This is a genomic window from Wujia sp., from assembly GCF_056872695.1.
In genome coordinates, this window is sequence record NZ_DBMFCD010000009.1 from 58,200 (window position 1) to 115,870 (window position 57,671).

General features: G+C 42.4%; 48 protein-coding genes (2 of these 48 cut by a window edge). 46 read left to right on the forward strand and 2 right to left on the reverse strand.

Annotated elements, in window-relative coordinates:
• The 7 genes from ACZQK9_RS09465 to ACZQK9_RS09495 form a co-directional block, all read left to right on the forward strand.
• On the forward strand, window positions 1–134 hold the end of the coding sequence (locus ACZQK9_RS09465; RefSeq protein WP_178017562.1) for a Stp1/IreP family PP2C-type Ser/Thr phosphatase. The gene continues 589 nt to the left of window position 1, outside the view; only the last 134 of its 723 coding nucleotides appear in the window; its start codon lies off the left edge, out of view; it ends in the stop codon at window positions 132–134.
• A 41-nt stretch (window positions 135–175) separates the two neighbouring features.
• Window positions 176–2,395: a Stk1 family PASTA domain-containing Ser/Thr kinase gene (pknB, locus tag ACZQK9_RS09470; RefSeq protein WP_483270418.1), complete on the forward strand. Its 2,220-nt coding sequence runs from the start codon at window positions 176–178 to the stop codon at window positions 2,393–2,395.
• Window positions 2,396–2,413: 18 nt separating this feature from the next.
• A complete protein-coding gene (rsgA, locus tag ACZQK9_RS09475; RefSeq protein WP_216506406.1) occupies window positions 2,414–3,298 on the forward strand; it encodes a ribosome small subunit-dependent GTPase A in 885 nt (294 codons plus the stop codon).
• Window positions 3,299–3,300: 2 nt separating this feature from the next.
• The gene (gene rpe / locus ACZQK9_RS09480; protein WP_483270419.1) at window positions 3,301–3,954 is read left to right on the forward strand and encodes a ribulose-phosphate 3-epimerase; all 654 of its coding nucleotides are present in this window, start codon (window positions 3,301–3,303) and stop codon (window positions 3,952–3,954) included.
• 13 nt (window positions 3,955–3,967) lie between these two features.
• On the forward strand, window positions 3,968–4,654 hold the full coding sequence (locus tag ACZQK9_RS09485; protein ID WP_216506410.1) for a thiamine diphosphokinase: 687 nt from the start codon (window positions 3,968–3,970) through the stop codon (window positions 4,652–4,654).
• Window positions 4,655–6,205, forward strand: coding sequence for a sodium/proline symporter PutP (gene putP / locus ACZQK9_RS09490; RefSeq protein WP_483270420.1), 1,551 nt, complete (start codon window positions 4,655–4,657; stop codon window positions 6,203–6,205). It abuts the gene before it with no gap.
• Window positions 6,206–6,397: 192 nt separating this feature from the next.
• Window positions 6,398–6,856, forward strand: a complete 459-nt coding sequence (locus tag ACZQK9_RS09495; RefSeq protein ID WP_178017556.1) for a 23S rRNA (pseudouridine(1915)-N(3))-methyltransferase RlmH — start codon at window positions 6,398–6,400, stop codon at window positions 6,854–6,856.
• On the opposite strand, the gene ACZQK9_RS09500 is transcribed toward ACZQK9_RS09495, so the two are convergent.
• Window positions 6,840–7,271 (reverse strand): 23S rRNA (pseudouridine(1915)-N(3))-methyltransferase RlmH, encoded by a 432-nt coding sequence (locus ACZQK9_RS09500; protein ID WP_483270421.1) that lies wholly within the window; start codon window positions 7,269–7,271, stop codon window positions 6,840–6,842. The two genes, ACZQK9_RS09495 and ACZQK9_RS09500, sit on opposite strands and share 17 nt — an antisense overlap.
• A 118-nt stretch (window positions 7,272–7,389) precedes the next feature.
• Here ACZQK9_RS09500 and ACZQK9_RS09505 point away from each other — a divergent pair, with 118 nt between their 5' ends.
• The 19 genes from ACZQK9_RS09505 (at window position 7,390) to ACZQK9_RS09595 (ending at window position 28,090) form a co-directional block, all read left to right on the forward strand.
• Window positions 7,390–8,199: a Cof-type HAD-IIB family hydrolase gene (locus ACZQK9_RS09505; RefSeq protein WP_483270422.1), complete on the forward strand. Its 810-nt coding sequence runs from the start codon at window positions 7,390–7,392 to the stop codon at window positions 8,197–8,199.
• Window positions 8,200–8,214: 15 nt separating this feature from the next.
• Window positions 8,215–10,572, forward strand: coding sequence for a PEP/pyruvate-binding domain-containing protein (locus tag ACZQK9_RS09510; RefSeq protein ID WP_483270423.1), 2,358 nt, complete (start codon window positions 8,215–8,217; stop codon window positions 10,570–10,572).
• A 58-nt stretch (window positions 10,573–10,630) separates the two neighbouring features.
• The gene (locus tag ACZQK9_RS09515; protein WP_483270424.1) at window positions 10,631–11,785 is read left to right on the forward strand and encodes a polymer-forming cytoskeletal protein; all 1,155 of its coding nucleotides are present in this window, start codon (window positions 10,631–10,633) and stop codon (window positions 11,783–11,785) included.
• A 28-nt stretch (window positions 11,786–11,813) separates the two neighbouring features.
• Entirely contained in the window at window positions 11,814–12,512 is a 699-nt protein-coding gene (pyrH, locus tag ACZQK9_RS09520) for a UMP kinase (protein ID WP_178017590.1), read from the forward strand.
• A 39-nt stretch (window positions 12,513–12,551) separates the two neighbouring features.
• Entirely contained in the window at window positions 12,552–13,097 is a 546-nt protein-coding gene (frr, locus tag ACZQK9_RS09525; protein WP_178017552.1) for a ribosome recycling factor, read from the forward strand.
• A 4-nt stretch (window positions 13,098–13,101) separates the two neighbouring features.
• Entirely contained in the window at window positions 13,102–13,830 is a 729-nt protein-coding gene (gene uppS / locus ACZQK9_RS09530; RefSeq protein ID WP_178017551.1) for an undecaprenyl pyrophosphate synthase, read from the forward strand.
• 3 nt (window positions 13,831–13,833) lie between these two features.
• A complete protein-coding gene (locus ACZQK9_RS09535; protein WP_178017550.1) occupies window positions 13,834–14,655 on the forward strand; it encodes a phosphatidate cytidylyltransferase in 822 nt (273 codons plus the stop codon).
• A complete protein-coding gene (locus ACZQK9_RS09540; RefSeq protein WP_483270425.1) occupies window positions 14,652–15,797 on the forward strand; it encodes a 1-deoxy-D-xylulose-5-phosphate reductoisomerase in 1,146 nt (381 codons plus the stop codon). Before ACZQK9_RS09535 ends, ACZQK9_RS09540 begins: the two co-directional genes overlap by 4 nt.
• A gap of 27 nt (window positions 15,798–15,824) precedes the next feature.
• A complete protein-coding gene (locus ACZQK9_RS09545) occupies window positions 15,825–16,877 on the forward strand; it encodes a M50 family metallopeptidase (protein WP_216506420.1) in 1,053 nt (350 codons plus the stop codon).
• 27 nt (window positions 16,878–16,904) lie between these two features.
• A complete protein-coding gene (gene ispG / locus ACZQK9_RS09550; protein WP_483270426.1) occupies window positions 16,905–17,993 on the forward strand; it encodes a flavodoxin-dependent (E)-4-hydroxy-3-methylbut-2-enyl-diphosphate synthase in 1,089 nt (362 codons plus the stop codon).
• A 3-nt stretch (window positions 17,994–17,996) separates the two neighbouring features.
• A complete protein-coding gene (locus tag ACZQK9_RS09555) occupies window positions 17,997–22,562 on the forward strand; it encodes a PolC-type DNA polymerase III (RefSeq protein ID WP_483270427.1) in 4,566 nt (1,521 codons plus the stop codon).
• 77 nt (window positions 22,563–22,639) lie between these two features.
• Window positions 22,640–22,897, forward strand: coding sequence for an IreB family regulatory phosphoprotein (locus ACZQK9_RS09560; protein WP_021985219.1), 258 nt, complete (start codon window positions 22,640–22,642; stop codon window positions 22,895–22,897).
• Between the two features lie 46 nt (window positions 22,898–22,943).
• Window positions 22,944–23,378 carry a Holliday junction resolvase RuvX gene (gene ruvX, locus ACZQK9_RS09565; protein ID WP_216506425.1) on the forward strand — a complete coding sequence of 145 codons (435 nt, stop codon included), beginning with the start codon at window positions 22,944–22,946 and terminating at the stop codon, window positions 23,376–23,378.
• The gene (locus ACZQK9_RS09570) at window positions 23,371–23,631 is read left to right on the forward strand and encodes a DUF1292 domain-containing protein (RefSeq protein WP_178017544.1); all 261 of its coding nucleotides are present in this window, start codon (window positions 23,371–23,373) and stop codon (window positions 23,629–23,631) included. Before ruvX ends, ACZQK9_RS09570 begins: the two co-directional genes overlap by 8 nt.
• Window positions 23,632–23,637: 6 nt before the next feature.
• Window positions 23,638–25,299: a ribonuclease J gene (locus ACZQK9_RS09575; RefSeq protein WP_178017543.1), complete on the forward strand. Its 1,662-nt coding sequence runs from the start codon at window positions 23,638–23,640 to the stop codon at window positions 25,297–25,299.
• Between the two features lies 1 nt (window position 25,300).
• The gene (locus tag ACZQK9_RS09580; RefSeq protein ID WP_178017542.1) at window positions 25,301–25,636 is read left to right on the forward strand and encodes a YlbF/YmcA family competence regulator; all 336 of its coding nucleotides are present in this window, start codon (window positions 25,301–25,303) and stop codon (window positions 25,634–25,636) included.
• Window positions 25,617–26,096 (forward strand): endolytic transglycosylase MltG, encoded by a 480-nt coding sequence (locus ACZQK9_RS09585; RefSeq protein ID WP_483270428.1) that lies wholly within the window; start codon window positions 25,617–25,619, stop codon window positions 26,094–26,096. The genes ACZQK9_RS09580 and ACZQK9_RS09585 overlap by 20 nt, the downstream gene beginning before the upstream one ends.
• Window positions 26,097–26,098: 2 nt before the next feature.
• Window positions 26,099–26,749, forward strand: a complete 651-nt coding sequence (locus tag ACZQK9_RS09590; RefSeq protein WP_216506431.1) for an O-methyltransferase — start codon at window positions 26,099–26,101, stop codon at window positions 26,747–26,749.
• An 81-nt stretch (window positions 26,750–26,830) separates the two neighbouring features.
• Window positions 26,831–28,090, forward strand: a complete 1,260-nt coding sequence (locus ACZQK9_RS09595) for a peptidase U32 family protein (RefSeq protein WP_483270429.1) — start codon at window positions 26,831–26,833, stop codon at window positions 28,088–28,090.
• On the opposite strand, the gene sigK is transcribed toward ACZQK9_RS09595, so the two are convergent.
• Window positions 28,062–28,685: an RNA polymerase sporulation sigma factor SigK gene (gene sigK / locus ACZQK9_RS09600; RefSeq protein WP_178017538.1), complete on the reverse strand. Its 624-nt coding sequence runs from the start codon at window positions 28,683–28,685 to the stop codon at window positions 28,062–28,064. The genes ACZQK9_RS09595 and sigK overlap by 29 nt on opposite strands.
• A 117-nt stretch (window positions 28,686–28,802) precedes the next feature.
• Between sigK and ACZQK9_RS09605 the strand changes: the two genes are divergently transcribed.
• From ACZQK9_RS09605 to ACZQK9_RS09700, 20 genes are all read left to right on the forward strand, one after another.
• Window positions 28,803–30,245 (forward strand): lipopolysaccharide biosynthesis protein, encoded by a 1,443-nt coding sequence (locus ACZQK9_RS09605; RefSeq protein WP_483270430.1) that lies wholly within the window; start codon window positions 28,803–28,805, stop codon window positions 30,243–30,245.
• Window positions 30,246–30,248: 3 nt separating this feature from the next.
• A complete protein-coding gene (locus ACZQK9_RS09610) occupies window positions 30,249–31,214 on the forward strand; it encodes a glycosyltransferase family 2 protein (protein WP_483270431.1) in 966 nt (321 codons plus the stop codon).
• Window positions 31,195–32,193, forward strand: a complete 999-nt coding sequence (locus tag ACZQK9_RS09615) for an ATP-grasp domain-containing protein (RefSeq protein WP_483270432.1) — start codon at window positions 31,195–31,197, stop codon at window positions 32,191–32,193. The genes ACZQK9_RS09610 and ACZQK9_RS09615 overlap by 20 nt, the downstream gene beginning before the upstream one ends.
• Window positions 32,186–33,229: an FkbM family methyltransferase gene (locus ACZQK9_RS09620; protein WP_483270433.1), complete on the forward strand. Its 1,044-nt coding sequence runs from the start codon at window positions 32,186–32,188 to the stop codon at window positions 33,227–33,229. The genes ACZQK9_RS09615 and ACZQK9_RS09620 overlap by 8 nt, the downstream gene beginning before the upstream one ends.
• A 12-nt stretch (window positions 33,230–33,241) precedes the next feature.
• Entirely contained in the window at window positions 33,242–34,360 is a 1,119-nt protein-coding gene (locus ACZQK9_RS09625) for a DegT/DnrJ/EryC1/StrS family aminotransferase (RefSeq protein ID WP_483270434.1), read from the forward strand.
• A gap of 17 nt (window positions 34,361–34,377) precedes the next feature.
• Complete coding sequence (locus ACZQK9_RS09630) at window positions 34,378–35,325, forward strand: glycosyltransferase family 2 protein (RefSeq protein WP_483270435.1); 948 nt, start codon at window positions 34,378–34,380, stop codon at window positions 35,323–35,325.
• 18 nt (window positions 35,326–35,343) lie between these two features.
• Window positions 35,344–36,663 (forward strand): hypothetical protein, encoded by a 1,320-nt coding sequence (locus ACZQK9_RS09635; protein ID WP_483270436.1) that lies wholly within the window; start codon window positions 35,344–35,346, stop codon window positions 36,661–36,663.
• A 23-nt stretch (window positions 36,664–36,686) separates the two neighbouring features.
• Entirely contained in the window at window positions 36,687–37,493 is an 807-nt protein-coding gene (locus tag ACZQK9_RS09640) for a glycosyltransferase family 2 protein (protein ID WP_483270437.1), read from the forward strand.
• Window positions 37,494–37,586: 93 nt separating this feature from the next.
• The gene (locus ACZQK9_RS09645; protein ID WP_483270438.1) at window positions 37,587–39,314 is read left to right on the forward strand and encodes a GspE/PulE family protein; all 1,728 of its coding nucleotides are present in this window, start codon (window positions 37,587–37,589) and stop codon (window positions 39,312–39,314) included.
• Window positions 39,315–39,346: 32 nt separating this feature from the next.
• Window positions 39,347–40,399: a type IV pilus twitching motility protein PilT gene (locus ACZQK9_RS09650; RefSeq protein ID WP_178017528.1), complete on the forward strand. Its 1,053-nt coding sequence runs from the start codon at window positions 39,347–39,349 to the stop codon at window positions 40,397–40,399.
• Window positions 40,400–40,537: 138 nt separating this feature from the next.
• A complete protein-coding gene (locus ACZQK9_RS09655) occupies window positions 40,538–41,740 on the forward strand; it encodes a type II secretion system F family protein (protein ID WP_483270439.1) in 1,203 nt (400 codons plus the stop codon).
• Window positions 41,741–41,815: 75 nt separating this feature from the next.
• Window positions 41,816–42,397 carry a type II secretion system protein gene (locus ACZQK9_RS09660; protein ID WP_483270440.1) on the forward strand — a complete coding sequence of 194 codons (582 nt, stop codon included), beginning with the start codon at window positions 41,816–41,818 and terminating at the stop codon, window positions 42,395–42,397.
• Between the two features lie 70 nt (window positions 42,398–42,467).
• Window positions 42,468–43,211 carry a prepilin peptidase gene (locus tag ACZQK9_RS09665; protein WP_483270441.1) on the forward strand — a complete coding sequence of 248 codons (744 nt, stop codon included), beginning with the start codon at window positions 42,468–42,470 and terminating at the stop codon, window positions 43,209–43,211.
• Between the two features lie 56 nt (window positions 43,212–43,267).
• On the forward strand, window positions 43,268–44,893 hold the full coding sequence (gene pilM, locus ACZQK9_RS09670) for a type IV pilus assembly protein PilM (RefSeq protein ID WP_483270442.1): 1,626 nt from the start codon (window positions 43,268–43,270) through the stop codon (window positions 44,891–44,893).
• Between the two features lie 16 nt (window positions 44,894–44,909).
• Window positions 44,910–46,064, forward strand: a complete 1,155-nt coding sequence (locus ACZQK9_RS09675; RefSeq protein WP_483270443.1) for a hypothetical protein — start codon at window positions 44,910–44,912, stop codon at window positions 46,062–46,064.
• A 14-nt stretch (window positions 46,065–46,078) separates the two neighbouring features.
• Window positions 46,079–47,785 (forward strand): type IV pilus modification PilV family protein, encoded by a 1,707-nt coding sequence (locus ACZQK9_RS09680; protein WP_483270444.1) that lies wholly within the window; start codon window positions 46,079–46,081, stop codon window positions 47,783–47,785.
• Window positions 47,786–50,941, forward strand: a complete 3,156-nt coding sequence (locus tag ACZQK9_RS09685; RefSeq protein ID WP_483270445.1) for a hypothetical protein — start codon at window positions 47,786–47,788, stop codon at window positions 50,939–50,941.
• Between the two features lie 27 nt (window positions 50,942–50,968).
• Window positions 50,969–51,541 (forward strand): prepilin-type N-terminal cleavage/methylation domain-containing protein, encoded by a 573-nt coding sequence (locus tag ACZQK9_RS09690; protein WP_483270446.1) that lies wholly within the window; start codon window positions 50,969–50,971, stop codon window positions 51,539–51,541.
• Window positions 51,542–51,555: 14 nt separating this feature from the next.
• On the forward strand, window positions 51,556–52,479 hold the full coding sequence (locus ACZQK9_RS09695; protein WP_483270447.1) for a PulJ/GspJ family protein: 924 nt from the start codon (window positions 51,556–51,558) through the stop codon (window positions 52,477–52,479).
• A gap of 16 nt (window positions 52,480–52,495) precedes the next feature.
• On the forward strand, window positions 52,496–57,671 hold the 5' portion of the coding sequence (locus tag ACZQK9_RS09700; protein WP_483270448.1) for a hypothetical protein. 305 nt of this gene lie beyond the right edge of the window; the window shows 5,176 of its 5,481 coding nt (coding positions 1–5,176); it begins with the start codon at window positions 52,496–52,498; its stop codon lies beyond the right edge, outside the window.

The window sequence follows — 57,671 nt, forward strand, 5'->3', positions numbered from 1 at the left end:
TCGAAGATGACGAAATAAGGGATATTGTTTCCGAGGAAGACGATTTAGACCGGATCACACAGGAGCTTGTGGATCGGGCAAATTACTATGGTGGATCGGATAATATATCCGTGATCATCATATCGGCAGAGTGATGACCGAGTAGAGAACGAATATAGCAGAAAGGGTTGAAATCATGTTAAAACCAGGAATGATATTATGTGATAGATATGAGATTTTGGACGTGGTCGGAGCAGGTGGAATGTCCATCGTATATAAGGCGAGAGACCACAGATTGAACCGGAATGTGGCAATCAAGGTATTGAAGCCGGAGTTTAGCAACGATAAGAATTTTGTGACGAAGTTCCGGATCGAGGCACAGGCTTCAGCAGGACTGACACATCCGAACATTGTAAATGTATATGATGTAGTAGACGATGAAGGAATCTACTGTATCGTGATGGAACTGGTAGAGGGCATCACATTAAAGCAGTATATCGAGCAGAATGGTCGTCTCAACATGGAGACAGCCATCAACTTCTCTATTCAGATTGCATCTGGATTGGAAGCAGCACATGAAAATCATATTATTCACCGTGATATCAAACCACAGAATATTATTGTTTCTAAAAACGGAAATATCAAAGTTACAGATTTCGGTATTGCAAAGGCGGCAAGCAGCAATACACTGACTTCCGGTGCGATGGGAAGTGTACATTACATATCACCGGAGCAGGCAAGAGGCGGTTACAGTGATGAGCGTAGCGATATTTATTCACTTGGTATCACAATGTATGAGATGGTAACCGGAAGAGTGCCGTTTGAGGGGGATAACAATGTTTCAGTTGCACTGATGCATATCCAGAATGAAATGATTCCACCGAGGCAGTATTATCCGGATATTTATTCCAGCTTTGAGAAGATTATCCTGAAAGCTACCCAGAAGAAACCGGAACGCAGATATCTGACAGCAAGTGCTTTAATTGCAGATTTGAAGCGCGTACAGAACAATCCGAATATTGATATCGTGGTTGCGCCGACTTCAATTACAAACAGTCCAACACAGGAGTGGACGAAGGAAGACGTACAGGCAATCCGGAACGGAAGTGCAAACCGCGATTTGTATAGCCAGTCGTATGATAATCCACCTGTATCACAGGAGATGGGCGAGATTCGTCCAATTGGCTACAATTCTACACCACAGGCAAACAGTGGCAGAATCAACGAGCTTCTTCAGGAAGACGAGGATGAGTGGGAAGAGGAGTATGAGCCGGAACCACAGCCAAAACGAGGTAATCTGAAGAAGGTTCAGGATTATGATGAAGACGATGAAATCGAAGAGGAAGAGGATCCGGATGATATCGATCCAGGTATCCGGAAAGCAGTGACGATTGCAGGTGTGGCAACGGCAGTGATTATTGCAATTATCATTATCGTCGTACTTGGTAATGTGCTTGGATGGTTTAAATTTGGATCTAAAAAAGACGATAAGAGTAAGATCACAACGGAGCAGGTACAGTCAATCGCGATGATCAGTGTAACCGGAGTTTCCGAAGATGCTGCATTGAAGATGCTTTCTGATGCAGGTTTTACAAATGTTAAGACAGAGCATGTGGAAGATGAAAAGACACAGGAAGGTTATGTTTTTGATCAGAGCGTTCAGGAGGGACAAACAATCCCTGTAGACCAGGAGATTGTTCTGAAAGTTAGTGCCGGTGCAGAAGAAGTAGATGTACCGGAAGTAACAAATTATGAAGATGCACAGGCTGTAACACTTTTGCAGGAGGCCGGGTTTGAAGTCAGCCATGCATACGATTACAGCGATGATGTAGAGAAAGATAAAGTTATTAAGACAGAACCGGCTGGTGGAACCAAAGCAGCGAAGGGTTCTAAGGTTATTGTGACAGTCAGCAACGGTTCTGAGAAGAAAGAAGTGGAAGTTCCAAATTTAGGCGGACTTACAGAGGCTCAGGCAAGAGATTCCCTGACCAGTAAGAAGCTTAATGCTGGAAATGTGACGCATGAAAATAGTGACAGCGTAGCAGCAGGTATGGTTATCAGTCAGAATCCAGCCAGAGGAACGACCGTCACAGAAGGCGACAGTGTTGATTTTGTAATCAGTGACGGACCAGAGCAGAAGGAAAAGAAATATACAGCAAGTATTTCTGGAACAATTACATGTAACGATGCTGCTTTAGATGGAGCGGCTGTTACAGTGCAGGTAGTGTTCAATGGTGGAGCTGTGTATGAGCAGACAGTTACAGTTACTTCCGGTGGTTCATATAACATAACAGCTACGGTACCAAACCTGTCATCGCAAGGAGGCAGTGCAAGCTTTGTCGTTCTGGCGGGTGGAACCGATGTGACAAGTTCATTCTCCGTGCCGGCACCGAATGTTTCTTATTCGGAAGAATAGAAGAGTATAGGAAAGTCTATGCAGGGAAAGATTATGAAAGGTGTGGGTGGATTTTATTATATCCACCCACATAATACTGTAAATACTATATATGAGTGTAAAGCAAAGGGTGCTTTTCGAAACCAGAAGATCAAGCCGGCAGTGGGCGATGATGTGGAGATTGAGATTATCAGTGAGCAGGATAAGACGGGAAATATCGTAGAGATTCTGCCACGGGAGAATCTACTGATCCGACCGGCGGTGGCAAACGTCGATCAGGCAGTGATTGTATTCGCTCTCGCAGATCCAAAACCGAATTATAATCTGTTGGACCGGTTTCTGATCATGATGGAACAGCAGGGTGTTGACACACTGATCTGCTTTAACAAATCCGATCTGGTCAGTGAACAGGAGGCTCAGGAAATCTGTGATATTTATGCAGGTGCAGGATATCGGGTATTTCTTACAGTTGCGAAGGAGCAGATTGGAATCGAAGCGTTCCGGGAAGCAATCCGGGGTAAGACAAGTGTCTTCGCGGGACCTTCTGGTGTTGGAAAATCATCGATGTTAAATGCATTGCATCCGCAGGCACAGGTGCAGACCGGAGCCGTGAGCGAGAAGATCCGGAGAGGAAAGCATACAACCAGACATTCAGAGCTGATCTATATTGAAGAAGACACGTATATCATGGATACACCGGGATTCAGTTCTCTTGTGATCGAAGATATAGAACCGGAAGATCTGAAAGAATATTTTCGGGAATTTGAAAGTTATAACGGTCTTTGTAAGTTTAATGGCTGTGTGCATATACATGAGCCGGAGTGCTTAGTGAAGGAAGCATTACAAGCGGGAACAATTTCGAAGCTTCGCTATGACAATTATGTACAGTTATATGAGGAATTAAAAAATAAAAGGAGATGGTAGGTATGAATATTCTTTCACCGTCATTGTTATCAATTGATTTTAACCACATTGAACGAAATGCAAAGGTATTAGATGAAGCAGGTGTGAAATGGTTTCATCTGGATGTTATGGATGGTACATTTGTGCGGAATATCTCCTTTGGACCACCGGTCATCAAATGTATACGGAAGATTACAAAAAGCTATTTCGATGTGCATCTGATGATCAATGAACCGATTCGTTATATTGATGCATTTGCAGATGCAGGAGCGGATATGCTTACGGTGCATTATGAAGCATGTAAGGATTTGCAGGAGACGATCGATGCAGTAAAAGCAGCAGGAATGAAGGTTGGAATCGCAGTGAATCCGGAGACACCGGTACATTGGTTAGAGTATTATATCAATCAGGTGGATATGGTGCTGATCATGAGTGTGAATCCGGGCTTTGGCGGGCAGAAGTTTATGCCGATCGCCCTTACGAAGCTGCAGGAGGTAAAGGCACTGGCAGAGGAGCGGAATCCAGAACTTCTGATTGAGGTTGATGGTGGAATTACCGTTGATAATGTACAGGATGTACTGGATGCTGGCGCGAATGTTGTAGTTGCTGGTTCAGCTGTATTTAAGGGTGACAAGAAAGCAAATATTGCAGCCTTTATGGAGAAACTGAACGCATAGACAGAATGTAAAAATGAAATCTGAAAGCAAATATTGTCTCATTGTCACAGGCGGTTCTGCAGACAAAGATTTGGTTGCTGCCGTTTATGAGGGCGCATATGGATATCCGGTTCATCCATATGTGATCGGTGTGGATAAGGGACTGGAAGTATTAGAACAATTGGATATCGAACCGGATCTGGTAATTGGAGATTTTGATTCCGCAAACGACGGCATCAGAGCGAAATATGTGACAAGCCCTGATGCCGTTGTGCATGAAAAGTGTGTTGTATTGAATCCGGAAAAAGATTTCACGGATACACATGTTGCAGTATTAGAGGCGGCAAAACGTGGATTTGTACGTGCATTGTTGCTTGGCGCAACTGGCACAAGAATCGATCACACATTGGGAAACCTCGGATTGCTTTTTACGTGTGAGCAGGAGGGAATCCATGCAGAGATCTTAGATCTGCATAACCGGATATCTCTGATAGAAAAAGAAAAGATAGTTCGTGCAGAAAGTCTGTATGGACCTTATATATCTTTACTGCCCTTTTCCGAATGCGTGAAGGGCATTACCCTCAAAGGTTTTAAATATAATGCACATGACCTGTCAATCCGAAAGGGAGAGACGATAGGACTTAGCAATGAATTAAGAGAGGAGGAAGGTCACATAACGATTGGAGATGGGTACCTGTTTCTTATGGAGACCAAAGATTAAATGTCAACATGGGTAATACTTGCATTTGTAATTTACATGATTTTCATGCTGGGAATTGGTGTTATTACAGCGAGAAAAAACAAAAGCTCGGATGATTACTTCTTAGGAGGTAGAAACTTAGGAGGATGGGTGACAGCCCTTTCCGCACAGGCATCTGACATGAGTGGATGGATGCTGATGGGACTTCCTGGCTGTGTCTATGCATTTGGCGCAAATCAGGCATGGATTGCAATCGGCCTTTTGATTGGTACAATTCTAAACTGGGTGATTGTCGCAGGCCGTCTGCGCCGGTATACAATCAAGGCGGGTAACGCAATGACGATTCCGGAGTATCTGAGCAATCGTTTCCGCGATAAGCATAATATCCTGATTACGATTTCTGCAATCGTTATTGTAGTTTTCTTTGTGGTATATTCTGCATCTGCGTTTGCATCCGGAGGAAAATTGTTTGCTTCTATCACGAAGATGAATTATCATCAGGCATTGATTGTGGGCGCGGTCGTTATTTTGATCTATACGTTCCTTGGTGGATTCCTTGCTGTGTGTACAACGGACTTTGTACAGGGTATGATGATGCTCGTTGGTGTACTGGCAGTTCCGATTCTGGTTGTGATCGTACTTGGAACCGGAAATATCGTACCGAATCTTGTGAATTCCGGTCTGGATGTTGACGCGAAGGACTATCTGAATATCTTTATGCAGGATGGTAAGCCAATCTCCGGTATCAGCATTGCATCCCAGCTTGCATGGGGACTTGGCTATTGCGGAATGCCGCATATTCTTGTGCGATTCATGGCAGTCCGCGATGAGAAGGAGCTTGCGAAGTCCAAGAAGGTCGCCATCGTCTGGGTACTGATCTCACTTGTACTTGCCTGTGTGATTGGTGTACTTGGACGTGCATACCTGTATCCGATGGTACTTTCAAACAAGGGCGCCCAATATGAGAACGTCTATATCGAGATGATCAAGAAGCTTTTTATGTCGGATTATTCACTGCCGTTTATTGGTGGTCTGTTGCTGTGCGGTATTTTGGCTGCAATCATGTCAACTGCGGATTCCCAGCTGCTTGTTTCTTCATCCGCTGTGGCAAACGATCTGTTCAAGGGTGTGTTCTTCAAGAAATTGAAAGATAAGCAGGTATTGTTCATTGCAAGAGCAACGGTATTTGTTGTTGCAATCATTGCAATCGTGATAGCATGGAATCCAAACTCTTCCATCATGAATCTGGTCAGCGATGCGTGGGCAGGACTTGGAAGTGCATTTGGCCCGGCAATTCTGATGTCGCTTTACTGGAAACGTATGAATCTGGCAGGCGCAGCAGCCGGTATGGCAAGTGGCGGACTCACTGTTATTATCTGGGATTATATTAAGTGCTGTACGCTGGATGGCGTTCATGTGACACCGGCAGCCTATACGGGCGTATATTCCCTGCTGGTTGGATTTATCGTAAGCCTTGTATTCATCGTTGTTGTATCACTTGCAACACCAAAGGTCAGCGATGAGATCATGCAGGAATTTGAAGATGTAAAGAATGGAAATATTGAAGCATAAATAAACAAAAAGAAAATGCCGGATGCGAGCCGGCATTTTCTTTTTGTATCTTAAAAAAGAGAGGATTTATGAAAAAACTATGGTTATAATATAAAATATAATTATGAACAAATTATGACATAAGTTGAAAGTTTGTGTAAATATTCATTCAAAATGTAAGATTTGACCATAAAAATCAGGAGAAAACAGAGAATGCAGATCAAAATAATTGTAGTAGGAACAGTCAAAGAAGCATTTTATCAGAAAAAAATAGAAGAATTTCAGTCAAAAATCCGGAAAAATCTACCATTGGAATTAATCTGTCTGAAGGATGAGAGTATTCCAAAGCAGATATCGGATGTGGTTATCCGAAAAATCAAGGAGACAGAAGGAGAAAAAATCCTGAGCCGGATCCAGAATACAGATTATGTGGCGGCGCTTTGCATCGATGGTAAAAAGATGGATAATTCCAAGATAAAGAAAAGTATAGAGACAGCAGAACAAAGGGGAAAAACAAGCATTGCATTTGTGATTGGAGGCTCGCTTGGATTATCTGATGCGGTTGTGAAACGTGCAGATGAAAAAATCAGCTTTTCCAATATGACATTTCCGCATCAGCTTATGCGGGTTATGCTTATGGAGGTGCTGGCAGATACTATTTGTGGTAAGTGATATGGTTTAATATCGTATAGGCGCGGTAAAGCTGTTCAGTCAAAACAACGGTGGTAAGGTCGGTGGACATTGTAAAACCGGAGAGAGAAAACGAAGGAAGTCCGCCGATATCAGAGCTGGTCGTTTCATTTGTATCTGAAATCCGGTTTTGCTGGGCAACAACAAACTCGATACGGGAATAACCAGACAGACCAAGCTGCTCAATTTTTGATGCAAAGGCTTCCGAGGAGATGGTATCGATACCGGGGATGACGCGGAAGCAGGCGGAGGAAGCCGACATTGTAAGCTTTGAGAGGTCTTTATAATAGAGACATCTGACACGGCAAAAAGCGGAGAGACGTTTCACGTACTCCGCAACAGCTTTGGCGTATTCGGTATCTAATTTCTTTTTTTCAATATGTATCAAAATTTCCATAGAAATATTATAACATAATTCTTTTCATATGTCCTTTTAAATGGTAAAATATATACAATCGTGCCTGTAGATATAACGTACTGGCATCAAAGTAAAAATATATGGACAGAGGACAATTATGACAGATAAAAAGATTTTGGTATTAGATATTGATGGTACACTTGTGAATTCGGAGAAACAGATCACGCCGGAGACATTAAAATATCTGAAACTGATACAGGAGCAGGGACATATTGTAGCACTGGCATCCGGCAGACCATTTCCTGGGATGAAGCAGTATACGGATGCATTGGGACTGGCAGAGTATGGCGGTTATGCATTGAGTTTTAATGGCGGAAAAGTGGTTTCCTGTGCAACGGAGGAAGTCATTTATACAAAAGCAATACCAAACCGTTATGCGAAGATTCTCTATGAATTTGCAAAGGAACGTCACATTGGTATGGTTACATACAAGGGAAACCAGGTGATTACCGGTACCGATACGGATGGGTATATGGAATTCGAGGCGCGACTCAATCATATGGAATTGTGTCAGGTGGATGATTTCCTTGGATATGTCGATTTTGATATGACCAAATGCTTGATGACAGCGGAGCCGGAGGCTGCAGAACAGTATGAGAAGCAGCTTGCAGCGCTTGTGGCACCGGATCTGAATGTATTTCGTTCAGAACCATATTTCATTGAAATTACCGTCAAAGGTGTAGACAAGGCAGAGTCTATCGCACGGCTTTTGGAGCATATTGGCATGACACGGGAACAGTGTATCTGCTGTGGAGATGGCTTCAACGACAAAACAATGGTGGAATACGCGGGTGTTGGCGTTGCAATGGGAAATGCCCAGCAGGTTGTCAAGGATGTAGCTGATTATGTGACAGCATCCTGTGACGAGGATGGACTGGTCGAAGTGATTAAGAAGTTTGTATTGTAGAATGAAGGGCAGAAGATGAAAGAATATTTGATATCAACCAAAGCAGATACTTTGGCTGATCTGCGTGAAATTGTAAAGCATTCTTATATTGAAGAATTGAGCATTGTATATGCCTCTGATTTTTTTGAAAATCCAGCGGGAGTGATTGCAACGATCAAAGAACAGTTTGCCGGAAAGATGATTGTTGTACGAAGCTCCTCGAAAAGCGAGGATAATCTGGAGACAAGCAATGCCGGACATTTTGAAAGTGTGCTGGGGGTTGATGCATCGAAGGATGCAGCGATTGCGGAAGCAATTGAGACAGTGTATCGTTCTTATGTGGAGGGAGACTTCACAGAAACGGCGAAGCAGCAGCTGATTGAGACAAACGAAGAGGTATTGATTCAGAGACAGACTGATCATGTACGGATTTCGGGTGTTGTATTTACGAGAGATATTATATACAACCGTCCGTATTATATGGTTACTTATGACGATAATGGAAGCACGGATTCTGTGACAAGCGGTGTTCGTGGCAAGACAAAATGGATTGCGAAAAATGCATCCAGAGAATTTCTGGAATATGAATTTGTAGATCTTCTGACAGCGGTTAAGGAGATTGAACGGATCTATGATTATGTCTCCGCACTTGATATAGAGTTTGCAATTCTGGAGGATGGAACGGTCGTTATTTTCCAGGTGCGCCCGCTGGCGGCTGCACTGAAGATCATTGCGCCGATGACAGACCGGGAATTCAAGGACACAAAAGCACTTGCCAAGTGCAAATATCTCGATACATTCCATATTCTTTCCGATATGGCATTCTGGAATCCTGCGGAGATTATCGGCAGCAATCCAAGACCACTTGATTATTCGTTGTACCGGGAACTGATCACGGCGCATATCTGGTCTGCGGGTCTGCAGCCGCTTGGCTACCAGCCGGTACGTGGCGAACTGATGCAGAAGGTGGGGAATAAACCATATATATCTGTGAATTACACGTTTGATGGACTGACACCTGCAGGACTTTCCGAGGATCTGTGTTATAAGCTGAATCAGTATTATGAACAGAAGCTGCGTCAGGATAAAACAGCACATGACAAGATTGAGTTTGAAATTATATTCAACACATATGATTTCATGACAGATACGCGTCTGAAGGAGCTTTCGGATTACGGATTCAGTGATGCGGAGATTTCGCAGCTGCGCAATGCACTGTTTGACATTGCAAAGCAGACATTAGAGCATTACGATGAGATCTGCGAGGAGGATCTGCGTTCTCTGGGACAGCTTACGGAGCTCCGGCATGAGCTTCGGACACATGCGCCGCTGGCTGAGACGAATGTTATGAAGTTATACAGCTATATTGACGAACTGCTAGATTCCATTAAAGATCATGGAACGCCGCAGTTTACAAGACAGGCACGCTGTGCGTTTATGGCGCGGAGCTTCTGTCGTACGCTGGTGGAAAAAGGATATTTTACAAAGCAGGAGATGGATGATTTCATGTTGTCTATTCCAACAGTTGCTTCGGAGTTTGAGCGTGATTTTGATTTGTATAGCCATGGAAAGATGAGCCGGGATGATTTCAATCATCTGTATGGACATTTGAGACTTGGTACGTATGATATCCGTTCTGACAGCTATCGGAATATTTATTTTGATGTGGCGTCTGCAAATCTTACCGGAAACAATAAGGTAAAGCAGAAAGCGAAAAGTCTGGATAAAAAGAAATTGCAGATTGCGCTGGATGAGGCTGGGATCCCGGAAACACCAGAGCGTTTTATGGAGTTTATAAAAAAGGCAACACAGAACCGTGAATATTTTAAGTTTGAGTTTACAAAATCGTTATCGCTGATGTTGGATGTGATCGTGAAGCTCGGAGAGGTGATGGCAATTGCAAGGGAAGATATGTCATATCTTGAGATTCAGGATCTGCTGAGCTATCACAGCCGGGATTCCTATATTCAGACGATCGAAACACGGAGACGTTTTTACCATGTGAATTCTTATCTGGTGTTGCCGGAGGTGATTTTTGATGTCGGTGATATCGATGTGATTGATATTGATGAAGCTAGACCAAATTTCATCACCAACAAAGTTGTGGAGGCTCCGATTGTGAATCTTGACGAAGATCATGATTCGGACATTACAGGTAAAATCGTGGTGCTTACAAAAGCTGATCCGGGCTATGACTGGATTTTTGCCAAAGATATTGCCGGATTTGTTACGAAGTATGGCGGTGCGGCATCGCATATGGCAATCCGTTGTGCGGAGTTTGGAATTCCTGCAGCCATCGGCTGTGGAGAAAAAATCTATCAGAGAATTCACCGGATGCAGATTATGTGCCTGGATTGTGAAAATGGAAGAATTACGGAAAAGCAGAGTCAATAAATTGATTTCAAGTTAGGCATGGTGTATAATGAAACGATGAGACAAGGAGGAAGTCTACATGGGATTTTTTAAAGATTTCAAGCGTGATTTTGCGCAGGCAGTCAATGAGCTGATGCCGGATAAAGATGAACTTGGTGCAGAATACGATGATGAAGATATGGTCAATACGTTTGACGAAAATGATCAGATGGATGTAGCACCCGAAGATCTGTTGGAAAATTTGGACGAAATCCGGATTGATAAACCGGAGATGGAGATAACAGAAGGGACTGAAAATCTGGATCATTTTTCAAGCGCGGAGCCTGCTGAAAATGAGGAACAGGATGAAACATCGGTGTTTGATACAGTTCCGGAGGCAGAAGTCATTCAGGATGATCTGGAATTAGAACCAGAACCATTCTCAGAAGATGAATTAACGCCAAAACCGGATACAGAATATTTGCAGGCGGAGCAGATAACGGAGTTGACACAGACAGGGGATGAGCAGGCAGTTCCCGAGACGGATGAGCTTAAGGCCCTGGATGCACTGGATGAAGAAAATATGCTGGAGCATACGGAAGATGCATTGCAGATAGAACCGGATACCGAACAAAAACAGGAAGAACTGCAGAACTTTTTATCAGCTGATCTGGAGAAAGCTGTGGAGGATACATTGGCAAAACAGGCGGAAGAAGAGACACAGATGGAACGCGTTCAACAGGAGGATGCAGCTATGGAGACAAATGTAGAAACTGGAGCTGAGGGAAAAGCAGATGTAAGTACGCTGATGGAAGCGGATACAACGTATATTACTAAGTCAACTGTGGTTAACGGGGATTTGCAGACAGATGGCTGTATAGATCTGATCGGAACAGTCAAAGGATCTGTGAGCTGTGATGGAAAACTGATCGTCGGTGGTTCTATTACTGGAGATGTACAGGTTGGAGAATTATATGCCAACGCAGCACGGATCGAGGGTGATGTACATGTCGTGGATGCGGCTAAGATTGGTGTTGGAACTGTGGTTGTCGGCAATGTATTTGCGGGATCCGCAGTGATTGCAGGTGCAGTCAAGGGAGATATCGATGTACAGGGACCTGTGATCGTGGACTCGACAGCAGTTATTATGGGAAATATAAAATCAAGATCCGTACAGATTAACAACGGTGCAGTGATCGAAGGCATGTGTTCACAGTGCTATTCGGAGATTGATGTAAAGAGCTTTTTTGAATAAAAAGAAAGAGGAGTATCAAACGATGAAGATGGACAGAATTTTATTGAAACTTTCCGGAGAGGCACTTGCCGGAGACAAACACACTGGATTTGACGAGGCGGTTGTGCGGGATGTGGCGAAGCAGGTAAAGGCAATCTGTGATAAACATATTCAGGTAAGTATCGTAATTGGTGGTGGAAATTTCTGGAGAGGCAGAACCTCAGACAATATGGATCGTGTGAAAGCAGACCAGATTGGTATGCTGGCAACGGTGATGAACTGTATTTATGCAGCAGATGCAATGCGGGCAGAGGGACTTAAGACACATATCATGACTCCGTTTGCGTGTGGCAGCATGACAGAGCTGTTCAACAAGGATAAGGCAATCGAGTATCTGGAGAATGGCGAGGTTGTTTTTTTTGCAGGAGGAACCGGACATCCGTATTTCTCAACGGATACGGCAACGGTGCTTATGGCAATTGAGGTAGAGGCAGATGTGATTCTTTCCGCAAAGGCAATTGATGGCGTATATGACAGCGATCCAAAGACAAATCCAAATGCAAAGAAGTATGATACGATGCCAATTTCTGAGATTGTGGATAAGAAGCTCGGTGTGATTGATCTTGCGGCTGCTGTACTTGCTATGGAGAACAAGATGCCGATGATGCTGTTTGGATTAAATGATACAAATAGTATTGAGAAGGCAGTTACGGGTGGTTTTACCGGAACCACTGTGACTGTGGAATAAGAAATAATATAGACAAAATATATATTTGGAGGAAAAAATATGTTAGCACAGTATGAAGAGAAGATGAAGAAAACAATTGAGAGTTTGCAGAAGGAGTACACAACAATCCGGGCAGGACGCGCAAACCCACATATTCTGGATCGTATTACGGTTCTTTATTATGGAGCCCCTACACCGTTGCAGCAGGTGGCAAATATTACAGTTCCAGAGGCAAGAACAATAATGATCTCTCCTTGGGAGTCCAGCCTGATCAAGGAAATCGAGAAAGCAATTGTATGTTCTGATCTTGGTATCAATCCGAACAATGATGGTAAGAACATTATTATTAACTTCCCGGAGCTGACAGAGGATCGAAGAAAAGAGCTTGCGAAGGATGTTAAGAAGAAGGGTGAGAATGCGAAGGTTGCTATTCGTAATATCCGCCGCGATGCAAACGATGCATTGAAGAAAGCAAACAAGGCAGCAGAGATGTCTGACGATGAACTCAAGGGCAACGAAGACAAGGTGCAGAAGATGACAGACAAGTATATTGCACAGGTAGATCAGGAAATCGATACAAAGACAAAGGAAATTATGACAGTATAAGCCTATGAAGAAGATAATTGACGGGGAAGAATTAGAAATACCTGCCCATGTAGCGATCATCATGGATGGCAATGGAAGATGGGCGAAGAAACGTCTGCTTCCGCGTAACATGGGACATAGACAGGGCGCAAAGGTGTTAGAACAGATCTGCCGGGATGCGGCGGATTTGGGGATCCAGTATCTGACGGTGTACGCATTTTCAACAGAGAACTGGAAACGTTCAACCGAGGAAGTAACAGGAATTATGAATCTGCTTCGCAGCTACCTGTCAAACTGCGTGGAACGTGCTTCCAAGGATGGACTGCGCATCCGTGTGATTGGTGACAAAAGTGCATTGGATGCAGATATTGTTGCAATGATTGAAAAAGCAGAACGTGAGACAGCAAAATTTGATAAACTGGACTTCACAATTGCACTCAATTATGGTGGCCGGGATGAGCTTCGCCGCACGATGGCAAAGCTTGCAAAAGAGGTGCAGGCAGGTGTGCTTGCTCCGGAGGATATTACAGAAGATAAAATATCGGAGAATCTGGACACGGCAGGTGTTCCGGATCCGGATTTGTTGATTCGGACAAGCGGAGAACTGCGGCTTTCCAATTATCTGATCTGGCAGCTTGCATATGCAGAATTCTATTTTACGGATACCCTGTGGCCGGATTTTGACAAGGAATCATTGAAAGAAGCAATCCGGTATTATAACGGTAGAGAGCGAAGGTTTGGTGGAGTAAAATAAACTATGTTTAAAACACGTTTTTTGAGTGGTGCAGTGTTAACCCTGCTCACAATTGGAATTTTATATCTGGGTGGTTACGTAACCGGAGTGGCAGTCATGCTTTTGAGTCTGGGCGGAGTGTTCGAACTAATGCGCGTGTATAAGCAGGAAAAATCAGTGATGGCGGTGCTTGCTTACCTGATGACAATTGCGTATTATTGTTTTTTGTTCTTTCATTTGGAAAGATATCTTCTGCCCCTGATTATTATGTATGTACTTCTGGTACTGACGGTCTATGTGATTGCATATCCGAAATATACCGACAAAGATGTAATGGCAACAATATTAGCATTCTTTTATATTTCCCTGCTTTTGTCATTTTTGTATCAGGTTCGGATATTAAAATACGGTGGCGCGCTGGTTGTGATGGTATACATCTGTTCATGGATCAATGATACTTTTGCATATTGTGTCGGTGTGAAGTTCGGGAAACACAAGATGTCACCGAAGCTGAGTCCGAAGAAGAGCGTGGAAGGATTGTTTGGAGGAATTTTGGGTTCGGCACTCATTGGAGGGTTGTATGGAATATTCTTCAATGCAAAGGTATATGAATTAACAAATGCTCCTCTTATTTTTGCAATTGCCGGTGCAGCTGGTGCCGGGTTTGCGGTAATCGGGGATCTGACAGCATCTGCAATTAAAAGAAATAACGATATCAAGGATTATGGAAAACTGATTCCGGGACATGGCGGCATTATGGACCGGTTTGACAGTATTATCTTTACAGCACCAATCGTATATTATTGTTTTTCGATTATGATTGGAAACTTAGGAGGCGCAATGTGAGAACAATCGCGATTATAGGCTCGACAGGTTCCATTGGTACACAGACACTGGATGTGGTGCGTGCAAATGCGGATATTCAGGTTGGAGCTCTGGCAGCCGGGAATAATATAGAATTACTGGAAAAACAGGTGCGGGAATTTAAACCGGTACTTGTGAGTGTGCAAAGCGAAGACAAGGCAAACGAATTACGGCTTGCCTTGTCTGATTTTAACTGTAAGATTGTCTATGGTATGGATGGATTGATTGAAGTTGCAACATATGAACCGGCAGAACTGGTTGTGACAGCCATTGTTGGAATGATTGGAATTCGTCCGACAATCGAAGCAATTAAAGCAGGAAAGGATATTGCGTTAGCAAATAAGGAAACTTTGGTAACTGCAGGGCATCTGATCATGGCTTTGGCAGAGGAATATCATGTGCGGATTCTTCCGGTGGATAGTGAACACTCTGCGATTTTTCAGTGTCTGCATGGAGAAAAGGGAAATAAGATTGCAAAGCTTCTGATTACAGCATCCGGGGGCCCGTTTCTAGGGAAAACAAGAGATGAACTGAAGGATGTCACAGTCGAGGATGCATTGAAGCATCCAAACTGGTCGATGGGACAAAAGATTACGATTGATTCGGCAACATTGGTTAACAAGGGACTGGAAGTGATTGAAGCGCGCTGGCTGTTTGATGTGATGCCGGAGGATATCGAGGTAGTTGTACAGCCGCAGAGCATCATCCATTCTATGGTGGAGTTTGAGGATGGAGCGATCAAGGCACAGCTTGGTACAGCAGATATGCGTCTGCCGATACAGTATGCACTTTATTATCCGGAACGGAGATTTTTATCAGGGGACAGACTTGATTTTTCAAAAATATGTGGAATACTTACAAGTAAACCGGATCGGGAGACCTTTAAGGGATTGGATTTTGCCTATAATGCAATTAAGACCGGCGGTTCCATGCCGACGGTGCTCAATGCGGCGAATGAATGTGCGGTTGCAAAGTTCTTGCACAAGGACATAAAATTTTTACAGATCTATGATATAATTGAAGCATGCATGGAGGAGCACAAGACGATTGTGAATCCAACCCTCGAAGAGATTTTAGAGACGGAACGCTGGGTATATGCATATATAGAACGGCATTTCGGCTGATAGAGTTTCAATGTAAAAGGAGATTGTATGAATATTATTCTGATTATATTAGTGTTTGGCGTGATTGTGTTTTTTCATGAATTCGGGCACTTTATTGTTGCAAAGATGAATAAGATTGCGGTAATGGAGTTTTCTATCGGCATGGGACCGGCTATTTTTTCGATACAGAAAAAAGAAACGAAATATTCCCTTCGTCTATTGCCAATTGGCGGATACTGCATGATGATGGGGGAAGATGGCGAGAGTGAGGATGAGAATTCTTTTGGAAAGAAACCGTTGTTGGCGCGGATTCTGGTAATCGCAGCCGGACCTGTGTTCAACTTTATTCTTGCATTTATTTTTTCGATTATATTGATTCATTTCACAGGATGTGATCCGGCAAAGCTTTCTACGGTAGTGGAACATTCAGCTGCAGAGGATGCCGGCCTTGTAGTTGGGGATACGGTAACAGCCATTAACGGAAAGAAGATTTATAATTACCGGGAGATTTTGTTGTACATGGCATCGGAGGATGCATCAAAACCGGTGACACTATCCATCGAACATGCCGATGGTACAGATGCTTCCGTTGTGGTAACGCCGAAGGTCAATGAACAGGGAGATTATAAACTTGGTATTTCCTGCAGTTACGTTGCATCTACAGGTTTTGGAAATGATATCAAATATGCCGGTCTTGAACTTCGGTATTGGGTGAAGGCAACTGTGACCGGACTTCGGATGATCGTGACTGGTGGCGTGAAAAATGGAGACATCATGGGACCGGTTGGTGTTGGAAGTGCCATGAATGATGTACTTGATGAGGCAAAGGAGATCAGTACGACGCGGAAAGAAGCCGTCATTAATGTGATACTGAATCTGCTGAACTGGAGTATTTTGCTGAGCGTGAATCTGGGCATCATGAACCTGCTACCGATTCCGGCACTTGATGGAGGAAGATTGTTGTTCCTGTTTATTGAAGGAATCCGCAGAAAGAAGATTCCGCAGGAGAAAGAAGCGATTGTGAATTTTATTGGATTTGCATTGCTTATGGTATTGATGGTTGTTGTGTTCTTTAACGACATTAAGAATGCATTTTTCTAGGTTTTTATATGTAAAGGGGTTGTGATTATGAGATACGAAACGAAGAAAACACTTCCACATAGAGATACAACAAGAATGGTAAATATTGGCGGCGTTGTAATCGGAGGGGGAAATCCGATCGCAATTCAGTCCATGACGAATACGGAGACATCTGACGTAGCTGCAACTGTAGCACAGATTCTGGAACTGGAGAAAGCGGGATGCCAGATTATCCGTTCTACAGCAAATACGGAGGCGGCTGCAAAAGCATTTGACCGGATTAAGGAACAGATTCATATTCCGATCGTAGCGGATATTCATTTTGATTATCGTCTGGCGATTCTTGCGATGGAATATGGCGCAGATAAGATTCGTATTAACCCTGGAAATATTGGCGGAGAAGAAAATCTGAAGAAGGTTGTGAAAGTGGCAAAGGAACGGAATATTCCAATTCGTGTCGGTGTGAATTCCGGTTCGCTTGAACGCAATCTGGTTGAAAAATATGGTGGTGTGACAGCCGAAGGCATCGTGGAGTCTGCATTGGATAAGGTACGGATGATTGAAGAGTGTGATTATGATAACCTCGTAATCAGCATCAAGAGTTCGGATGTGATGATGTGTGTACATGCACATGAACTGATTGCGGAACAGACAAGCTATCCATTGCATGTTGGAATCACCGAGGCTGGAACGGTCTATCGTGGCAATATCAAGTCCGCGGTTGGACTAGGCATGATCTTGGGACAGGGAATCGGTGATACGATGCGGGTTTCTCTGACTGGAGATCCGGTAGAGGAGATTACGTCTGCCAAACTGATTCTGCGTACATTGGGATTGCGCAAGGATGGAATCGAACTGGTATCCTGTCCGACCTGTGGCAGAACGAAGATTGACCTGATCGGACTTGCAAATGAAGTAGAAAAGCTGATTGCCGGTTATGACCAGTTATCGATTAAGGTAGCAGTTATGGGATGTGCAGTCAATGGACCGGGGGAAGCACGGGAAGCAGATCTTGGAATTGCAGGCGGCGATGGAGAAGGACTTCTGATGAAACATGGTGAGATTATCAGGAAAGTTCCACAGGATGAACTGCTTGCGGCGTTGAAGTACGAGTTGGATCATTGGGAAAAGGAGTAAAATTTGGATAACAAAACATTTTGTAATGTGTTTCCGGCTTTTAGGGGTGGAGCGGAGCTTGACGCCCTTTTTTCGGATACGCAGGTAGAGAGTATCAAAACCTACGAGACAAAAAAACAGATGATTGTTACACTGCAAAGTGATCACCTGATTCCATATCATATGATTACCCGTATGGAAGCGTTATTGACACAGCATGCATATCATATGGGGGGCGCAGGAAAGACAATACAGCTGTTTATGCGGTATCATCTTTCAGCGCAGTATGATATCAGACAGATTGCGGAAAATTATAAAGAAAGTCTGTTAGAAGAGTTGCGTGGAAGAAGCCGGATTGCATTTCGTTTGATGAGCCGGGCGGAGTGGTACTATAACGACGATGTGATCAGTATTGCAGTGGAACATTCATCTGTTGCGAAGGAACATGAAAAGCTGATACGGGATTTCCTCGTATCTTATTTTCGTGACCATTTTGGAAAAGAAATCGAAGTTGGGTTCAGTTATTCCTTAGAGCAAAAGACAAAACTGCGCCAGGCGAATGCTTTGCGTTTACAGCAGGAGCTTCGGACCATTGAAGAAAAAAATGCAGAATTACAGGCTGCTTCGGATGATTCGGAAAAAGAGAAAAATGCAGAAGATAAAAAGACTTCTAAGGGTGAAACAAAGCAGATAGAAGCAAAAATGGATGCACAAATGGTGGCACCGAAGTCTGCACAGCCGGTTACGTCCGGTGCGAAACCGGTGGCTGCAGCAGCTAAGTCCTATGGTGCAGGTGCCAGACCGGACCGTAAATTTTCCGGAAAAGGAGATTATGGAAATTATCGTAAGCAACAGGTACAGGATCCGGATGTGTTTTATGGAAGAAACTGCGATGCGGATATTGTAAAGATTGAAACATTGGAAGAGGGAACCGGAGAATGCTGTATTCATGGACAGGTAATTAAGATTGAGGAAAAGGAACTCCGAAGCGGAAAGTTTATTATCACAGGTGCAATTACGGATTTTACGGATACCATTATGTTTAAGCTGTTTGTATCGCCGGACGACAAGGAACCATTGCTTGACGAACTGCAACAGGGCAAATTCTATATTATAAAAGGTGTACCGATCTATGACAGTTACAGCAAAGAGATTACATTTTCTTCGGTGGCAGGAATCAAGCCGGCAAATGATTTCCGGGAAAAACGGATGGACAATGCACTCGAAAAGCGTGTAGAGCTGCATTTGCATACAGTCATGAGTGAGATGGACAGCGTGGTTGGCATAGAGAAAGTAATTGCCCGCGCGAAAGAATGGGGGATGAAGGCACTTGCAATCACCGATCACGGAGTTGTACAGGCCTTCCCGATTGCAAACCATCAGCTCAAAAAAGGTGAGGATTTTAAAATCATCTATGGAGTGGAAGGTTATTTTGTGGATGATGTCAAAGGTCTGATTCAAAACGACAAAGGACAGAATATTGATTCGGAATATGTGGTGTTTGATATAGAAACAACAGGCTTGAGCCCCACAAACAACCGGATCATTGAGATAGGCGCAGTCCGGATCAAGGATGGGAAGATTCAGGATACGTTTTCTGAGTTTGTCAATCCGGAGGTGCCGATACCATATACAATCACGAAACTGACTTCAATCACGGATGCGATGGTCAAGGATGCGCCTACGATTGCGGTGATTCTTCCAAAGTTTTTGGAATATATCGGTGATGCAAGTGTAGTTGCGCATAATGCTGCTTTTGATACCGGGTTTATACATGAAAATGCGAAGCGCCTGGGACTGGTGTTTGACAGTACGATTGTGGATACGATGACACTGGCTCATATCCTGCTCCCGGAGCTTGGTAAATATACGTTGGATCGTCTGTGCAAGCAGTTTGGTGTTGTCAATGAACATCACCATAGAGCCTGTGATGATGCGGCAGCTACAGCCGAGATCTTTGTTAAGATGATCAAGATGATCAAAGAGAAAGGCATTACTACGATCCATGAGTTAAATGAGGCGGGCGCTGCATCCCCGGATGCCATCCGGAAAGCGAAAACCTATCATGGAATCATTCTGGCAGCAAATGAGGTTGGACGTGTGAATCTGTACCGCCTGATTTCTGAGTCACATCTGAACTATTTTAACCGGCGTCCGCGCATGCCGAAAAGCCTGATCAACAAATACCGGGAGGGATTAATCATTGGATCTGCCTGTGAGGCGGGAGAACTCTACCGTGCAGTTTTGTATGGCGAGGGCGAGGATGAGATTACAAGACTTTGTAATTTCTATGATTATTATGAGATTCAGCCGGTCGGAAATAATATGTTCCTGCTTGACGATGAGAAAGCACCCGTTAAGACAGTGGAAGATCTGCAGGATGTGAACCGGAAGATCTGTAATCTTGGCAAGCAGTTTGGCAAGCCGGTTGTTGCGACCTGTGACGTACATTTCCTTGATCCGGAGGATGAGATATATCGACGGATCATGATGGCAGGAAAAGGTTTCCATGATGCAGACAGACAGCCGCCGCTTTATTTCCGGACGACGGATGAGATGCTCGCGGAGTTCCAGTATCTGGGCAGTGATCTTGCAAAGGAAGTAGTTATAACGAATACAAATAAGATTAATGACATGATTGAGCGTATCTCTCCGGTACGACCGGATAAATGTCCGCCGATCATTGATAATTCCGATGAGACATTGACGACAATCTGTTACGACAAAGCACATGAGATCTATGGACCGGATCTGCCGGAGATTGTGGAAGCAAGACTGAAACGGGAACTTCATTCTATTATCTCAAACGGATTTGCAGTTATGTATATTATCGCACAGAAGCTGGTGTGGAAATCGAATGGAGATGGGTATCTGGTAGGAAGCCGTGGCTCGGTCGGTTCGTCGTTTGTTGCGACGATGGCAGGTATCACCGAAGTAAATCCACTTCCGGCACACTATATCTGTCCGAATTGTTATTTTACTGATTTTGATTCGGATTTTGTGAAACAGTTCGAAGGACAGTCAGGTTGTGACATGCCGGATCGGAAGTGCCCGAAGTGTGGCACGCTGATGAAGAAGGAAGGACATGACATCCCATTTGAGACATTCCTTGGCTTCTACGGGGATAAGGAGCCGGATATTGACCTGAACTTTTCCGGTGAGTATCAGCCGAAGGCACATGCCTATACGGAGGAGCTTTTTGGAAAAGGAAAGGCGTTCCGGGCGGGAACTATTGGTTCACTGGCAGATAAAACGGCTGTCGGCTATGTGTACAAATATTATGAAGAACATGGAGAAACAAAACGCCGGTGTGAGATGGAACGTGTGGCGGTTGGTCTGACGGGAGTGAAACGGACAACCGGACAGCATCCGGGAGGCATGATCGTGCTGCCAAAGCATGAAGAGATTTATTCTTTCACGCCGATCCAGCATCCGGCGAACGATACAACGACGGATATAATCACGACGCATTTTGAGTACCATTCCATTGACCATAACCTTCTGAAACTGGATATTCTCGGTCATGATGATCCGACGATGATTCGCCGCCTGGAGGATCTGACCGGATTGGATGCGAAGACAATTCCACTGGACGACAAGGATGTTATGTCTTTGTTTCATAACACGGAAGCACTCGGTATCAAGCCGGAGGATATTGGAGGCACAAAGCTTGGCACACTTGGCATCCCGGAGTTTGGTACAGACTTTGCGATGCAGATGTTAATTGATGCCGGACCAAAAGCATTTTCTGATCTGGTGCGTATCGCCGGACTTTCCCATGGTACGGATGTATGGCTTGGAAATGCACAGACGCTGATTGCGGATGGAGTTTGTGAGCTTTCTTCTGCAATCTGTACGCGAGATGATATCATGACATATCTGATCTATCGGGGACTGGAACCGGGACTCGCATTCAATATCATGGAGAAGGTCCGTAAAGGTATCGTTGCAAAGGGAAAATGTGACAAGTGGGATGAGTGGAAAGCGGAGATGCGGAAACACGATGTACCGGAATGGTATATGGAGTCCTGCGAGAAGATCAAGTACATGTTCCCGAAAGCACATGCGGTTGCTTATGTTATGATGGGCTGGCGTGTGGCATATTACAAGATCAATTATCCGCTTGCTTATTATACGGCGTTTTTCAGTATACGTGCGTCAGCGTTTGATTATCAGCAGATGTGCCTTGGAAAAGAAGCGCTCGAAGAGAACCTGGCGGAGCTGCGGAAGAAAGACAAGAATGCAATGAGCCAGACGGAGAAAGATATGGTGCGGGATATGCGGCTGGTGCAGGAGATGTATGCGAGAGGAATCGAGTTTATGCCGATTGACCTGTACCGGGCAAAGGCAGACCGTTTCCAGATCATAGATGGGAAGATCATGCCAAGCTTTGCATCCATCGCGGGCATGGGATTAAAAGCGGCACAGCAGCTGGAGGAAGCGGCAAAAGGCGGTCCGTTTACTTCAAAGGAGGATATCCGTATCCGGGGAAAAGTATCGAAAACGATTCTCGATGTGATGGGAGATCTTGGGTTACTGGGAGATCTGCCGGAGACGAATCAGTATGATTTCTTCGGCATGCTGAAATAAAAGAGTTGCTATTTCAGGCTACATATATTAAAATAAAGCCAAATGTTTTTAAATGCGATAAAGAAGGACGTGAGAAAGTGAACAATCAAAATACTCAGGACATCGGAATCATCCATGAATCAAATATAGAGGTATCTGACATTTTGGAACAGGTGTACGAAGCGTTATCCGAGAAAGGATACAACCCGGTTAGTCAGATCGTTGGATATGTGATGAGTGGAGATCCGACCTACATTACCAGTTACAAAAATGCGAGAAGTCTGATCATGAAAGCAGAGCGGGATGAGATCATAGAGGTACTTCTTGAAAATTATATTGAGACACGGCTCAAGTAGAAACACCCGGAGGCGGGCTTAGGCTTGACAAAAGGAGCAAAACAGTATGAGAATCCTTGGATTGGATTATGGTTCAAAAACGGTTGGCGTTGCATTGTCTGATGCAACCTGTTTGATTGCACAGCCGTTGGAGACGATTGAAAGAAAACAGGAAAACAAATTAAGACAGACCTATGCAAGGATTGAAGCACTTGTGGTGGAGCACGACGTGGATAAGATTGTACTTGGACTTCCGAAGATGATGAATAACACGGAAGGACCAAGAGTACAGGCAACGAGAGAATTTGCGGAGAATCTGGAACGGAGAACCGGGTTGCCAATTATTTTTGAAGATGAACGGCTCACGACGGTGGAAGCAAACCGTATTCTGGAAGCAACCGGCGTGTGCGTGAGCGGAAGAAAAGAACACATTGACAAGATGGCGGCAGCTATCATATTACAGAGTTATCTGGATCGAGAGGCACATAAAAAAGATGAGTGAGAAGATTACGTTTGAAACCGAAGATGGAGATATCGAGTTGTATGTATTAGAACAGACAACGCTTTTTGGAGTGAACTACATTCTGGTGACAGATGACGAAGAAAGTGAGGATGGCAGCTTCTTCGTACTGAAAGAAGAACCGGACAGTGAAGGAGATGTCGTTTCTTACGCAGAAGTAGAAGATGAGAACGAATTGAAAGCAGTAATCAGGATTTTTGATGAGCTGTTGGAAGACATTGATTTGGAGGTTTAGTTTAGAATGAAACAGAATAATAAGTCGGTGAAGATCATTCCACTTGGGGGATTGGAACAGATCGGAATGAACATTACCGCGTTCGAGTATGAGGACAGTATTATTGTCGTAGACTGTGGACTTGCATTTCCGGAAGATGAGATGCTTGGTATCGATCTTGTCATCCCGGATGTCACATACTTAAAGGAAAATGCGGACAAGGTAAAAGGACTTGTGATCACGCACGGACATGAGGATCATATCGGTGCGATTCCGTATATAGAAAATGAAGTAAATATGCCGATATATGCAACCAAACTGACGATGGGACTGATCGAGCATAAGCTTCGCGAACATGGGAATATTAACAACGTCAGAAGAAAAATCGTAACACATGGACAGATGATCACACTTGGTGCGTTCCGTATCGAGTTCATCCGCACGACACATTCCATTGCGGATGCGGCTGCACTTGCAATCTATACACCAGCCGGAATCATTGTGCATACCGGAGATTTCAAGGTGGATTATACACCTGTTTTTGGTGAGGCAATCGATCTTCCGAGGTTTGGTGAGCTTGGAAAGAAGGGTGTACTTGCATTGATGGCGGATTCTACAAATGTGGAGCGTCCCGGATATACACCATCTGAGAAGACAATCGGCAAAGTGTTTGATCATTTGTTTGATGATAACGAAGACCATCGGATCATCATTGCGACATTTGCATCGAATGTTGATCGTGTACAGCAGATTATTAATTCTGCCTATAAGTATGGCAGAAAGGTTGTTGTTGAGGGACGAAGCATGGTAAATGTCATTCAGACGGCTTCGGAGCTTGGCTATATTGATATACCGGACAATACGTTGATTGAGATCGATCAGATCAAGAACTATCCGGACGAACAGGTCGTTTTGATCACAACCGGAAGTCAGGGTGAGAATATGGCAGCGCTTTCACGGATTGCAGCCAGTATTCATAAACAGATTACGATTAAACCGGGCGATGTGGTTATCTTCTCATCCAGCCCGATTCCGGGAAATGAGAAGGCAATCTTCAAGGTTATTAACGAGCTTGAGATGAAGGGAGCCCATGTAATCTTCCAGGATACGCATGTTTCCGGACATGCCTGTCAGGAAGAATTAAAACTGATGTATGCACTTACAAAACCGAAATATGCAATTCCGGTGCATGGTGAGTATCGTCATCTGAAACGGCATGCAGAGCTTGCGGTAGAGATGGGAATACCAAAGGAAAATGTCAGGATTTTGTCTGCCGGAGATGTGTTGACAATCGGGGAAGATACTTTTGATGTAACCGGAAAGGTACAGGCACAGGGAATCCTTGTGGATGGACTTGGCGTTGGTGATGTAGGAAATATCGTATTACGGGATCGTCAGCAGCTTTCAGAGAATGGTCTTTTGATCGTTGTTGTGACATTAGAGGCTGGAAGCAATCAGCAGGTTGCCGGACCGGATATTGTATCTCGCGGATTTGTCTATGTACGTGAGGCAGAGAACCTGATGGATGAGTGCCGGGAGGTTGTACAGGAGGCGTTGGACAACTGCTTAGACCGGGGAATTACTGACTGGGGCAAGTTGAAGAATACAATTCGGGATGCTCTGAGTGATTTCCTCTGGAAGAAGATGAAGCGAAGTCCGATGATTCTGCCGATTATTACAGAGGTTTAATATGAGACAGGTTATTAACGAGAGCAAACAATTGAATGAACATATTCGGGCGTCACAGGAATACTGCACATATCTTAAAACGAAGCAGGCACTGCTCGAGAATGAAGAATTAAGCAGACATCTGCAGGAATTTCGTGCAAGGAATTACGAGCTTCAGAATCGGCAGGGGGTAAACCCTTACGATGAAATGATAGAACTGACAAAGGAATATGACGAACTGTTGCATAACTCGATTGTGAGTGATTTTTTGCAGGCGGAACAGCAGATCTGCAAATTGCTGCAGCAGGTGTTTGATTCCATAGCAGAAGGATTGGAGTTTGATTACATCAATGAGTGAAAATGTGAAAAAAACAACAAATGGAACAGCAAAGAAAAAAGCGGGTAAGAAAAGCGTGCGAAAGAAAGAGGAGAATCTTCGCAAGGGACTGAAGAATTCTTCCGGGTTTATGTTCAGCTTATTTGTCAATGTGCTGATTGTATTTTTGATTGTTAAGCTTTTTACATATTCTTTTAATTTTGCATATGGCGTATTTGGCAGTGTTGCATTCCATCCGGGAAGCCAGCAGTATATCGTGGTTGATATTCCGGCGGATTCTTCGATTATGGAGATTGGCAGTGCTTTACAGGATGCAGAGATTATCGAGGATAAATATGTCTTTTACGCAAAGGTGAAGGTAAAAGGCTATGGCAACAAGATTACAAGCGGCAAATATCATTTGTCGGCAAGCATGACCTACGATGAGATCTTGCAGATCATCTGTAATATTGATACAGGCAGCGACGAGGATAATGAATAAATATGAATGAGTTTGCGAGAATTACTTCTTTTGTCCGCTCGATGGCGAAGGAAGATGCCGGAGCATTAGGAGAATTGTATCGGGATGCCGTAAGACGCGGTGTTCCGGTTATCCGACCGGAGGCAAGAGAATTATTAAAGACACAGTTACTATTGAGAAAGCCGAAGCATGTTCTGGAGGTCGGAACAGCCGTCGGCTATTCTTCTATCTATATGACGGGATTTCTGCCAGAGGGAGCGAAGATTACAACACTGGAATTGAGTGAGGAGCGCACCGCGGAAGCAAGGGAAAACATCAGACGGCTCGGAAAAGAAACACAGATTCAAGTAATCTGCGGAGATGCGGCAGAGACATTGAAGACACTTCCGGATGACGCATATGAGTTTGCGTTTGTGGATGCGGCAAAGGCACAGTATATATATTATCTGCCGGATGTGCTGCGTGTGCTCTCGCCGGGCGGCGTGATCGTGTCTGATAATATCCTGCAGGAAGGAGAAGTATTGGAATCCCATTTTCTTGTAGAGAAACGGAACCGTACGATTCATGACCGGATGCGGGAATATCTGTATGTGATCACACATGATGAACGGCTGGAAACAGCTATTCTGCCAGTTGGTGATGGCATGGCAATCTCGGTTGTGCAGGGAAAATAAAATATAAAATATCAGGATAGTTGGTATGTGCATGATTTCACTGAGAAATCAGGATACATACGAAATGAAAGAGGATTGAATATGGATAAGTTAGAAAAACCGGAATTATTGATACCTGCTGGAAGTCTGGAAGTATTGAAGGTGGCAGTTGACTACGGCGCAGACGCGGTCTATATTGGCGGCAAGAACTATGGACTTCGTGCGAAAGCCGGGAATTTTACAATCGAAGAAATGCATGAGGCGGCAGACTATGTGCATGCACATGGAGCCAAACTGTATGTGACGGTAAATATATTTGCACACAATGAAGATATTGAGGGAATTAAGGCATATTTCCATGAACTGAAAGAGACGGGACTTGAAGAAAAGATTGATGCATTTATCATTTCTGATCCGGGTATTTTTACACTTGCGAAAGAAATCCTGCCTGGTATCGAAATCCATGTCAGTACGCAGGCAAATAATACTAATTATCTGATCTATGATTTCTGGAGAAAACAGGGAGCTACCCGCGTGGTAGCGGCACGAGAGCTTTCTTTGAAGGAAATTAAAACCATCCGGGAACATATTCCGGCAGATATGGAGATTGAAGCATTTATGCATGGAGCGATGTGTATCTCTTATTCTGGAAGATGTCTGCTCAGCAGTTATTTTACAGGCAGAGACGCAAATCAGGGCGCTTGTACGCATCCGTGCCGTTGGAAATATGCGGTTGTGGAAGAAAAACGTCCAGGCGAGTATCTTCCGGTGGAGGAAGATGACCGGGGAACTTATATCTTCAATTCCAAGGACCTGTGTATGATTGAGCATATCCCGGATATGATTGACGCAGGAATCAATTCCTTCAAGGTAGAGGGACGTATGAAGACTGCTTTGTATGTGGCAGTTGTTACCCGGACGTATCGGGAAGCGATTGACGATTATTATACATCCAGGGAATTATATGAGAGTAAGATGGAACATTACCGACAGGAGATTGCAGCATGTACGTTCCGTCAGTTTACAACCGGATTTTATTATGGAAAGCCAAATGAGGAGACACAGATTTATGATTGCAATACCTATGTGAAGAATCGTGTGTATCTCGGCATGGTTGAGGACGTGACAGAAGCGGGCGAGCTGGTGCTCCACCAGAAGAACAAATTCTGCGTGGGAGATATCGTCGAGGTTATGGCGTTTGACGGCGAGAACGAGGATGTGGAGGTGCTCTCTATTCACGACGAACACGGCACAGAGATGGAATCTGCACCGCATCCAAAACAATTACTTTATGTGAAGGTTTCCGATTCTGAGAAGATCAGAAAAGGCATGATCATACGCACAAGGCACTGCGCAGCTTAAGCAGTGCCTTTTTTTCTATGCGTGATACATAAGACCGTGAGATGTGCAACAGATTGGAAATCTCTTTCTGTGTGAGTTCCCGGTTGTCAAACAGCCCATACCGGAGCGCGATTACCTGCTGCTCGCGGGCATCTAATATTTCTGTAAAAATTTCATTGATATTCCTCAGACTTTCCGAAGTGATGATATTGGACAATACGTTTTCTTCGTCCATGCGTATGACATCCATCAGACTGATTTCGTTCCCTTCCCGGTCGGTACCGATCGGTTCATACAAAGATATTTCACGTGCCTCTTTGCGTTCCTGACGAAGCCGCATAAGAAGTTCATTTTCGATACAACGGCTGGCGTATGTGACAAGCTTTGAGCCTTTGTCGGTATCATATGTATTGATGGCTTTAATTAGTCCGATTGTACCGATGGAAATCAGATCTTCCATGGAACGGTTTCCGGTCTGATATTTCTTGACGATATGCGCGACGAGACGCAGATTGTATTCTACAAGGATATTGCGCGCGGAAAGATCGCCCGCTTTCGCCTTTTGCAGGTAATGCGATTCCTCTTCGGGAGAGAGCGGGTGATGAAATGTCTGCATGGCTGCCTCGCTATCCCTCTTTGTATATACTATGACGAATGATGGGAAATAGTGCTTTTCCAAGATGGAAAAAGATGGTATGATTATAAAAGAAATGAACGAAAAAGGAAAATGATAATGAAACATGAAGATGAGCATAAATCAGATAGAATGAAAGTTATTACCGGTTTCTTTTGGAAGTTTGGAGAAAGAATCATTGTTTTGGGCGTTTCGTTTCTGATCATGGTGATATTGTCAAGACTGCTATCTCCATCAGAATACGGAATGGTTGCAATGGCGTTAGTGGTAATCAATATTGCAGATGTGTTTGTTACGGCAGGACTTGGAAACTCTCTGATACAGAAAAAAGATGCGGACTCAAAAGATTTTTCTACTGCATTTTATTTAAATGTTATCATTTCTGTAATTATATATATCTGTGTTTTTTTTATTGCACCATTGATAGAAAAATTCTTTCATTATCGTGATTTGTCGGCGGTGATAAGAGTTCTCTGTCTTAGGATACCGATTGCTGCAGTCAATTCTGTTCAGTGTGCATATATTTCAAGAAATATGCAGTTTAAACTGTTTTTTGGAGCAACGCTATGGGGAACACTGATATCTGGAGGAGCGGGAGTTGCTCTTGCTTTATCGGGATTTGGTGTATGGGCATTGGTGGTGCAGTATTTGCTGAATGCGGTGATTGACACATGCATATTATGGGTTCGGGCAGGTTGGAGACCTACAAAGGAATTTGATATAGCAACAGGAAAAGGTCTTTTTCGCTATGGGTGGAAATTGATGGTTTCCGGGTTACTGGATATGATCTATAGTCAGATTCGGAATTTGATTATCGGAAAAAAATATTCAGCTGCAGATCTTGCATATTATACGAATGGATCCCAGTATCCGCAGGCTGCAACATCGGCAATCAGCACATCCATAAGCAGCGTGCTGTTTCCTGTATTGTCTAAAAAACAGGAGACAGTGGATTCGGTAAAACAAATTACGCGACGTGCAGTCGGCATCAGTTCGTATCTGCTCTGGCCGGTGATGCTTGGAATTATAGTTGTTGCACCGTCTTTTATTACGGTGTTTTTGACTGATAAATGGCTGCCGTGTGTTCCGTTTATTCGGATTGCATGTATCGCATATGGATTTTGGCCTGTTCACACTGCAAATCTGGAAGCGTTAAAAGCAACCGGACACAGTGATATCTTTTTGAAACTGGAAATTATTAAATGCAGTATAGCGATTGCGATTTTATGTCTGGCTATGAGATATGGAATTATAGCGATTGCATTCAGTGCGGTGGTCACATCCATCATATCGTGCTTTATAAATGCATATCCGAATGTTAAAATATTGAAATATACATATCTGGAGCAGATATCGGATATTATGCCATCCATGATCAAATCCGCTGCAATGGCAGTTATTATATGGGGGATTGGAACACAATTAGAAAATAATCTGGTGCGGTTATGCGTGCAGATTGTGGCGGGGATTGTTGTATATTTTGCAATTTCGTTGATGACGAAAGATGCAAATTTTAATTATTTGAAGAAGCTGGTAAGGTGAGAGATGGATAATATAAAAGTCAGCATTTGCTGTGTTACATATAATCATGAGAAGTACCTTCGTGAAGCGTTAGATGGGATTTTAATGCAGAAGGTAAATTTTGAATATGAAGTCATTATTGGCGATGATCATTCTACAGATGCAAGTCAGGATATCATTCGTAGTTATCAGGATAAATTTGGAAAAAGAATGATTGCTTTTTTGGGAGATAAAAATATTGGAGCAAATGATAATTATGCAAGGGTGCAGTCGTGCTCACGGGGAGAATATGTAGTTGTATTGGAAACAGATGATAAATGGACAGATCAGTATAAATTACAAAAACAGGTCGATTATCTGGATGCACATCCCGAAGCTGTTGCAGTTGCACATAGATGTCAGGTGATTGACCAGAATTCAAACCGGATTGATATTGTGTACCCGGATTGCAAGAATAAGAAGTATACATTGAGACATTTTAGAAAATGGATTATGCCGGGACAGACAACATCAATCATGTATCGGAATTATCATACAAGAGATATAGGGGTAGACAAGGATTTTATATACAGGTGTTCGGAGCTTGGACCGGGGGATCGGTCGAAGATATTTTCTCTGCTCAGTGTTGGAGCGATTCATTGTCTGCCAGATGTTTTAAGCGAATATAGATTGGTCAGATATAGTGGAAACAGTTTTTCTGCAACCAATAAATTAAAATATAAAGATTATGCAGATTATTGGAAATGCTTTGTCACTTTTTCAGAAGAAAAAAGATTGCCTAAGAGTTTTGTAGATACTGCATACGCCATGTATATGGAGGCTATGCTGGCAAGCTGTTTTATACAACATGATATATCCATGAAAGAAATAAAAAAAGTATTGAAGATTCATAAGAACTGGGTAAAAATTTTTGGATATATTCTTGGACATATAAACCGTGTTATGTTTAATTGTGTGAAGGGATTTTTTAATGGAAAAGAATATTTGTAACAGAATATTGCTTACTGCGATTGGGTCAGTTTCATCAAAGGTCGTTTGCGAAAATATCAGGAAGACAGGGAATGTCAGGATATATGGATGTGATATATATCCGGAGATATATCTTTCGCAGGCACCATGGTTTGATGTATTTTATCAGGTGCCGAAGGTATCAGAACATGAGGCATATTGGGCGTGCATAAAGAAAATATGTCTGGAAAATAAAATAGATGTGGTTGTTCCTTTGATCGATGTAGAAGTAGATTTCTTGAATCAACATCGAAACTGGTTTAAAGAGAAAGAAATCATTCTGGCGATGACAGGCAGTGAATCCGTTTTGCTGGCAAGAGATAAAAAAGAAATGATGGATTTTGTTGATGAACAGTGCCTGAAGGGCATTAAAACAATTCCGACATATTATATCAACTCAAAAACAGAAGCAAATACAATACAGTTTCCGGTTGTGTGTAAACCGGTAGATGGTCGAAGCAGTCAGGGGTTACGGATAATCGAAACAAAAGAAGAACTACTTGCGATGCGGACAGTACTAAGCAGGCAGAAATATGTAGTTGAGCCGTATATCTGTGGAAACAGGATTGTAGTGGATGTTTTACGAAATGCGAATTATAATGAGTGTGTGGCTGTAGCAAGAAAAGAACTAATCAGTACACCGCATGGGTGTGGGCTTTCTGTATATGTATACAGGGATGTGGTTCTTGAACATGCATGCATGGAATTGGCAGAAAAAATGCATGTGAATGGTTGCGTAAATTATGAGTTTTTGCAAGATGAAAAAGGTGATTATTATTTTTTGGAGTGCAATCCGAGGTTTTCGGCAGGAGTAGTATTTTCTACTATGGCAGGATATGATTTTGTGTGTAACCATCTGCGGTGTTTCAGACAGGAACATATAGATGATTTTGGCGGAATTAAAGAACAATATATTGCCAGAAACTACGTGGAGTATGTTACGGGGGTAAAAGATGAATAATAATAATGTTTACGAACAGATATCCGGAAGTTCATTAAATATATACATATGGGGCGCCGGATCTATGGCGCGGGAAGTGTACTATAGATTACAGGAGCATGGTATATATGTGAAAGGGTTTGTGGTAAATGTAAAAGTGAAACCTGCAGATGAGGTGACATTTTTACCAATTGAGGATATAGAAGAAATAGAAAAGTCGGGAGTAGATATAGACATTGTTTGCGGACATGGACATTTTGAAAAAATATCAGATATGTATGCGTATGAATGTGTTCGAAAAGTCTATGTGATTCCGAATCCATATGTTCAATATCAGGGACCGGGAGAAAGCTGGGTGAATGAACATAAAGATGAAATTTTATCTACGCTGGATGGATTGGACGAGATATCCCGTGAATGTGTGGATTCGTATTACGAAGTACAAAATACAGGTGATGTATCTTGCCTTTTAAATAGAAATTTATATGTGGAAGATATATTCAACTATGATAAATTGGAAATCGGATATGACGAGGTCTATGTTGATATTGGGGCATATACAGGGGATACAGTACAAATGTTCAAAAAACATTGTAATTCCCGGTATGCGAAAATTATAGCAATTGAACCAAATAAAAGGGCATATCGGAGCCTTTGTGAAGATACAGCATGTGATGATCGAATTGTAACATACAATTGTGCGTTTGGTAAAATAAATGGCAAAACACTGATTGATACAACGGCTATGCAGTCATCACATGTGAGTGAGTCCGGGGATACGGAAGTAGAAGTATGTAGATATGATGATTTGCTATTGGATGAAAGCGTGACAATTATGAAAATATTTGTTCCGTTTATGGCTTTGGATATTTTGGAAGGTGCAAGGAAAAGTATTGAACGCTATAAGCCACGCTTGATTGTAAATGTAGGTGCTGATGATGGGACTCATATTTTAGATGTAATTAAATGGATGGAACAACTCCATGCGGGATATACAATCTCTGTAAGATATGATTTCCCGATGCCAACCAGATTATGTGTGTTTGCAACAAAGTAAGGGGGCTTATTTATGCCATACGATATATATGTAACAAAAGCGTCTCTTCCACCTATGGAGGAATACATAGAAGAGGTCAGATCTGTCTGGGATACGCACTGGTTGACGAATATGGGAGAAAAGCATGAACAGCTTCAAAATATGTTAAAAGACTACCTGGATGTTGATAACATTGAACTGCTTGTAAATGGACATATGGCACTGGAAATGACATTGCAGGCAATGAATCTGCAGGGAGAGGTTATAACAACGCCATTTACGTTTGCGTCCACAACACATGCAATTGTCCGTAATAATCTTGAACCGGTTTTTTGCGATATAGACGAGCAGACTTATACGATGGATGTCAGCAAAATTGAAAGTCTGATTACGGAACGTACCTGTGCGATTTTGCCGGTTCATGTATATGGAAATATATGTAACACAGAAGAAATCGATCGAATTGCACATAAATATGGACTCAAGGTTGTGTATGATGCAGCACATGCATTTGGAGAAACTTATAAAGGGAAAAGTGTAGGTTTGTATGGCGATGCATCCTGCTTTAGTTTTCATGCAACGAAGGTTTATAATACGATTGAGGGTGGCGCAGTTTGCTATCGAAGAGAGGAATTGGGACAGAAACTGTACGAATTAAAGAATTTTGGTATACATGGTCCGGAGGATGTGAATGCAGTTGGCGCAAATGCAAAAATGAACGAATTCTGCGCGGCAATGGGAATCTGTAATTTACGCCATGTGGATGAAGAAATAACAAAACGAAAGACATTGTATGAACATTACATGGAAAGACTGAAGGATACAGCAGGCTTACAATTGAATGAGATTCAATCGCATGTAAGATCGAATTATGCTTATTTCCCGGTTGTATTTGATGAGACTATATTCGGAGTAAGCAGAAATGAAGTATATGATTATCTGGCAGAAGCAGGTATATATACAAGAAAATATTTTTATCCTTTAACGAATACTTTTGCATGTTTCGAAAATAAATACAATGTAGATGATACGCCGGTTGCACGTAAGGTGGCGAATCGTGTTCTGACATTGCCGTTATATCCGGATTTGGATGTCCGGGATGTAGACCGGATCTGCAATCTGTTGTTACAATGCCGTTTTGACAAAAAATGATACGAGGGGTGAATGATATGGAACCGATATTGTTCTTGGTAATTCCATGTTATAACGAGGAAGAAGTCCTTCCTGAGACAAACCGGTGCGTAGGAGATAAACTCAGACGGATGATAACCGATGGAGTCGTTTCAGGAAAAAGCAGAATATTGTATGTGAACGATGGATCCCGGGATCGTACTTGGGATATCATACAGGAGTTATATCGACAGGATGAATATGTGACGGGTATTACCCTGTCAAGAAATAAAGGACATCAGAATGCGCTTCTGGCAGGACTTATGACAGCGAAGGAACATGCCGACATTGTAATCTCTATGGATGCAGATCTGCAGGATGATGTGGAAGTGCTGGATAAATTCGTAGAAGAATACAAGAAGGGAAACGACATTGTATATGGCGTTCGGAAATCAAGAAAGAAAGACACGGCATTTAAACGATGCACGGCACTTTCGTTTTACAAACTGATGCGGTTGTTCGGTGTGGATATGGTATACAATCACGCCGATTACAGACTGATGTCAAAACGGGCGTTAGATGGACTGGAGCGATTCCGGGAGGTCAATTTATTTCTTCGCGGAATCGTGCCTATGATCGGATATGCATCATCTACGGTGGAGTATGACCGAGGAGAACGTGTGGCAGGAGAGTCCAAATATCCGCTTCGGAAGATGTTCCGGTTTGCAATTGAAGGGATTACGTCCTGCAGTGTGAAGCCGATCCGCATGATTACGGCGATGGGACTGCTTGTAAGCTTTCTGAGTGTTGTGTATCTGATATACATATTGATTGGAAACGCCATGGGCTATACGATCAAGGGCTGGACGACAGTTATGGTAGTTATGCTCATTCTTGGAGGGTTTCAGATTTTCAGTATTGGAATTGTTGGTGAATATATCAGTAAGATATATCTGGAGGTAAAAGACCGGCCGCGATATATCATTGAGGACACAAAGATAAAATAACTGTGTTAGGGGTGTACAATGGAAAGAGAAGAGCAGCTTGCAAAAGCAAAATCGATATGTATAAGGATAATACCCTATCTGATCTATTTTCTGGTGCTCTTGTTCTATCATATTTATGGTTATCAGATGGATGGCGATGATCAGTATGTCGTCTCTGTTCTGAAACCATCTTTAAAACAGGAACTGCCAGGATTGATGAAACGAAGCTGCGAGGGCTGGAGCTCCCGTGTGTTGATCAACCCGCTTATCTGGATTTTATTGCATCTGGATATTCGTGTGTGGGGCACATTGGATATTCTGGTATTGATGGTGGGGCTCTGGTGCGTGATCCGCTTGTGTAATCCGGATAGATTAAATGACAATAATATGATAATTCTGGGTGTGGTCCTACTGTTTCCGTTTGATAATTTCCAGGAGGTGGGCTGGGTAGTCACATCGGTAAGCTATGCGTGGCCGTTGGTGGCAGCTCTGCTTGCGTGCATGACAGTGAAGCACTTTTTTGAGCATCAGAAGAATAGCTGGTGGTCTGTAGTTCCCATGTGCCTGCTGACAGTATTTGCAGTGAACAAAGAAGAATTGTCGGTCACGCTGGCGATTATATTTATATACACAGTATTTCTTTCTATCCGGGAAAAAAGACCGGATGGAGTGGTATATATACAGACAGTTATATCAGTTTTTGGCATCCTTTTCCATTTGTTTAACGCAGGAAACCGGGGACGTAGTAGTACATTTACGGAAGACGCACACATGACAGGGGTGGATAAGCTATGTATGGGATTTATCTCAACATTGCACCATTTGTTCTTTGATAAAGAAGGAAACTATTTTTTCTTATGCATGTGTATATTGATCTGTATTGTAACTTGCATGATGCAGACAAAACAGTGGGTAAAAATAATCTCGGTAATTCCTTTGCTGTTATGTGCGGTATCGATGATTACAGGTGTATTTTCAGACGCGGTGGAGTGTGACACATGGAGAGATACACGATTGATTCTACCGGTTGTACTTGCACTGCTTGGCGTTACATGTATTCTGATCTGCATGTATCAGATTCTGCAGGACAGACAGAAATTCCTGACTGTGTTTATACTTTTGTTTGCCGCGTTTGCAGGGAGGATGACGGTTGGATTTTCGGGGACAGGATTATCAGCATTTATAAGGACTTATACATTTTTATATTATATTATATTAGGAGTTGTGGCATGGTTCGTTATCAAATGTGAAGATGATACAACTGTGTTAGCGAAGAAAAAGATACTTTTAAATCGTGTGATCCTGTGGCTTGTGGTCATAAGTATTGTCAGAGCAACCTTTGTACTGGCAATTGTGTAATAAGAAGAGAGAAGGCTTGAAATATGGAGAAGGACAGAGAAAAAAAGACAGGCAGACATACGTTTGTTGTCTGTGCATATAAACAGTCAGAATATCTGGAGACGTGCGTGCGTTCTGTGTTAAGGCAGACTATACAATCGAAGGTGGTTGTGTGTACGTCGACTCCAAATCATCATATAGAAACGATAGCAAAAAAATATAGACTGAAATTGTATATCCGGGAGGGAAAAAGTAATATCCGGGATGATTGGAATTTCGCGATATCCTGTGCGGATACTCCGCTGGTTACGATTGCACATCAGGACGACATCTATCATAGCCGGTATGTGGAATCAATGTTAGATGCATTTAATGCCCGTCCGGATGCGACGACATTTTTCTCCGGATATCGGCCGGTCAAGAAAGATACGGTATCGCTGGATGCAAATTGTATTATACGTGCCATGCTTCGTGCACCGATGTGTGTGGACAGGCTTGCCGGTATCCGCTTTTTTAAAAGGCTGATTTTTTCACTTGGTAACAGCGTCTGCTGTCCGACGGTCACATATGCGGTGAATCGAGTGGGAAAGCCTGTATTTACATCATCCTATAAGTATAATATCGACTGGGATACATTCCGGAAACTTGCACAGCTTCCGGGGAGCTTTGCATATGATCCGCATGCGCTGGTCGGATATCGGGTTCATAATGGGGCGACAAGCAAAGAATATATTGATAATACTGGACGTTTTGATGAAGATATGCGGATGTTTACAGAGATCTGGGGGAAAACGATTGCACGGATGATCATGCGATTTTACACAAGAGCGTATGACACATATAAGGATTAAAAATGACAAAATTATGGTAAAATAATTGTTTTTTTTTCAAATAGGCTATGTTATAATTAAAACACTATAAATATTTTATGAGAGGGTATTGCTATGCGGATAACTGGAGGAAGAAAGAAGATTCGTATAGGTGATTTGCTTGTTGAAGCGGGGGCTATTACGGAAGAAGAGCTTCAGGAGGCACTTGCCTATCAGAAAGAGAATGGTGGCAGGATCGGAAATGTTATCATGGAACTTGGCTTTATCAGCCAGGAGCTGTTGATCACAGTACTGACCACGCAGATGGGAATTGATTACATTGAACTGAAAGCCTGCAAGCTGGATGAAGATTTGCTGAAACAGATACCGGAGAACCTGGTCAATAAGTACAAGGCACTTCCGATTGGATATGATGAAGCAAATCCAAACATTCTGCGCGTGGCGATGGTCGATCCGATGGATCTGAACGCCATCGATGATATCGGTATTGCGATGAATGCGCAGGTGGAACCATTGCTTGCGATGGAAGACGATGTTATGGAGGCGATCGGCAAGTATTTCGGTAATGCACAGGCGATGGAGGCTGCGGAGCAGTACCGGAAAGAAATGCAGGAAAACGGTATGACCGAAGCCGATCAGGATGCGATCAATGAGGATGTCGAGAATTCCCCGATCGTACTTCTTGTAAAACAGATTATCGAGGGTGGTGTCAGACAGAGAGCTTCCGATATTCATATTGAACCACTGGAGAGCAGTGTGCGTGTCCGGTATCGAATCGATGGTGCGTTAAAGCATGTTATGACCTATGATATTGGTCTTCTGGCAGGTATCAGTGCCCGTATCAAGATTATTGGCGGCATGGATATCGCAGAGAAACGTAAACCACAGGATGGTCGTATCACAATCATGGTAGACCGTAGAGAGTATGATGTCCGTGTATCTATCCTGCCTACGGTTTACGGCGAGAAAACCGTTATGAGACTTACTTCCAAGGATGGACTCACAAAACCGAAGAGCGCCCTTGGATTTGGACCAAAGGAATTAAAGGTATTTGATGGTATCCTGAGTAACCCACACGGAATCATTCTGGTTACAGGACCTACAGGATCCGGTAAATCAACAACGCTGTATACATCACTGAGTGAGTTGAACACGGAAGATGTAAATATCATCACCGTTGAAGATCCTGTCGAGGCGAATATCGACGGTATCAATCAGGTGCAGGTAAATGTAAAAGCAGAGCTGACTTTCGCGGCAGCACTTCGATCCATCCTTCGTCAGGACCCGGATATTATCATGATCGGAGAGATTCGAGACGGTGAGACAGCGCAGATCGCGGTACAGGCGGCTATCACCGGACACCTCGTTGTATCAACCTTGCACACAAACTCTGCAGCATCCACAGTTACACGTATTATCGATATGGGTATTGAACCATATGTTGCCGGCGATGCTCTGGTAGGCGTGATTGCACAGCGACTGGTTCGCCGCCTTTGCAGCTCCTGCAAGCAGGCGAGACTGGCAGAACCGGAAGAGAAGAAAATACTTGGCGTAAAACCGGAAGATATGGATGACGATGTGATTATCTATGAGCCGGTTGGATGCCCACTTTGCGGCGATACCGGCTATGCAGGACGAATCGGTGTGTACGAGATGATGCCGGTATCAAAAGAACTGCAGGCAGTTATTTCGAAGGGCGCTACGGCGGATGTCATCGAGAAACAGGCATTAAAGGAAGGTATGCTGACATTGAAGATGGGTGCAGCACAGCATGTACTGAATGGTATCACATCGATCAGCGAGATGAAGAAGATCACATACGAGACAGGCGAAGAATATTAAAACTATAATGTAGAAGAGGGAGAGTAAATAACATGATAGACATGAAAGAACTTTTGGCGTTCGCGGTAGAGCAGAATGCCTCTGATATTCATATTGCGGTAGGCATTCCACCGAAGCTTCGAATCAACGGACGGCTGACGGAGGTAGAGCTTCCGGCTATGACACCGGCAGATGCTGCAGAGGCGATCGGCTCCACGATGCATGACCGTCATAAGCAGATCTTAAAGGAACGAGGCGAGGTCGATTTTTCTTTTGCATCACCGGAAACCGGACGATTCCGTGTAAATGTATTTATGGATCGTGGAAATATGGCTGCTGCATACAGAAAGGTTGATACGATCATCCCGAGACCGGATCAGCTGGGTATTCCGGAAGCGGTTGTACAGTTGTATAAAAAGAAAAGAGGTCTGGTACTCGTAACAGGACCAACCGGTTCCGGTAAGTCAACGACACTTGCTTCTATTATTAATAAGGCAAATGAAAACTTGACGGATCACATCATCACACTGGAGGATCCAATTGAGTATATTCATAAACACAAGAAATCCGTTGTTAACCAGCGAGAGGTTGGTATGGATACACTCTCTTATGCAAATGCACTTCGTGCAGCCCTCCGTGAGGATCCGGATATCATCCTCGTAGGAGAGATGCGTGATCTGGAGACAATCTCCACTGCAATCACAGCTGCCGAGACCGGACACCTGGTATTCTCTACACTGCATACAATTGGTGCTGCATCCACCATCGACCGTATCATCGACGTGTTCCCGACACATCAGCAGCAACAGACACGTATCCAGTTAGCGATGATTCTGGAAGGCGTTATCTCGCAGGCACTGATCCCGACTGCAGACGGACATGGACGAGTGGCAGCGTTTGAGGTTATGCTTGCAAGCCCGGCAATCCGAAGCCTGATCCGTGAGCAGAAGAACCATCAGATCCAGTCCACGATTCAGACAAGCCGTGCGCAGGGCATGATTACATTGGATGATTATATTATTGATCTGTACAAGAGTGGAACGATATCCAGAGATATGGCGTTGACATACGCACAGGATCAGGTGGCAATGAAGAAACAGATGTAGCGTTTGTGCATATTTCACAAAATTAAATTATTTTATTGAACTTTATTGCAAAAAACTATCAAATAGAGTAGTATCAGTATATAAATTGTTCATAAAATGTTCATTTTTTAGAAAAATAAGAGGGTCGGAGGAGTTAAAATGGCACAATACAATTACAAAGCCATGGACAAAAACGGCAAGGCGAAGAAAGGCTCAATCGAAGCCATCAACCTTGACAAGGCAAAAGAAAAGCTGAAGTCCGAAGGCTTAATCGTCCAGGACATTAAAGAGCAGGGCGCAGCCAAAACTGGTCGTGGTAAGAAAGTAAAGGACAAGGACTTGGCGGTATTCTGTAAGCAGTTTTCATCCGTGTTGAACGCGGGTGTTACGATCATCAGTGCGCTGGAGATGATGTCAGAACAGCTGGACAATAAGACATTACAGCGTGCACTGCAGGAAGCACAGGCATATGTACAGAAGGGTGGTACACTGGCAGATGCATTCAAACTGAATCCAAAGGTATTCCCGCCGATCATGATCAACATGACGGCTGCCGGCGAGATGTCCGGTAATCTGGAAGTTTGCTTTGACAGATTGACAACTCATTTTGAGACAGCGAATGCATTACATTCAAAGGTAAAAAGTGCAGTTACATATCCTATTGTTATTTTAATCGTCGTAGTTGCGGTTGTTGCAGTATTGTTAGTTGGAGTTATTCCTCAGTTCTCACAGATGTTTGATGATCTGGGCTCGGAACTTCCAGCAGCAACGCAGATGCTTGTAAATCTAAGTGAATTCTTACAACATAAATGGTATATTGTAGTGATTATTGTTGTAGCAGTAGTGTTTGGATTAAAGGCACTTGGCAAGACAGAGGCAGGATCACTGTTGTACGCAAAGATTGGAATGAAGGCACCATTGTTTGGAGCCCTGACAATCAAATCTGCTGCAGCAACATTCTCCCGCACGATGGCAACACTGATGGCTTCCGGTATCAGCCTGATTGATGCAGTGGAACAGGTAGCCAAGATGATCAATAACCGGATTATCCGGGAAGCATTGCTGGATGCAAAAGTACAGGTATCCAAGGGTGTTCCGCTTTCCAAACCGTTGCGTGATTGTGGTATCTTCCCTCCGATGTTGTCCCAGATGACAAAGATTGGTGAGGAGACAGGTAACATCGAAGATATGATGGACAAGGTTGCAGATTATTATGAGATGGAAGTAAATGATGCAACGGATGCTCTGACAGCAGCGATGGAACCATTGATTATTGTTATCATGGGTGTAGTTGTTGGAGGTATCGTTATGGCAATCTACAGTCCAATGCTCAGCATGTACGACGCAGTCGACAGCTATTAAAATGGATACAAACCGGAGAAGCGAGGACTTCGGTTTTATCATATAAAATTATATAAGGTAAAGGAGAGAAAATTTATGAAGAAAACAAACAACAAAGGTTTCTCACTCGTAGAGCTTATTATCGTTATTGCTATCATGGCAATCCTTGCTGGTGCTATTGCCCCTGCATTGATCAAGTACATTGATAAGTCACGTAAGTCAAATGATGTAAGTTCTGCAAAGACTATTAAGACAGCAGTTGAGACAGCACTTGGTAACGAAGATTGCTATTCATACTTAACTGGTCTGGCTACATCTACGGCAGATACTGTTATTACAATTACAACAAATTCATCTTCAGCAACAGCAGCTATTGGTGTTGCTACGGCACCTGCTGGTTATAATGGAGACTTAACTCAGGCTGATATTCAGAAGTTGATTTTCGAGAACATCGGTGAGAAGACACCAAAGCTTAAGTTCTCTAAGGCAATTGATGGATACCTTTCAGCTAAGCCGGATCATTTCTACGTTTCAATCTCAAACAAGGGTACAGTTGCTGTATTCGTTGGTAGCGCTGCTCCTTCTGGTGCAAACCTTGCAGCTGATAAGGGTGGAGATGGTACTAATGCTAAGACATATGTACAGTTGACACCGGAACTGTCACAGGCATATCAGTAAAATTAATGCAGATTCCGTCTGATTTTTCAGACGGAATCTATTTAAAAAATGAGACGGAAAGGTTAGGACAATGTTAGTAACAGTAGTATTTAGCATTTTTTTTGTGTTATATGGAATCGTGATTGGAAGTTTTTTGAACGTTCTGATTTTGCGACTTCCAATAAAGGAAAGTATAACCTTAAAACGGTCTCATTGTATGACATGTGGACACACTTTGTCATGGTATGAGCTCATACCATTATTTAGTTATTTATTTTTAGGTGGAAAGTGCAGGCACTGTAAGGCGCATATATCGGCACAATACCCGATTATAGAGGGCGCGAATGGCTTGATATACGTAAGTATCTTCCTCGCAAAAGGTATTACGGTTGAGACGTTCTTATACTGCCTGTGTGCTTCTGCCTTGTTAGCATTGAGTGTGATCGATTGGCGCACACAGGAAATTCCATTAGGATTCAATATTTTTATACTAATTTTGGGACTGGTTAGACTCGTTACTGATCTGGGTAACTGGAGTCAATATGTAATCGGTTTGTTTGCGGTCAGCGTTTTTTTACTGCTTATTAACTTTGTAACAAAGGGGAGAGGCATAGGACACGGTGACATAAAACTTATGGCAGCAACCGGCTTACTGATGGGCTGGAAACGAATCATAGTAGCATTTATCATGGCATGTATTATCGGAACGGTAGTACATCTCATACGGATGGCTGTTAAGAAAGCCGGCAGAAAACTGGCTTTGGGCCCATATTTATCTATGGGTATATTTATAGCAATGATATGGGGTGAACAGCTCGTGAGCTGGTACCTATAAGTATATGGACGAAAGTCCGAATATAAATCACTGATTAGCGAGGGAGGCTATAGCGAATGGCAAAAAGTAATAAAGTGTTATCCATTGATATCACAAACGAAAGTATTACAATTATTGAGCTGACTGCTTCAGCAAAAAAGCAGACGATGATTCACAATATCATCATATTTGAGACACCGGAAGATTCTTATGAAGATGGTGTATTAAAGGAGCCGGAGAAGATTGCGGAGGCAATTACACAGCAGTTGATGGCTCGCGGTATTAACAATAAGAATGCAATCTTTGTTCTTTCTTCTACGAAGATTGTAAATAGAGAGGTTATGATACCGTTTGTTCCTGAGAAAAAGATCAGAGGAATTATCAATTCAAACTCATCCGAGTATTTCCCTGTAAATATAGAAGATTATGTAGTATCTCATTCTGTGCTGGAGACGGTGACGGATGAGGAAAATAACAAGCAGTTACGCGTGCTTGCAGTGGCTGCACCACAGCATATGGTAAAGTCCTATTATGATTTGGGCCAGATGGCAGGTCTGAATGTTGTTGCACTTGATTATATCGGTAATGCAATGTTACAGCTCATCAAGACACAGACAAACCAGAACACAACGACGATGGTTATCCAGTTGGGCAGTGAAAGTACGGTATTAAACATCGTACAGGGTGATAATCTGTTGTTACAGAGAACGGTTCCATATGGTACAAACGCTGTTGTTAATGTAGTAATGGACGAAAAGGGCGTTGATGCGACGACAGCAATGACACTGTTGCAGAATGACAGACTTATCACAGTTGATTTTGATGACAACGAGGTAACAGGCGCATTCCGTTATCTGATTAATAACATTGGTCGTGTTATGGACTTCTATGCATCAAAGAATCCGGATAAGCCGATCGAGGATGTATTCCTGACGGGCGATGGTGCGTTGATTCGCGGTATCGATGGGTTGTTCAAGGTACAGTTGAATGTCAGTACACGTATCATGGATACATTATATAATATCAAGTTTGACCCAAGTATTGACTTGAAAGTATACAACCCGGTATATCTGGTAACTCCAATTGGAGCGGCATTTGCACCGATGGGATTTGTTCTTATGGATACAGCCACACAGGCTACGAAAGCAGAGGGAAGTCTGGCACCGTTTATCGCATTAGTTGCGGTTGCAGCAATTGGCGCAGCCGGTATGGCGTTCTATTCTATTAATAAGAAGAATACGGTTACAGAGAAGAAACAGCAGTTAGAGGCAGATATTGCCCGCGTCAGTGATATCGAAGATATCATTACAGCTTATGATCAGGCACAGGCACAGTACACAGATATGGAGTCTATGTACTACACAACTTATCAGTTAAACGAGAATGTCAGAGAATTTATCTCTGAGTTAGAGAAGAAGATTCCGGCAGAGATAACTGTATCAAACTTTAACTCTACAAATGAAGGCGTAACGATGCCTTGTGTATCAACAAGCTATGATGCAATTGCGGACTTCATTATGCAGTTAAAGACGATTGACTGCGTGGATAATGCATATGTAGCGATGATTCAGAAAGAGGACAATGAAGGTCAGATTACATATAATTTTACTGTAACTGTTAACTATGTACCAATGATGGATGATCCGGCAGCGGACACATCAGAGGATACAACGGAAGCTGCTGATACAGGCGTAGAAGAGTAAGGGGAGGTATGGAAATATGAAATTAAGTAAGAGCAATATCAAGATTTTATTATTTATTGCAGCGGTAGCCATCCTTGGTCTTACCTATCTGTATGTGTTTAAGGATAACATGAGTACTGCAGACAGCATTCAGTCTGAAGTAAATACTTTGCAGACAAGATATGATGAACTGATGGCAAAACAGCAGGACCGTGAGATGTATGAGGAGAAGACAGCAGAGTATAATCAGAAGTTTGATGAGAGACTGGCATACTTCCCAGCTACGCTCGATCAGGAAATCTCAGTTATGTTCATCAAGGGTGTAGAGAAAGATCAGGGCAATCTGCAGTTTGGTGTAAATTCTGTTGGACTTGGTGAGCCAGAGGCATTTTATAGCTTAAGTGCAGCCGCATCTGCAGATGTTGCATCCGACGATGCTGGCACAACTGATACATCTAATGTGGATAATACAGAAGAAGTACTTGCAGCTGGTGGTTACCAGTGTCTGACAGCAGCATTTCCTATTACATACGCAGGATCCTATGAAGGTATCAAGGATTTTATTGATTATATCATGGCATATAAGTATCGTATGAATATTTCATCTATAAATATTGCATATGATTCTCAGAGCGAGATGTATACAGGTAGTATTGCGTTGAATGCATACTGCATCAGTGGTAACGGACGTGAAGCAGATTCCGTTGATGTAGATGTTCCAGAAGGTGTATCGAATATCTTCCTTGGTGGTTCTGGCGCAGCATCTGTACAGACATCCAGCCATGATGCAGGTCAGGGCGAGGACATTGTAAGTGATCATGATATCCTGATTGGTCTGAACAATGCAAACGGTGACAGCTCAGATGGTATCATCGTAAGTGCAGGTAGTGATAAGGTAAGTTCTACTGCAAATTCAGTAGAGACAGTTGCACTTTCTATCACAGAAGAAGATGGAAAGAACATGGTAGAAGTAAAGCTTGGTGATGAGTCATATTCATTTGAACTGACAGACAGTGAGCTTACAATCTATGTGGAGTCATCAGACAGAGTAGACAGTGAGGATAAGAACGGTGTGAAGTTGAATGTAACCAATGGCACAAAGGTTCCAGTTTATGTAAAGGTTGCAGGAGATGACGCGAGTGCTCCTAGATTTGCATTAGGAAGCAAGACAGGTACTGTAAAGGTATACTAAGAAAGGGTGTAATTATGGCAAAAACAAATAATAAAGGTTTCAGTTTAATTGAAATCGTCATAGCTGTTGCCATATTGTCAATCCTTTTGACTCCAATTATTCATCAGTTTTCTAACACCCTGAATACGAGTCGGCGTGCGAAGGCTCTTCAGGAGGCAAACGAGAAGGCAACTTATCAGATGGAAGAGTTCCAGACTGTGTCCAGAGACGAACTCGATAAGGATACCTATTACGGGAAGCCGACAGAAACAAATAACATTGTAGCGGAGCTGTATAGTACGGATGGTGTCTCTCTTTCGAAGACAGTGGAGTACAATACATACAAATATACACTTCCGGATTGCGAGATTGGAGCAAAAAAAGATAAGTATTCGAATGTCGTTGTGCTTGATGATTTGGCAAACAAAGTGCGGGCACAAGGTAACGCAAGCGATCCAACACATTATAAGATTGCTTATGGTTTGACAAAAACTGATTTAGAAAAGTTTGGGGATGGCTTTGAACTGACAAATGAGGGGTCCATCGTGAAATACACGAGCGGAGTGGTTACAGCCGTTGCTTGTACAGATACAACAGCGGATGGAGATCCGGTCAGCTATATTGCAGATCCGAATGATGTGAATCTGGGAAATATGCATGACCTGGATAAAGACAGTGTAGCGATGATCATGGGTGGAACATCAAGCTTTGATACAGAGGCGTTTTCAGCGTTGTTCTCGAAGGCAATGGATCACTTACGTGAATTGGATTATGATTCATGGGAACAGGCATTGCTGAATGTTGATAGCGAGTCTATTTTGTCATCGGAAACACTTTCCACTTCGGACCGTCTGATCAAGATTTACACAGATCAGAAAACGGATGCACAGGGCAAAGATTATTATGTGGTAAAGGTAGATGTATATTATAATTATTCTTATTCGATTCAGGTGAAGGATCTTGATCCGGCAAAACAGGATAAGAATCGTTTTAATGATACTGTTTCCTATACGATATTCAGCCAGAAGTTCTATACAAAGGAACCACCGGAAATTTATTTTGAATATCAGCCATATTGTATATCAGAAAAAGGCGAAGCTGTACAGTATAAGGCGGATGATTATTTCCTGTTTGATAATCATGTGGATGGTTGCAGATTGTATCTTTATAAACCATACAGAGATCAGATGAATGCAGGTGCAGATCTGTCACAGTATGATTTGAAAGGTGAATACTATACATATTATACAAACACATCCAATACAAAAAAGGTAAAGATTCATTTTGCCAGCAAAACAAACAATGTACCTGTTTCTCTTGGAGCAGATGGAAAGCCGGATATAACGAATACGTTGGATCGTATTTATATCTTTACAAATTTGGATATAAACGGATATACAGAGTATTCAGAGGCAACAAAAAATTCGAATATTCAGTTCTACTCAGATGATTATTTGGACAAATTTAAATATGTAAAGGGTGAGTATGAGACAAAACAGGGTACATCCGATGATGATACGAGTGTGGTTTATCCAAAATATAAGCTTGGAACAGAATATACGATAAATCAGGTAGATGAGTCGGGTGTTCCGCTTCCACAGGATAGCAAAGCTGTACTTTATACATTGAAACAGGATACAAGAAAATCTGACCGCATGTATACGGTTACAGTGACGTTAACACCGTTAAACAACAAAGCACTGAATACAATTCAGTTGTCTGGAGCAAGGGGGGTTAATTAGTTGAAAAAATTAAAGAAACTTTTAAGAAAACTAAAAAACAATGCTGGCTCCAGTATCATCATGGTAATTGTATCAATTGCATTTATTGGTATTGTAGTAGGTGCATTGCTTTCAGCGGCAGTTCAGTCTTATCGGTTAAAATTGGTGGATATGAACTCCAGAGAAAACTTTTATTATGTGGAACAGGCACTGAATGAGATCTATACGGGTGTCGGTTCCCAGACAGTAGAGGATTTGAAGAATGCATATGTGTATACTGTTGAGAACATGGTAGAGTATGATCTTGGGAAAGGACGTTATGTGACGAAATCAGAAGAGGAAACACAGAAGATGTTCACAGATGATTTCTATCGACGCTTATCTAAGAATGAGTTCTTCAAGGATGATAATGTGACTGCTCTTGCAGCAAAGTTGCGGTCATATATTACGAATGATACAGTAAAACTTGATGACAGTCGACTTGTTATAGAAAATATTAAGGATGGAAACGACAATGTTGGAAAAATCATCCGAAATGTGACGCTGACACGGACGGCTGAGTACAATCGGTCTTCAGAAAATGGTGTGTTTACCCAGACAATTACGACAGATATTGTAATTGGGAAACCGGATTTTGCAGTAAAGTTTGATGCAGTCAATGATCAGGATCCGAATATCTTCAAGTATGCATTGGTTGCAGATATGGGTGTCTATGTAGATCAGAAGACAACTCCGCTAACGGTGGCAGGTAATGTGTATGCAGCTTCAGATTATTATAACAAAAACTATAATGAAAGTACCTGGGATGATGATGTAAAAGATGCAGATAAGAAGTTTGTAGGATCTGCAACTTATAATATTACAAACGAAGATGGTACTACAACAAATCTGTCGGATCTGTATGTACACGGCAGTGTAACTTCCAAGAGTGCAGCGGGAGAAAAGACAGCCCCAACATATACCTATTGGAATGCAGAAGATCCAGAGAATCAGCCTTTGGCAAAAGAGTATTATGATGGAGAAAATATAAAGAGTAAATACTCTGGATTTTATGTAAATGGTTCACAGGTATCTATTATGGCAGATACGATTATTGTTCCTGGAACGATGGCTGTTATGGATAAAGGTTCTTTATCTATTTATGGAAAGAATGGTACAAAGACTTCCGAATCAGAAGTCTGGACAGATGATATAGTTCTGGATGGCTATAGTACGGTTGAGACGGTCACAAATGAAGGAACCGGTGTTAAAACGAAAAAGTATAAGGGCTCAAGTGCAATCTTCAAGGCAGACATGTATGTGAAGGATGACACAGAACTGAATTCAGCCGGAGCTACGTTCCAGCTGAAAGGTAGCTATTATGGATATGGAGACAGCACAGAAAAGGATAATCGTAAGTTTACACCAGTTGTCAATACGAAGAATTTCCAGATTACAGTGGAAGATGCAAATGGAAAGACGACGATTGAAAACCGTGGTCACTATAACAGTAGTGCGATTATTGTAAATGGTGAGCAGTCGACGTTGAACTTTGCACAGGCAAAGAATATTTTCCTTGCAGGACGTACGTATATCGAGCTTTCAAAGGATGTAAACACGATCAGTGGTAAGACCAATGAGACTGTGAAAGATAAGGATGGCAAAGAGACAACAGTAGAAGTAGATACTGTGACAGATGTATATACATACCATCCGGTTGATTATAATGCAGAGATGCCGGCATCTTTAAGAACGGATGATAATAAGACGACAACCATCCGTGATTATAAGATGGGAGAGAGTATTTCAATAAAGAGTAATCAGGAGGCTTATATTCCGGTCACAAGTAAGGGAGTTCCAACACTTGCGAAAAATACAGCCGGAGAATCACTTGGTTATTATGTAGCAGAACTTCCACCAGCATTGAAGGGAAGTACATTGTTTGAGCGTTATTTCCCAGAGGCAGTATTTGATGGAAAAGTTCCTTGTGTATTGCAGGAAGTATCTGGCAAAAAGTATTATTATTATGATTTTTCAACGGCATATTATAATACATTGTCATATTGGAGAGCACATAATCTGGCAGGAAATATTTCTGATCTGGATTATGATAACTGGATTAAGACATATCCATCCCCACAGTATTATGCAGCTGGATTCATCCATGATTACAGTGCAGAGCTGGAAATGCATAGAAATTATGTAGCTGCGACAGATAAGAGAGGACTGACAGACAGTGTAATTGCAGAATATCTTGTTGATATTGGCGATTATGAGGATTTTGATGCCGGAGATATTATTCTTCCGGATAGTGAATTGAACCAGAATGTAAGCATTTATTCAAGTGGTGCAATTACAACAAAATCAGGTACACAGTTTAGTATTGTCAGAGCAGATGATATGTCAGCACTTCAGAAGTTATTGACATCCGATGGAGTAAATAACATGGCAAGTGGTGTGAAGTGGAATAAAGATGCAAACGAAGATGGCTCTGAGAAGATTTATACAGATGCTTACCAGTTATCCAATGACATGGAGCTTGAGTATGAGTATATGAAGTGGAATCTTGGCCATTATACTACAACCGGAGATGCAATTAAAGATTCAAATAATGACATTGAGAAGAAGTATATCAAGGAATTTGTGTCAGACAAAAACTTTGGTGATGCAAGTTTGACACCAATCAATAAATTCATGGATATGTCATTGATTAAGAGCGTGTCGATATCACCGAATATTTCAGGAACAGACGTTTCTGATTCTGGCAATAACCTGATTTTAGATCTGGCATCCAAGTATTCAGTATGGGTTAGTGATAAGGATGTTGTTGTGAAAGCCAGAAAGGAAGATAAAGGCAAGGTTCGAGGCATTGTAGTAACAAAGGGTAATGTGTACTTTGATAGTTCAGCTGACAATGGTGTAACAGACTTTGAGGGTGCGATTATTGCAGGTGGTAAGATTTATGTAAATGGCAAAGTCAGCACAATTGCATCAAGTTCTGAGATTTGTAGAGCGGTATTACGTGAGTGCCTGATGAATAATGATGATGCTTCGAAGCTGTTGTTATCATTGTTCCGTGGCTACAGTCCAAGCGATGATTCAGGTTCAGCAGGGGATGATACAGATACAAAATCAATTGATTCAATTGATTATACAGATGTAGTCAGCTTCTCAAACTGGATGAAGAACGTAGAATAGAGGTGGCCTATGAATAAGAGAAGATTTATGAAAAGAAATGAAGGCTACTCGTTAGTGGAAATGATAATTGTTATAGCAATCATAGCGGTGATGACAGCCGCCGCTATGGTTACGCTCACAATTATGCATAATGCAAAGGCGAAAGAGGCTGCAAGTACATTGGAAGATGCTCTTTCACAGACACAGAGTTATGCAAAAGGCAAGATGGTAGTAATTGGTGGAACAAATCAATCGGATTATCGTTTTGCATTAGCAATCCATAAACAGGGCGATCGCTATTATGTGAAAAAAGGTTACTACAAAGGAAATGGCAGTGACATGAATCAGTATAGTAGCTATGAGTTCCCGGATTCAGAGAATGCATGCAAAGGAAAGGGCGAGTCTTTTTCCGCATATGTAACTGTCAAATATGTAGATGACACAGGGACAGAGTATGATGTCGGAGAGTTAAGCCAGAGTGGTGATCCAGTTTATATCATTTATGACCGACAGGGTATGTGTATCAAAGGAAATGGTAAGTTTAGGTTCTACAAAAAATCTGGTGACAGTCTGATTTCTACTGTGACATTGAATAAAAATGGCAGTCACACATCAAATTAAGGGGAGGCGCGAGGATGAAAAGCAAAATCAAACAAAATAGTGGTTTCTCCCTGATTGAACTGATCATTGCGATGGCGGTGCTATCGTTCTTGATGCTGGCGGTATCTTCGTTTATGGGATCAAGTGTAATGCAGAACCGAAAGGCGAAGGTTGATATCAAGATGCAGGCAAGCGCACAGGAGACGTATGGATTAATCACAGATACGATTATGCAGGCATCGGATATTGTACTCGTTGGCTATGAAGTTGCAGATGACAGCCAGATGACGTTTTCTAATTTAGGAGATGATGGCAAAGCTGTAACGACGGCTGCAACACGTAAGTATTATGTGCGGGATAAGGCAACTGCCGATGCGTTGATTGCTAATCCAGCGTCATATGGAATTACCGGGTCAGTAAATGGTACAGATGTTGTTTTATTTTCAGATTTAACAGCGGATAAGAAAATATATGTATCCAGCATTCGAGTGGAGAGTGCAGTTCCTTTAGATATGAATCAGGTTCCGAGTGGTAATCCAAATGTATTGTCAGATCAGAATATTATGAACAGCCTGACAAATACAGCGACGACGGTATCATGTACGGTGAAAGGAACAGCACGGATTTACAGTATCAACGATACACTGGTTTCAACATTTTGTTTTGATGGTAGCAACTTGTATTATGGAAGAAAGTATGCATATATGACGGATTTGGACGATGAACTGGATATGACAGATTCGGATTCCAAGACGTCACATCTGTATAACAAGTATTTTTCATATCGGATAGCAAGTGCAGGAGCTACAGATGTGAATATATCTGGTTGTGTAGCAACCATCAATGCAGCGGATGAGACAATAGCAATTGATTTGTATTATAATCAGTCGAGCATGACTTATACAACGCTCGGCAGAATCAGTACAAGAAATTCTCATGTATTAAAACCAAGAAAGTAAGGGAGGGAAAGGGAACATGAAACGAAAAATGAAGATTACAATATCAGCATTAGCAGTTATGTTCGTTGCGGCGATAGCCGTAGCAATTGCTTCGTTCTCCTTTGCTGGTAATGGTAATGATGATGTATTAGAGGATGGTATGTTTGTGGCAGATGCATCCGGATCTGTTAGTGAGAAGACGATTATTGATTATATAATCGAGAACTCCAATTCGCAGGATCCAGATGTGGACAGAGTATATCACATCGCAGAGATTACATCCTCCGGAACTGCATCTACATTGGACACGTTCGTAAGTTCCAATGGATTTAAAAATTATGTAATTGATGGTAACAAGACAATTGAGACAGCTATGGCAAATGATAGTATTGAATATGTATCATTTGATGGTTCTCTTAATAATACAAAGAACCTTTCTGCTGAGGATGCATTAAAGTATATTTCAAATGCGGATTTGATCTATGTAAGTAATGATAGTACAAATAAGTTCTCAAAGAATAATGATATTAGTGAAGATCTTTATGCAGCATTACATGAATACGCAGTTGGAAGCTTTAAACCATTGATTATTGACAGCCCAGTGACATCAACGATTGACCAGGATGACAGTAAGCAGATGAAAGACTTGGCATCCAGTGTGTTTGGACCAAACGAGAAGTATTACTACACATTCAAGTGGAGTGATGGCTTGTCACCGGAACAGTACTTAGGACATGCTGGTGGATCTCTTTACTTGGGTATCAATGGTAAGACACAGAAGGAAAATGGAGTATGGAATACGGTGTATGCGACACAGCCGGTTGTAGATGAGACTGGAAATGTTACAGAACCGAATCCATCTTATTTAGCTAAAATTTTGACAATCAGTGAGGATGGAACCTCAAGTCGGACAGACTTGCTGATGCAGACAGCAGATGGCAAGAATCCGGAAGTAACGACCCCGTTATATACGGTTACGCCAGCAGAAGAGGGTGGGGTGCCTGTTACAGGCGAATATACTCCAGCAGTAAACAGTAAGATTTATACTCTGGCATCGGATTCCATCATGTATTTGAATGGTTATAATAACCGCGTACAGACACGACCAAACTATATTGAAAACGATGTAGTTACGATGGATGAGGCAGCAAATGTTGACTTTGATGCATATGATATGGTTGTGATTGAAGATAATTGTAATGGTCTGACAATCCCATATGATATGTACCGGAAGTTTGCATCTGCAATGTATGGTAAGTTACATATTGTGTATAGCGCGAATATGGGAACCGGTACAGCTTCGACAGGCGGAAACTTAAGTGATAAAGACAAACGTGAAACAAACTATATGAAGTTGGTTCTTATGGTTGCTACTACAGATTATATTTCAAATCAGGAAAATGTAATGGTGACAACCAGAAACGATTTCAGCATGATCACAACAACCACAAGTGCGAAGACAGCAAAGGTGATTGCAGATTTGATCAATGCTTCAAAGTATCGTGGAATTGGTGGAAACAGCTCTTCAGCATCCATGTTTACAGTGTTGGAACTGCAGCCATGTTATCCGATTGATCTGCAGCTTGCACAGTCCAAAAATGGTCAGGGAAGAATCTATAGTGGAAATTATTACACGGATCCTTCCAGTATGATCGATGGAAAGACGAAGGAGCAGATTCCGGAGAATACAGAGTATTATGCATGGGAGCTTTCCAAGGCAAAACTTGCGGATGCACTTGGAATTCCTAGTGAGAAGATCAATCTGGTGCAGATGTCTACCGAGGAATTCGCAGGTGATAAGACAGAGATACTCGGAACCTACGATATGATTTATCTTGGTGGAAATACTTCCGCTTTAAAAGATAGTGCCGAGAATTTCAAGGCATTGCAGAGCCAGTACTTAAAGCATAACTGGAACAATCAGTTTGATCTGACAACAGAACTTACAAAGATGCCGTTCTATACAATGTATACACATAATGGCGATTTGGTATACGTAACGTCAGCACGAAACCAGAACTTAAGTGGTGAAAAGATGACGGCACAGGCAAGCAAGAATGGTAATCTTCAGAGTACATTTACATATCTGAATGGTAATGATATTACATACAATCGTTATTTGGCTTTGAAAGATTATATTGATAAGGGAATGCCAGTTGTTGTCAGTGAGAAGCTGACGCAGGCATACCAGATGGTAACAGCAAATGGATATCGGCAGAACTCTATCGATCCGGATTCCAATATGCGTAAGGTGTTGGATGCTTGTGCTGCACAGGCGGCAAAGAATGAGTCAAATCCGACAGTTGTATTTGGATTTAAGCAGGATCAGGTTGTGGATATTTTCGATGATGGTTCTCTTGGAGATACCATGACAGGTTATGTATCTGTATTTGCATCTCAGAAAGGCTCTGAGAGTGATAGTGAAGAAGCAGATCCTAAGACAATCGTAACGGGAAGCAAGGAACTTCTGGCACAGGTATATAATTGTTCAAAGAAGAAGCCTAAGCTGATCGTGAAGAGTATGCCGAAAACATACAACCGGTATGATAAGTCAACAATTCTGACAAGCAGAACTTTAACATTCAAATACGATGTAATCAATAGTAAAAACTTTACAGCGACATTGTATGTGGATGATGATGGAAACAGTAAGTTCGATCGAAGTGAGAGCGGAAAAGAGTTATTGACAACGAGCAGCACAAATACATTATCGTATGAGTGTCCATCGTCTTTCTTCGGTCCGGTATACTGGATGCTGGAGATCGTAGATAACGATACAGGAGTTGCGGTTAATCAGACAGGATTCTCCTATATCAAGAACAGCGAAGACAAGAAGCAGGAAGTTTCTGTACTTCAGATCATGCCGGATGGCGGTGGTGGATCAATGGGTAATGATTCCCTGTACTTCTGTACAGTCTGCCAGCGTTCAACACAGATTCTGAACTACAATCCAAGCTACAATGAAGATGCGTCACGTCATCGTCATGTAGTAGAATACGAAGGTGGTTATAAGGATACAGAAGGTACCAGTGGTTATCTTACAAAGCGCGATGGTACAAAGATCTATGTTGGTAAGCATCAGCATATCTATGGTGTAAATGCTTATGATAGTAATCTGAAGCTCGAAGGTTATCAGGGTGTGGATGATTTCTATAAGAACCTGGCGGATGAGGCTAAGGATTGGTATGACTTTGATATTGATATCATTCGGAGCAGTGAGTTTGAGAAGCTTTCTCAGCAGGTACGTGACGCATATACATATGTGGTAAACAAGGATGGAACAATCTCTGATGTTGTAGTATTAGACGGCTTAAAGCGAACAGAGGTAGCACAAGGACCAAGTACAACTACATCGAAATATGAAGATTATGCAGAAATTGAAACACCAATCCTGAAAGCACAGTTGGCAAAGCATGATGCAACACAGGCAGCTGCAGATGGACAGACGATTAAAGCAAAGTTAAAAGCAGATAATCCGGATTTTACAGATGCACAGGTGAATGATAAGTATGCGAGATTGACGGAAGCGGAGATCTTAAATATTCTGCGTACACAGCTGATCAGTGAGCTGGAGATGGATGAAATCAATACACTGTACGTAGCAAAGAAAAAGTGTGATTATGAAGAGGCTGCTAACGACTACCAGCTTTTGATTGACGGACAGGAAGGACAGGAAGGCGAGCAGGCAAAGGTTGACGAGAAGAAGAAAGAACTTGATGAAGCATTTACAGAGCTGATTACAAACTTTAGTTCAGATATGAACAAGGCTGCGGATCAGGATACCGGTAAGGGACCTCTGGCAGGACAGATTACAAGAAAAGAACTTGAAGATATTCAGAAGACCGGATATTATTTTGACTTATATGCATTAGCAAACAGAAAGCCGATGTATGATGATATCTCATCTGCTTATCTGTCTGATGGTAAGAACATTGATACGCTGATTTCAGATTATTATCATGAAACAGATGTGCTTCTGAAGTATCAGCAGGCATATAAGACATTCACTCGTTATGCGGGAGGTACAGACTGGATAGCAGAATGTTACAGTTCTGTTTTACTTGGTCCATCCGAGAGCTTTAATGGTAAGGATATCAAATCTGAAATAGCTTTGGATGATCTGGAGACATATGTAAGCGGAGGACATCAGGTAGTACTCTTCCATGATACATTGACACCATATGCAGATGCAGGAGCAGTGAAGCTGACAGACAGACTTCGTTCATACTTTGGTATGGATCGATACCATATGCAGACAACTGCAGAAGCTGCTGATACAAATGCAAAGACAAGCAGTTCAAATCCAAAGATTACAGATGCAGATTCCTCTTATGTGAAGTATATAAGTGAGGATGAAGACAAGTACTTTATGACGAACTTGTCATTCAAGGCAAGAACTGATGAAACCCGTTATGGAAGCTGGAATTCTGATATTAAGATCTCGACATCTGGTTATCTGACAGATGTTGCATATACAGACAGCTTTAACCTTGGTGATGACAGTGACAAGGCATTTTATGCAATGCCATACAAGTATGCACAGTTAAAGTATTCTGATCAGACGGTACATATTCAGGATGCGAAGTTTGATATCGATACATTCCACGGAAGATATGGTACAAACAAGGCAAGTCAGAACAATCAGGGATTAGTTACAACATTCCCATTCACGATTGCGTCTGAACTGTATATCGGACCAACGCATGGACAGTCCTATGCGGTTGATCTCGAAGATGATAACATGACAGTATGGTATTCATTGGCAGGCGGTGATAGTGGTCCGACCGTATCATCTATGTTTGCAGCATCTCCAAGAGATGCCATGGATAATTACTTCTTATATTCATATAAGAATGTATTTTACTGTGGTGCCGGACATGGAGATATCCTTGGTATTCATAAGAATAATAATGATGAGCGTTACCTGTTCATCAACATTATGTGTAACTCTGTACGACTGAGTGTTGCACAGCCTAAGATCAGTATCTTCGACTATGATGCGACAGAGACTCAGGAGAAGAATGAGATTATCAAGAAGGATGGCAACAATGGCTATGTAATGAAGGTAGATGAGGATCAGACATATCCGGAATTTAACTTCAAGGTCAGCACAGATTCAGAGACGACGCTGTCATCTGTTAAGATCTTCTACGATCTGGATTACAAGGACGGCAATACAAGCAATGCATATACAGCGGATCCTACAAAGCATG

Coding starts and splice junctions, on each gene's coding strand:
- ispG (WP_483270426.1), top strand. CDS start 16,905: ATGAGATACGAAACGAAGAAAACACTTCCACATAGAGATACAACAAGA.
- ACZQK9_RS09625 (WP_483270434.1), top strand. CDS start 33,242: ATGCCATACGATATATATGTAACAAAAGCGTCTCTTCCACCTATGGAG.
- sigK (WP_178017538.1), bottom strand. CDS start 28,685: ATGCAGACATTTCATCACCCGCTCTCTCCCGAAGAGGAATCGCATTAC.
- ACZQK9_RS09635 (WP_483270436.1), top strand. CDS start 35,344: ATGGAAAGAGAAGAGCAGCTTGCAAAAGCAAAATCGATATGTATAAGG.
- ACZQK9_RS09660 (WP_483270440.1), top strand. CDS start 41,816: ATGAAGAAAACAAACAACAAAGGTTTCTCACTCGTAGAGCTTATTATC.
- ACZQK9_RS09495 (WP_178017556.1), top strand. CDS start 6,398: ATGCAGATCAAAATAATTGTAGTAGGAACAGTCAAAGAAGCATTTTAT.
- ACZQK9_RS09640 (WP_483270437.1), top strand. CDS start 36,687: ATGGAGAAGGACAGAGAAAAAAAGACAGGCAGACATACGTTTGTTGTC.
- ACZQK9_RS09655 (WP_483270439.1), top strand. CDS start 40,538: ATGGCACAATACAATTACAAAGCCATGGACAAAAACGGCAAGGCGAAG.
- ACZQK9_RS09580 (WP_178017542.1), top strand. CDS start 25,301: ATGAGACAGGTTATTAACGAGAGCAAACAATTGAATGAACATATTCGG.
- ACZQK9_RS09590 (WP_216506431.1), top strand. CDS start 26,099: ATGAATGAGTTTGCGAGAATTACTTCTTTTGTCCGCTCGATGGCGAAG.
- ACZQK9_RS09630 (WP_483270435.1), top strand. CDS start 34,378: ATGGAACCGATATTGTTCTTGGTAATTCCATGTTATAACGAGGAAGAA.
- ACZQK9_RS09545 (WP_216506420.1), top strand. CDS start 15,825: ATGAATATTATTCTGATTATATTAGTGTTTGGCGTGATTGTGTTTTTT.
- ACZQK9_RS09610 (WP_483270431.1), top strand. CDS start 30,249: ATGGATAATATAAAAGTCAGCATTTGCTGTGTTACATATAATCATGAG.
- ACZQK9_RS09505 (WP_483270422.1), top strand. CDS start 7,390: ATGACAGATAAAAAGATTTTGGTATTAGATATTGATGGTACACTTGTG.
- ACZQK9_RS09650 (WP_178017528.1), top strand. CDS start 39,347: ATGATAGACATGAAAGAACTTTTGGCGTTCGCGGTAGAGCAGAATGCC.
- pyrH (WP_178017590.1), top strand. CDS start 11,814: ATGGACAGAATTTTATTGAAACTTTCCGGAGAGGCACTTGCCGGAGAC.
- ACZQK9_RS09695 (WP_483270447.1), top strand. CDS start 51,556: ATGAAAAGCAAAATCAAACAAAATAGTGGTTTCTCCCTGATTGAACTG.
- pilM (WP_483270442.1), top strand. CDS start 43,268: ATGGCAAAAAGTAATAAAGTGTTATCCATTGATATCACAAACGAAAGT.
- ACZQK9_RS09690 (WP_483270446.1), top strand. CDS start 50,969: ATGAAAAGAAATGAAGGCTACTCGTTAGTGGAAATGATAATTGTTATA.
- ACZQK9_RS09595 (WP_483270429.1), top strand. CDS start 26,831: ATGGATAAGTTAGAAAAACCGGAATTATTGATACCTGCTGGAAGTCTG.
- rsgA (WP_216506406.1), top strand. CDS start 2,414: ATGCAGGGAAAGATTATGAAAGGTGTGGGTGGATTTTATTATATCCAC.
- ACZQK9_RS09615 (WP_483270432.1), top strand. CDS start 31,195: ATGGAAAAGAATATTTGTAACAGAATATTGCTTACTGCGATTGGGTCA.
- ACZQK9_RS09605 (WP_483270430.1), top strand. CDS start 28,803: ATGAAACATGAAGATGAGCATAAATCAGATAGAATGAAAGTTATTACC.
- ACZQK9_RS09675 (WP_483270443.1), top strand. CDS start 44,910: ATGAAATTAAGTAAGAGCAATATCAAGATTTTATTATTTATTGCAGCG.
- frr (WP_178017552.1), top strand. CDS start 12,552: ATGTTAGCACAGTATGAAGAGAAGATGAAGAAAACAATTGAGAGTTTG.
- rpe (WP_483270419.1), top strand. CDS start 3,301: ATGAATATTCTTTCACCGTCATTGTTATCAATTGATTTTAACCACATT.
- ruvX (WP_216506425.1), top strand. CDS start 22,944: ATGAGAATCCTTGGATTGGATTATGGTTCAAAAACGGTTGGCGTTGCA.
- ACZQK9_RS09515 (WP_483270424.1), top strand. CDS start 10,631: ATGGGATTTTTTAAAGATTTCAAGCGTGATTTTGCGCAGGCAGTCAAT.
- ACZQK9_RS09485 (WP_216506410.1), top strand. CDS start 3,968: ATGAAATCTGAAAGCAAATATTGTCTCATTGTCACAGGCGGTTCTGCA.
- pknB (WP_483270418.1), top strand. CDS start 176: ATGTTAAAACCAGGAATGATATTATGTGATAGATATGAGATTTTGGAC.
- ACZQK9_RS09680 (WP_483270444.1), top strand. CDS start 46,079: ATGGCAAAAACAAATAATAAAGGTTTCAGTTTAATTGAAATCGTCATA.
- uppS (WP_178017551.1), top strand. CDS start 13,102: ATGAAGAAGATAATTGACGGGGAAGAATTAGAAATACCTGCCCATGTA.
- ACZQK9_RS09510 (WP_483270423.1), top strand. CDS start 8,215: ATGAAAGAATATTTGATATCAACCAAAGCAGATACTTTGGCTGATCTG.
- ACZQK9_RS09645 (WP_483270438.1), top strand. CDS start 37,587: ATGCGGATAACTGGAGGAAGAAAGAAGATTCGTATAGGTGATTTGCTT.
- putP (WP_483270420.1), top strand. CDS start 4,655: ATGTCAACATGGGTAATACTTGCATTTGTAATTTACATGATTTTCATG.
- ACZQK9_RS09665 (WP_483270441.1), top strand. CDS start 42,468: ATGTTAGTAACAGTAGTATTTAGCATTTTTTTTGTGTTATATGGAATC.
- ACZQK9_RS09535 (WP_178017550.1), top strand. CDS start 13,834: ATGTTTAAAACACGTTTTTTGAGTGGTGCAGTGTTAACCCTGCTCACA.
- ACZQK9_RS09575 (WP_178017543.1), top strand. CDS start 23,638: ATGAAACAGAATAATAAGTCGGTGAAGATCATTCCACTTGGGGGATTG.
- ACZQK9_RS09570 (WP_178017544.1), top strand. CDS start 23,371: ATGAGTGAGAAGATTACGTTTGAAACCGAAGATGGAGATATCGAGTTG.
- ACZQK9_RS09500 (WP_483270421.1), bottom strand. CDS start 7,271: ATGGAAATTTTGATACATATTGAAAAAAAGAAATTAGATACCGAATAC.
- ACZQK9_RS09620 (WP_483270433.1), top strand. CDS start 32,186: ATGAATAATAATAATGTTTACGAACAGATATCCGGAAGTTCATTAAAT.